The sequence below is a fragment of the Bacteroides sp. AM10-21B genome, from assembly GCF_003472565.1.
Taxonomy (GTDB): Bacteria; Bacteroidota; Bacteroidia; order Bacteroidales; family Bacteroidaceae; genus Bacteroides; species Bacteroides propionicigenes.
In genome coordinates this window covers 115,344-160,582 of the sequence record NZ_QRME01000008.1, presented here as the reverse complement: position 1 = coordinate 160,582, position 45,239 = coordinate 115,344, and the positions used below count along the sequence as shown (strand labels likewise).

The following is a 45,239-nucleotide window of genomic DNA, read 5'->3' as shown; positions in this document are numbered from 1 at the left end:
AACTCTACTCGCTGGATTACAGCAATGCAAAAACTTACTTGATTGCCGCATTATTCATTGCAGGCAATATGGCACTGCCACAGTTGTTCCACCTTATACCGCAAGGTGGCATTACATGGTTACCCATTTATTTCTTTACCCTAATCGGTGCATACAAATTCGGTTGGAAAGTGGGACTGCTGACTGCCGTTCTCTCCCCGATAGTTAATTCATTGCTGTTCGGAATGCCGCTTCCCGCAGTACTTCCTGCCATTTTATTAAAGTCCGTATTGCTAGCAGTAGCTGCAGGTTGGGCTGCACACCGCTTCAACCGTATTTCCCTGCCTATCTTATTGGCTGTTGTTCTGTTCTATCAAGTAATAGGCACTTTAGGCGAGTGGGTGATGGCAGGCAACTTCTTTCAAGCCGTACAAGACTTCCGTATCGGTCTGCCGGGAATGGCAATGCAGGTTGCGGGCGGATATGCGCTGATAAAATACAGCGCGTCACTGTAAAGCCTCAACCCAAAAAGAAAACCTTAGAATCAATAATCAGAAAAAGAAATGATGAACTCTTTCTGTTCATTGAATTCTAAGGTTTCAACCAATATAATCTACGAGAATCAAAAAATCAACATTATATCACCTTGTAGACCAGCATCCTGTAACAAAGAATTTTCTGATACAAATAACTCCGGTTTCCATATTATTTTATCTTGTTTCAATCTTAAATCCCCCACAGCTCTATTATTCCATGAGTTCGTAACTTCCAGCCTTAATTCATTGTTCCCTTTTTTCAAGTAAGGCGAAACATCCAAGTTCCAAGGAGAACACCAAATAATTCCAGTCTTTTGCTCATTTATGTATACTTCCGTTACACAATTATTAGAGGGTAATTGAAGAAAAACAGTTTTGGCATCTTTCCATTCAAAAGATGTTTTATAAACTGCTGTCCCTGAATAATATCGAATCTTTGAATATTCTGATTTATTCCAATATTCAAGCTTTCTACATTCCATCTGCCCTACCCCTTGATAACGGCAATTAAAATCAATAGTCCATTTACTATCAATAATATATCGTTTCTTTAGCAAAGGCTTATCATCCAATTGTTCGTTATTATTAGAAAACACCACAAAACAAGATTCCCTAGGAGATAAATGTAAAGTAACCAATCCTTTATCTGCCGATAAACGATAGCGTTTTCCCGAAACCGCATCCCATAATTGTGCATATTGATATTTTGTTTTAAATGTATATAATCCTGAAACGATACTGTCAGTATGATTATTCAAAAAATAAATATCGCAATCATTCGTCTCTCTATGTGCAAAATAAAGTTTTTCTCCATATACATCCGGTAATATACAAGCCTTTTGTAAAGCCTCATCTAGAGTCATTCCAGAAAAAACTTTCCCTTTACCATAACCCTCCGAGTTCCATAAAGCACTTACCAAATCTTCATACTCTTTATCCTTACCCATATCCTCTTTACATGGTGATCCTGTCGGTCTGTTACCATATACATAAACACCTTGCTTTACCAATGAAGCTATTTTACGTAAAGCACCTAACGAGATTTCACCCGAACGTGGAAGTATCATCATAGAATAACTCTGTCCTGTAGGTAAAACAATCTTTCCCTCACTAGGTTCCATTCGGGATAACAACGCATCTTCTGAAAAGGCATCAAAATCATATCCGGCAGGTATCTTTGGTAGCCGATGAGTTAAGATTCTTACAGGAGCATTATTACCTAAATAAACACATAAATCAACAACCGGTCTTCCTTGCCGCATAACATAACTGACACGTGACTGATAATCTCCAAAATTACGACTTTTCTCCCACCAACTGTTATTACGCGAATAGGTTGCATAAAATCGGCCTCCCGGATATCCGGCATATTTAGTATACGGTTGGTGTACAGAAGCACATACGACAAACTCATTAATACCAAGTGAATACGCACCATCCGCAATATTCTTCAAATCACCCGGCATTGTAGTCAAATCTCCATCCGTGAAAGCTTCAGCTGAAGCTATTTGTTTACCATATAAATGAGCAGATGAGGACGATTCTTTTATATCATAATTGCCATTCGGTTGCATAAGCCAAAACTCCCCCTGGGGCTTCTGCACCTTACTTTTAGCAACAATCGGTATTGCAACTATACATTGGGCATTCCCTGTAGCCTGTGCCGTAAAAACAATATTACGATTACGACACAACCTATCGAACGTACCATAATAGCGTTCTGAAATCAAATCAGCAATTGTAAGACGTACATCATACAACACACTCTCTGAGGTTCTGACATCACCAATTACATATCCGGCCATTACCGGCAAATAAGGAGATAGATCATATCCCCGAAGTCGTTTGAACTCCAACAAAAAATCATCAGTCCAGTTTTGTGCACCTGCTTCGTGGCTATCCATTGCCATACCTTTCAAGTTATTAATACCATAATAATCCAATGAATCTAACACCTGTTTAAAATAGGCATTAAATTGCAAGGTCGAAGCTCGGGATGACATCTTATCGCATTCCAATCCCATCATATCCGGACGCCCATGCTTTACCCTTCCACCTGTCGGTACCATACATAGTCTCAATATCCGCCAGTGACCTTTTGGTGCATCCCATCTCAAAATACCATCTGTTCCTACATATCGGGTAATATCCAATACTTTATCAGACGGTACAGCTTCTCCCTCAGAATAAGCCGGAGTTGTCATTGTTTTCTCAATGTATTCTGATATATAACCAGCCTTATATTCATATTCATTAATCATAGGATCCGAACTTAATGCGATTCCTCCCAGACGCAAAGGTTTCCCCTCCGCCGAACCATTCCATCCTTGTAATTTAATTCTATAAAACCTTGCCTCTACTGGTAAAAAAGATATAGTTTTCTTTTTATAACTCTCGTGGGCACGATATAAAGGTTTCAAATCGCAAACTTTATGATATACCTCTCCATCTTCACTATATTGCAATTCTCCCACTGGAGGTAATGTCTTATATCCAGTCCCAACAAATGTTTCTTGAGGTTCTCCCGGAACATTCGTTGCACTAGTGGTTGCTTTACCTGATGGACCTATTATATAGGATATGCTCCTCAAAGACGTAGCCTTTGTATAATCTATATTAATGTATACCGGAACATCTTCCATAGCAGGAATATTATAAAGTTCCTGTCCTCCAAAAAGAAGTTCTGGTGTGACTTGAGATATATTAGCAGAAAGCTTTATACAAATCTCCGGAACGTCTTTTGTCGGAATGGCTATAACTCTTATATCCCGATAAAAATTATATTTATTATTGGGAGCTTGCAGTTTTAGCGCCAATGGTATTCCACCTGCTACAACAGTTTCAATACTTTCCAGACGTTTCATGGCATCGCATGGTTTAATCCACGGACCACCCGCCACAAATCCATTCGATACATGAAATTCAAAATCAAGCCCTAAACGTTTCGTCTCTTTAGCTATATAATAAATATTATCCCACCATTCTTTACTCATCGACAGCTCCGTATTCGGTAACTGGTCACCATGAACCTGGTCGTAGTAAACAATTCCTCCGATTCCTACACGTTTGAATGACTCCAAGTCTTTAGTCATTCCTTCCCGAGTAGAAGGAAATTTTCCATGAAACCACCACATCTTAGTCCGTGTAGAATCCTGCGGGTTCAAGAAACCATACAATGTATTATGCAGTGACCCACCAGGTAATAAACGGGAACCAGCATAACTCATTGGACCTATCAATAGAAGAACAAAAAACAATCTTACTATCTTCATGAAAGCTATTTATATAAAGTTGCAACAATAAAGAAAACAAGTTGCCTCAAGCATATTACTTAAATACTCAATAAAATGTTGAGACAACTTGTTTCAAATATACAATTTAATACCCCGGGTTATTAGTCCATGAAGTATGAATGTTCATTACCGTTAATGGTATAGGCAATAACAAATCTTTTTCAGACGGATTATTTGCTCCCATTTTAGACACGTGCTCATAATGATCTGAAAACTTTTTCATGGTCGAAATAAAAGTATCTTTTCCCATTCTTACTAAATCAAAATACCGTTTGCCCTCACCAATGAACTCACATCTTCTTTCATACATAATGTCATCCATTGTCGGGGTATGCCCCAAAGAAGCTAAACCTGCCCTTACACGAATAGCGTCAATCCACTCCGTAGCTAATTCCGCCTTACCATTATTAATCAAAGCTTCGGCATAAAGCAAATAGGCATCAGCAGGTCTCAATATCGGGAAATTCAACGGATAATCGTTCCATGCCTTTATTGTTTTATTGGTATTATCTTTAACCAAAAATTTTATCATCATACAACGTTCTTTATAATGGGCGGCATAATCTTCAGGAGTAAATCCATGCTCTGTTGTATCCCAATATCCCTCTGCTACAGATGTTTCCAAACGCTTATCGTTCTGTGCTTTCATGTCATTTACCAACAATTCATCTACCCTAAAATCCTGTCCTTGCAAATGATAACCGCTATAGAACCATTCCGGTATCATCACACCTCCGGAACCCTCCGTAACATATCCGGCTAAAGAAGAACCGAGACCTTGATTCCCGGATGCAAATTGTACAGAAAACAAATCGTACATATTTTCTTTATTCACATCAAAAATATAAGAATAATCAGGAGCAAATCTCTTCTTGACTTCATCCATAATAGGTCCTAAGATTGTTTCCGCCTTCTGATAAGCATTCTTATCATTCATCGGATACCCTGCCATTGTTACATAAACTTCAGCCAATAAGCATTTCGCAGCAACAGAACCAACTCTTCCCGCTTCTTCTCCTGTATAAAATGTCTCCAAATTATTTCCGGCATATTCCAAATCAGAAATAATCAGCTTATATACCTCTTCAGCAGGCTGTCGAGACAATGTTCTGGCCTCTTCATTCAAAACAGGATAATCTATCACAGGCTGAGGTCCATACGCCCTAACAAGTTCAAAATATGCCAATGCTCTGAGAAAAGAAGCCTCAGCACGATAACGTGTATATTCATCAGGAACTTTTTGCAATAGCATGTTAGCATCTCCAATTATTTGATATAAACGTGCATATATATCTTCATTAGTACCTGTTACATCGGTAACGGCATAATTCCTAAAATCAACCTGATCTCTCTGAGCATTTGCTAAAGCTGCATAATATAAGTTATCGGAACGCCCTTCAGACGCCATAAAATAATAAATTGTTGGAAAATCTAAATTTCCGCCATTGCGCCCCAAACGAGCATAAATTCCCATAGTAGCCTGATTAATTTCAAACTCCGAGGTATAAAATGTATCTGCAAAATTATTCTCAACCGGATAAATATCAATAAGGTCATTACAGGAACATAACCCACATGTAGCTATCAATGCTACTATATATTCTTTTGTTTTCATAAGCCTTTAATTTAGAAAGTAATGTTAACACCCAATGAAAAAGTTCTTGATAACGGATAAGCTCCCCAATCAGAAGATGCATTATCTTGTGTAGCTGCCTCAGGAGAGAATCCTGCATCATAATGATCCCACATATAAACATTATCACAAGACACATATACCCGAGCCTTATTTAAAATTGAATTGGGTTTAAATGGTATATTATATCCCAAAGTAATATTCTTGATACGAATATATCCTGCATCGTACAACCAATTCGTATCATATTGTCCACCTGTAACGGTAGCATAGAAAGCCGGCGTCTTTCCATCTCCGGGTTCACTTTCCGACCAATATGAGTTATATAACCATCTACTCAAATAATTATACTTCGGGTCATTTGTAGCACGATTATAACTTCTTGAACCAATAGATAAAAGTTCTCCACCCACACGTCCCTGCAACAGAATAGACGCATCAAAATTTCTATATTTAAACGTATTTGTAAAACCCCATTCAAATTTCGGTTGATAACTTCCTGCCACTGTATAATCATCGGATGTTATTTTTCCATCCTTATTATTATCTTTCCATTTTGAATCACCCGGCTTTTGCCCTGTATATATAGCAATACCTTTTTTAGGAGTAATACCATCGACCTCAAAATCATCAGCATTCAACGTTCTTTCCACTTCTAACAACATATAAGAATTTACAGGATGCCCAACCCTTTGTATAATCGTACTTCCCTGTCCTGAACGAATGTCCGAATCATCATCTCCCAAACTTGTAATCTTATTTCGATTCAGTGAAAAATTCAATGAAGAATTCCATTTAAAAGATGAAGTAGATATATTGGCTGTATTCAATTCAAACTCTAACCCCCAATTATCTACATTTCCGACATTGGCCATCATTGTACTAAAACCTGTAATCAAAGATACCGGAGATTTCAACAGTAAATCTTTTGTTACTTTTTTATAATAATCCGCAGAAAAATAAATCCGATTATTTAACACTCCAAAGTCAATACCAATATTATAAGAAGTTGTTGTTTCCCAACCTAATAAAGGATTTGCCAGATTACCTGGAACATAACCGCTAGCCATATTCTGAGAGTTACCTATCGCATAATTCAGAGCAACCATATTCGATAAGAACTGGGCTTCTCCAATACGGTCATTACCCGCTTGTCCCCAACTCAAACGTAACTTGGCTGAACCTAACCAATCAATGTCTTTCATAAAAGATTCTTCATTTAGTTTCCAAGCAGCTGAAACAGAAGGAAACCATCCCCATCTGTTTTCGGAACCAAATTTAGAAGAACCGTCTCTTCTTAAAGAAGCAGAAAATAAATAACGATCCATCAATGCATATTGTACACGACCAAAGTATGAAAGAAGTGCATTCTCTGTATAGTCAATTTCATTACTTTTCACCGTACCACCCTTATTTTTATCAAAAACCCAACTTTTATCATCCGGAAAGTCAGAAACGCTCTGTAAAGATGTATTGACATTATTTGATTCATAAGAAACCCCCAACATAGCATCAAAACAGTGAATGCCCCAGCTTTTATTATAAGTCAACAAACCTTGTATCAATAAAGAATTCGATATGTTGGTCGAATAACTGGAACTCGACAATTCACCAGGGTGGGCCGCAGTATTCCACTTTGCATTAGACCAAGTCGGAGTGTATGTTCTTTCATTTTTATTTCTATAATTCCACGCAACCATACCTTGAGCATTTAGCCCATCAATAATATCAATTGTGGTATTCAAAGCTGTATTGATTCTTATATCGGCATTCTTTCTGTCAGGAGCAGTAGCCTGAATATATGGACTAATCACATTCGGTCCCGGTCCCCATCCATCATAAAATTTATATGGATCAGCCCCGGCATTCCGCCCTGTCCCGGCAAGCGCCCAACCCGGTAATCCCAATGTTTTTGATACTGCATTTTCTTTTCCATCCACTTTAGCTCCTTTTTGTACTCCATACGAAGGAGCCACCATTAAACCAACTCTAATACGGTCTGTCATCTGCGCCTCTACATTAGCGCGAAGATTATATCGACTGTAGGAAGAACCATACACAATACCATCCTGTTTATAAATACCCCCAGACAGCGAGTAATTAATTTTCTCCGTAGCCCCAGAAGCAGCTAATTGAATATCATATGCCGGAGCTGTATGAAACAACTCATCCTGCCAATTAATAGCTTCTATTTCTGAACTTCCCCACCAAGGATCATAGATACCATAAGTATTCCGTACACCATTCTCTTTCAACGCATCACGTGTAGTCAATTTCTTACCTAATTTTGATTCTGCATAAGCAATTCTGTCTGTTTGATTAGTAGAAGCTGACATACCTGAAGCTTTCGTCCACTGATAATCATACCATTTTTTATTAAAAGCAATCCATTCATTAGAATCCATCACATCAACCTTCTTTTCCAAAGTAGAGATGGCGGTATAAGCATTCAAAGTAATGACGGGCGCACCAGTCTTTCCCTTTTTAGTAGTAACCAGTACAACACCATTAGAACCACGAGAACCATAAATTGCTGCAGAAGCAGCATCCTTCAGCACATCAATAGACTCAATATCATTGGGATTTATACCGGACAAATTATCAATAGGTACTCCATCAACTACATATAAAGGAGTACTTTCCCCATTTATAGATGCCGCTCCACGCACATTAATAGTAATATCACTCCCCGGAGCACCTGATGTACTTCTTACAGATACCCCTGCCATCTGCCCTTGTAAAGCCTGTTCGGCTCTACCTACCGGACGATCTTGTATCACATCTGAATTGATTTTGGCAATAGAACCTACAACATTAGCTTTTTTTACCGTCCCATATCCAACAACGACTACTTCATCCAGCATTTCCGTATCTTCTTGTAAAGTTATAGCCAAATTTTTGCCTTTTTGTACTTTAATTTTCTGATTTTGATAACCTATATAAGATATTTCCAAACTAGCATTATCAGCTGTTTCAAAAGAGAAATTACCATCAATATCAGAAATAGCACCATTTGAAGTCCCTTGTTCCTTAATTGTCGCTCCAATAATGGGTTCTCCATTAGTATCTACTACTTTACCCGTAACTTTAATTTTTTGTATTGGATCAACAGGTTGTGTTTTCTTTATAATAATTTTCTTTCCTTTAATTTCATAACTCAAATCATTCTGCCCATGTAGAATTTGTTTGATAACATTATTTATATCCTCTTCATTGGCAACAATCGAGACACGTTTGTTCGTATCTATATCAGCGGATGAAAATATAAACGCATAACCGGTCTTTTCTTTCAATTGTTCGATTGCATCTTTCACCGTTATACCACTGACATTCAACGATATATTCTGTGAAAAAGCAGAAATATGAAGACAAAGAGCTACTGAGGCTATTAAAACAGCCTTACTAAAGTTTCCCATAAACTTTTTGAATTTTTAATTAATGAATAGAAATAAGGTTTGGTAAGAAATTACCAAATAAAGCTGGCTCCCAAATCATTATCCGGGAAGCGAAACGCCAACGTCAGCCGGAAAAAGTAAATCCCATGGAGTTCATGTTTCTCATATTTTATTTTTTAAGTTCAACATTAATATAGTATATATACACCGTTTTCGTATTTATAATTCATCTGCTGGGTCGAAGCCATCACATCCAAAATCTTATCAATCGTATTGGCCGAGATTCCAAAACTTCCATAGAAACGTTTGTTGCGTAAAGAATCAGCAACTTCCACCTTTACATTATAGCTACGCATCAGTTTCTTAGCTATATCTTCCAGCAGTTCCTCATCAAAGAAAAGCTCATCGTTAATCCAAACATTAGCTTTGGCCGCCCTTGTGCTGTTTTTTACCATTTGACCGGTCACCTTGTTAAGAACCATTTTTTCGTTCGGCGTCAGATAAAGTTCAGGCATTTCCCTGATGCTGTTCCTAAGAACGACTTTTCCTTCCATCAGATTTACCGTCACTTCTTCATCATCCGGATAGTTTCTGAAATTAAATTTCGTTCCCAGCACTCTCAGATTCAGTTCTTTCGTATTTATTTCAAAAGGTACTTCTTCGTTCTTCATAACCTCAAAATACCCCTCACCTTCCAAACGCAACCGGCGGTCATCTACTCCAAAGCCCTGTGAATATATTATTTTCGATCCTGCGTTCAACCATACCAATGTACCATCCGGCAAATAGAGTTTAGTATGCGCTCCCATAGGTGCCTCTACAACCATATCCACAAAGTTTTGCTTCACAGCCTGCTTTCCCTGCCAATAAGTAACAAATGGAATCATCAGAATCAACACAACGGCAGCTACCCTCATAAAGGTTTTCCATGAGAAACGGAGCATCAGTTTTTGTTTCTTCTCCGTCTCGACAACCCGTTGTTTGAATAGAGAGAATGCCTTGTCTTTATCAAACCGTACAGCAGTATCGGCAACCCCCGAGGAAAACCATATCTCTAATTTATTCCGCACATATTTCCGATTAGACTCAGACTCCAAACTCCAACGTCTCAGTTCAGCAAAGGATTCTTTATCCAATTTTCCCGAAAGATATCGAATTATCAATAAATCTATATCAGTATGTTCTTCCAGTTGCATAATTCTGTTGCTTTATATATAAGACAAAAAAATCAAGAATGAGGGTAGTTGAAAATATATATTTTTTCAAAAATCCATAAAAATATAAATAATCAATAAATGCAAATAGTTATCCAAACGCTTTTGAAGAAGAGCTAAAGCATTCTTCATATGATACTTAACCGTATTAATGGAAATTCCTAATTCTAAAGCAATCTCTTCGTACTTTTTTTGTTCAAAACGACTTTTTTTAAATACAGTGCGACATTCTACAGGTAATTCTTCTATACTACGAGTCAGTTCATCTTCCAATTCTCGTTCGAGCAATACACCCAAGGGCTGATTTTCTTCCACAAAAACAGAATCAAGAAATTCTATATTTTCCGGTAGCATAAAAGATGAAAAATGCAGTTCCTTGCGATGACTCGAAGATTGCAATTCATTCAGACAACGGTTACGTACAGCACGCATCAGGTAAGTACGGATAGAATATGTGATTTCTATCTCCTGGCGATGCTCCCATAAATAAAATATAGCATCGTCCACCACCTCTTCTGAAAGAGCCGTATCATTCAATATTTGATTGGCGAAGCGACAAAGCAGGACATAGTGGCACTCATAGATGCATTTAAATGCCACCTCATCTCCTCTGCGTAAATGTTCAATGATTATAGTATCTTTCATAGCCGCCTCCATTTATGGAAGAGCAAAAGTAGTCAAACTTAGGTTACGACACAATTATTAAGAAGATTTTTCAGAAAAAACTCTACTCGCTGGATTACAGCAATGCAAAAACTTACTTGATTGCCGCATTATTCATTGCAGGCAATATGGCACTGCCACAGTTGTTCCACCTTATACCGCAAGGTGGCATTACATGGTTACCCATTTATTTCTTTACCCTAATCAGCGCATATAAATTCGGTTGGAAAGTGGGATTGCTGACTGCCGTTCTCTCCGTATTGCTGGCAGTAGCTGCAGGTTGGGCTGCACACCGCTTCAACCGTATTTCCCTGCCTATCTTATTGGCTGTTGTTCTGTTCTATCAAGTAATAGGCACTTTAGGTGAGTGGGTGATGGCAGGCAGCTTCTTTCAAGCCGTACAAGACTTCCGTATCGGTCTGCCGAGAATGGCAATGCAGGTTGCGGGCGGATATGCGCTGATAAAATACAGCGCGTCACTGTAACATACCACAAATACGTTTGAGAGGTTAAACGTATCCATAAAATAGATTCTGCATATATAGGCGATGAGAATATCGGCTGTATATGCAGTTTTTTTTATGCCGCAAAGAATATGCTTTAAAAGAGTAAATCCTTTATTCGGGTATAAATATCCGTAAATCATATACAAACCGGTTTATTGAATCGTAGTAGATTTGCAATCAGAAGATTAATAATAAAAAAATAATTATGAATCGCAGAAGCTTTTTGGAATATAGTAAAACTTTTTTAGGTGTTCTGTCACTACTTGTCATACTATCATGCAGTACAGCCGTACAAGAGAATACCGCTCAGTCTGATATAATGGAAACGAACAAGAAAAATCTTGGAAATTTGTTGGCGCTACAGGTATTATCGGCCATGACAAAATACTTATCAGCATGAGTAAAAACCATTACACCAATCAAGGTATAAGGAAATCTAAAAAGCTTTCCGTCAATCTCGTGAGCCGTGAAATGTTACCAAAAGCCGACTATGTAGGAAGTGTCAGCGGTACAACAGTGGATAAATCGGGAGTGTTTGCCTATCACGTCAGAGAGAAATGCCACTCAATCCCGCCAACAAAATCAATAACTTCATGCAATAAATTAAACGACTACTCACAAAACTCTTTTAATTTCAGCATTCAGTATCTTAACACTCAATGTTATACCACAGAAAAGATAATCATAAATCAAAATAAGAAATGAACATGAAAAAATTATTATTGATTCCATTTATGCTATTGACGGTTTTGTCAATGGCAGCTTGCACCGGAGGTGAGAACAAGTCATTTTTTCCCGAACAACCGGAAACACCCGAACAACCGGACGAAGGAGACGATAATAATCCCGATACGCCGACTCCCGGCGGTAACAGACGTTATCTGGTACTTTATGCTTCACGTACAAGCAACACAGAACGAGTGGCACAGCAAATTCAGGTAACGCTTGATTGTGACTTATTGGAAGTCGAACCGCAAACTCCTTACGACAATGATTACAATGCCATGCTTGAGCGTTCGCAGGAAGAACTGGCAACTATCAGACAAGGCAATTATCCACCCGTCAAAACCACAATGGATAACTTCGACAAGTATGACATTATTTTTGTCGGCTACCCTATTTGGTACGGCAGCATGGCGACTCCGATGCAGACATTCTTGCATGAACATACTTCCAAACTTGCCGGAAAACAGATTGCCTTGTTCGCCACAAGCGGCAGCAGCGGAATTTCCTCCTCTGCCAGTGAAGCCCGCAACCTCTGTCCCGATGCGAACTTCGTCAATCAGACTTTATTATTAACTTCTTCAACCCTCCCGCAAATGGAAACCCGCGTTACAGAATGGCTCGATAAAATCGGAATAGAAAAGAAAGAGCCCGAAACTCCCGAGGTATCTTCATTGGATGTTAACATCATAGTCGGCAATCGCACAATTACTGCCACAATGGAAGATAATGCCGCCGCACAGGATTTTCTGTCCCGTCTTCCATTGGAAGTAACTTTGAACGACTACAACAACATAACGGAGAAAATATTCTATCCCAACCCCACTTTAACTACAGAGGGGGTCACTCGTGGCTGTACTCCTGCACCCGGTGATATAACCATCTATGCACCGTGGGGAAACGTAGCCATTTTCTGCAAAAACTGGTCACATAGTAATGATTTGATTAAAATCGGACGTATTAACGGAAACGGAATCGAAGCATTGAACATTGCCGGAGACATACCTGCAAAATTTGAAAGGAAATAACATGAAAGTAATATCGAATAAAGAATTCGGAGGAGAACGCCCTCTGTTTGAATCACATGACCTCCGTCTGGAAAACGTAATCATTCGTGCCGGAGAGTCGGCTATTAAGGAATGTAGCAACATTGAAGCTACTAACTGTACTTTTGAAGGGAATTATCCGTTCTGGCATGTTCATGGTTTCGTTATAGACCACTGCTTTTTCGATGTTGGCGGACGTTCGGCATTATGGTATTCCGACCATCTGAAGATGACTAACACACGTATTGATGCTCCCAAAATGTTCCGCGAGATGCACGACATCGAAATGGAGAATGTGGAGATAAATGATGCCGATGAAGTGTTCTGGCGTTGCAAGAATCTGAATATCAAAAACCTGAAGCTACATGGAGGTACTTATCCGTTTATGTTTAGTAATAACATCTGCATAGACGGACTGGAAAGTGACAGTAAATATGTCTTCCAATATGTGAAGAATGTGGAATTACATCATGCCAAAATTACCACAAAAGACGCCTTCTGGGAGGTAGAAAACGTGACAATCTACGATTCCGAACTCAACGGAGAATATCTTGGCTGGCATTCACGCAACCTGCGTTTGATGAACTGTAAAATTTCCGGCACACAACCTCTATGTTATGCAGAAAACCTTGTGCTGGAGAATTGTACATTTGCTGAAGATTGCGACTTGGCTTTTGAGTACAGTTCCGTACAAGCTACAATCAACAGCCCCGTACGTAGTATCAAGAATCCTCGTAGCGGCAGTATTACAGCTGACTGTTACGGAGAAATCATTCTCGACCAAAATATCAAAGCTCCTGCCGATTGCAAATTGAAACTTTGGGACGAGAAAACATGTTTCACTGATTGATAATCTAATGAAATACGATTTTGACACAATCGTCCCGCGTCGCGGGACAAGCTCCTACAAGTGGGATACCTCCGAAGAAGAAAACACATTGCCTATGTGGGTAGCGGATATGGATTTCCGCACGGCTCCGGATATTATTGAGGCTTTGCAGGAACGGGTAATGCACGGTGTTTTCGGTTATACCAAAGTACCCGATACTTATTACGATGCAGTAGTCCGATGGTTTGGAAACCGGCATCGCTGGCAGGTGGATTCCCGGTGGATTGTCTATACAAGCGGTGTCGTACCAGCTCTGTCGGCAATCATCAAGGCACTGACCGAACCGGGCGACAAGGTCATTGTCCAGACTCCTGCCTATAATTGTTTCTATTCGTCCATCCGTAACAATGGATGCGAGTTATCTGCCAATAAATTGATCTATCGGGATGGCAGATACACGATAGACTTTGATGATCTCGAAGCGAAAACCGTCAATCCGAAAGCGAAAATTCTACTGCTGTGTAATCCTCATAACCCGGTCGGACGGGTCTGGACTCCCGAAGAGTTGCAGCGTATAGGCGACATCTGTTTGCGAAACAAAGTATTCGTTGTAGCGGATGAGATTCATTGCGAACTGACCTATAACGGCCATAATTATACGCCTTTTGCTTCCTTGTCCGAGCATTTTCAACAAAATTCCGTAACCTGCATTTCACCGAGCAAGGCGTTCAACCTTGCAGGTTTGCAAATAGCCAATATCATTGCAGCCGATGAGGAACTGCGTCGGTGTATCGACCATGCCATCAATATCAACGAAGTGTGCGATGTCAATCCGTTTGGTGTCATTGCGACAATAGCAGCGTATAATAAAGGTGGCAGATGGCTTGATGCCCTGCGGAAATACCTGTGGAAGAACTACGAATTCCTTTGTCACTTCTTTACCGAACGGTTGCCGCAATATCACGTGTTACCGCTCGAAGGGACCTATTTAGTTTGGGTTGACTGCCGTGTATCCGGTATCGGTTCGGATGATATGACCCGGCAGCTACAAGAGCAACAGCATTTGATGGTAAACTCCGGTACGATGTACGGTCCCGGCGGAGAAGGCTTTATCCGACTGAATATTGCCTGTCCCCGGACGTTACTTGCCGACGGACTGGAACGAATAGCTCGTGTACTGAAATAAGAAATTGAAAAACAAGAATACTATGAAAGAAGATAACAAAGAAAGAATCAATCGATGTAGATTTCTTAAGACGGCAACTTTAGCCAGAATAGCATCAACTATGCCTGCCGGATTGGATAAGGCTTTTGCAGCGAAAGCAAATAGGTAGCCGGAGACCATCCGCCGCTACGGTAAAGAGTCGCTCTATCGCTTGCAACTCGATTCGCTGCCAATGTTCTACCAGCACCGAGACAATCCGTAAAGCTTACGCTATTTGTCCCCTGACTGGAAGCGATACGTATAAACATCCGCATTGTGAATATATTGCAAGCATTCGGTCGTACACGAGATAACCTCCGGAGAATGAAAAGAATCGGAGAACGCCGTAGCTGCCATTCCCGTTATCGGAGACCGGCACAATGCCGAACAGCAACGTCAAGTAGGTCACTAAAGAATAGACAAATAAGGTAGTAGATCCGTAACTTGCTACTAACAGAACGGAGAAGCTACCTTACTTTTATATTATCAAAAGAAAACTCCCTCTATTTTTTATAAAAAACCTCCCATATTGAATGTAATCCAATTAAAATTAGAAAGTGCGGAAGAATGGAAACAGCGCAAACCGCAAAGTTTTAGGTCGTACAATGTTATTAATTTGTTTATATTTTAGTATCTTTGAACCATTGGAAACAGCATACTTTGCAAGACTACATAGCCTCAGGAGTTGTGATTTGCTTTCATTTTAGTATCTTTGAACCATTGGAAACAGCAGTACAAAAAATACTATCAAAAGAAATGCGTTGTGATTTGCTTTCATTTTAGTATCTTTGAACCATTGGAAACAGCTATTAAATCAAATAACTTAATAAAAAGCCGTTGTGATTTGCTTTCATTTTAGTATCTTTGAACCATTGGAAACAGCCATAAAAATAGAAGTTATTATGAGAATAAGTTGTGATTTGCTTTCATTTTAGTATCTTTGAACCATTGGAAACAGCCGAACATCAGTAACAAACTAATATACATACAGTTATATTAAACATTAGAATTTAAAAAAGATATAGTTTCCAAGAAAGAAATCCCGCTATATAGCGGGATTTTCTTTTCAGAATAGTTCTAACTGCTGCCCGGGAGTATTCACATCTACTGTTTTTTTCCCATAAAAAAGTTCTATATTTCCAAATTGTTTATCTGTAATACACATTATTCCAATACTTCCGTGCTCAGGCAAAATAGACTTAACTCTTTTTATATGTACCTCCGCATTCTCACTACTTGCGCAATGGCGAACATATATAGAAAATTGAAACATCGTAAATCCATCCTTTTGCAGATTTTTTCTAAAGTCCGCATATGCCTTTTTATCTTTTTTTGTTTCGGTTGGCAAATCAAACAATACAAGTACCCACATAATCCGATATTCACTAAACCGTTCCATTACATCTCCGGATAAGATATTCTGCGCAACTCACCGCTAAAACATTTATATAGAGAAGCCGTAGTCTGCCCAACAGCCACCATCAACGGACTACGTTTTCCCGAAATAATAGTATCCAACGTAGGAATAGTAAGCAGCTGTGCTTTCAATTCTTTTGTCAATCCAATACAATTTATTTCTTCTCCTTTAATCATATCATATACCAACCTATCCACATAGGGGCGATAAGGCTCCATTATATCATCCGCCAAACAATAAGCATTATAACGATTATGATGATGTATTCCCAAAGTAGGTAAAAGTCCACTTGCAACCAAACCACGGGCAACGACCGCCCGCAAAATAGCATACCCATAATTCAACAGATTATTAGGTGGAATACCTTCTCTATCTCTTGTAAAACCTTTTATTTTGAACAAATTTTTCCAATAATAAGCAGCTGCACGAGCCTCCAAGTTATCCGGATCTCCACTTTTCACATCAGCAGCCCATATCTTCATACACTTTATTTCCTCTCCAGTACATTTACTCAATACCGCCGCCTGATTTTCTATTTTAGCCTTTATCGTTTGCTGCCAAAGTTGTTTCATCAATGGCAGAGAAGCGCCAAGTTGCTGTCGAAACCTCTCATTTTGTGTAGTATTTCCATACAAAGGAAGCATCAGACCAACCGGCATACTTTTAGAGTCACAAGTTATGACTGCACAATTATTTTCAAGTAAAGCCTCCAACACTCCCGAAGTAACAGTTATCTGTTTATTATCCAATACCACTATCCCAATATCCTCTATTGGCTTAGTCACCTCAGACACTTGCTTGAACCCTTCGGGCAAGGCACAGCTTTTTACGACCTCCGGCAATTTAATCACCAACTGAGCATTTTTCAAAGAGAGATAAACAGGATTTCCGAAATAAAGCGTTTTCTTAATCATAGTATACAGATTTTACAAATTATTCATTCATCATTTTCCTCAAAAGGAAGTTTTAAGGTATCATCTTGCTTATCTGAATCCAACAAAAAATTGTCGGAAGAAATAATACTTCTACCCAGTTCTTTTTCAGCCTGTTCACGTGCTACTCCGGCAACATTTCCACCACGCTGTGCAACTTGTTTACTTTTAGTAAATGTATCCGGTTTCTCTTTCTGAGAGATTTCCGTAGTGACACGCTCGCCAAGCATCGTGAATATCAATTCCAAATCGGACATATGGTCACGAAGATTCTGATTCTTCTTTGTCAGTCCTTTATATATTTTATAATCCGAAGGGCTTAATCCAAACGTTGCCTTAGATATTTCTGCCGTAAGAATGGCATAATCACTTTTTTCCGTGATTCCCCTTTCTTTCCACTCATCCGTCAAATTCTGACGAATGGCAATTCCTCTCAGAAGTTTATCAATCCAATCCTTTGGATAACCCTTCTGCTCATAAAGTTTTTTCATGCGTTCCTGAGCCAATTCCGGATTTTCAATTTCCTGCACACGCTCATACCCCACCTGTGCCAGCCAAAGTTTAAAAGGTTCAGCTTTAGGAGAGGAGATGGATTGAATGATACGGAATAAAGCCTGTACATTTGCCGCCAAAGTTTTTCTTTTTTTTCCTGTATCTGTCAGCATTTCTACCTGGGGACAATTTGTCCCCAGGTAAGTAGCCAGTTCTTCATCCCGTTTTCTCATCTTCTTCAGATAGTCCGTAGGATTCACGCTATCAGTCAATACACCAACTACATCAACAACAGAAAAGTACCATTGCTGCTCTTCTTCGTTCCACATGGAACGGATTTTCTTTTCTTGAAATAACTTTATATTATTCATTTGCTTTATACTTAACTTCTATAATACGACCCAATCTATCAACTTTTACTGGGATACAAATATCTTTTACCATTTCATTATTCCATGCTCTCTGGGCCTTATTATTACTTCCTAATTCAATAGTCGGCAATATTGGATTAGCCACATTTACAGGAATAAAATGTCCCTCATTCCCAGTACAACTTACCATTTTATAAACCCGCCCCCTATCTATCGGCTCATTTATCCTACCAAATTCCCGTTCTTCTTCAGTTGGCAGATACACCAAATCATTAGGAGATAACCAAAACAACAGTTTATCCCCTTTTTCGTTTCTATCCGGAACAGGAATAAGCCCTTGTTTCTCACGTTCTATAACCAAATTTAAGGGGACAGTCTCATACGTCCTTTTTCCATCTTCTGTTGCATAAATAGCAAAGAACAAATTAGTACCCTTAGCGGCTTCCACCCATTTAGTCCCTTTATTACCAAATGCACCAACTCTAAATTTATTTCCACGTGGTTCATACACTCTCACTTTATATATTGGCTGATGTTCTTTTCCATCATTCAACTGTAAAATATTACGATTCATTTCTTCTATTCCTTCTGCAGAAAAAGCCAAATCCGCCTTTCCTTCTTTTGCAGATAAATGATTCAAAAGAATTTTCTGTATGCCAGTATCCGTTACCGATTCTTTTATTTTCTTCTCATTGAAAGTAGAATCAAGTGGTTTACGCACCGCAACCAAAGGTTCAGAAGTATTTTCTGTAAAATAATAGACTGCAACTTTAGCTATATCCAAATCCTTCCAAAAGAAAACATTCTCTTTGAAATATTTTTCAATTTTCTTCTTATCATATTTATATGATAACAATTCAAGAACCTTGCCTTTCACTCTCTTATCAACAATCATGGTAGGAGTATCCAAAGCCACAGACAATCGTACACTTTTTACTTTTCGTAAATTCACTGTTCCAAAAACCGTATCTTTATGCATCGGTTTACGAATAGCCCAACTATCACCGGTTTCCTGTTTCTTATAAACACGATTTCCTTCTGTATCAAAATGTTGATAAATATTAGTTGTTTTATTTATTATACGCAAATTCTGCTTCGAGCTAATCACTATTTTATCCAATGCCTCCCTTGCATCTTGTGTAAAAGTATTCCATGGTTTCTTTATAATCCATCTATAATTACCAGTACCATCTACTCTGCTCTTATCACACAACAATCTCTGCAAATCATAACGGGAGATTTTGGCATTACGGCTTGCAGACTCATTGCTCAAATAGTTCACATGATTCCGCGTAGCGCAAGCTATCACTATTGCATCCATGGCATGATGCCTATGGTCAATACGTTTCTTACTAAACCCTTTCTGATATTCAAGGGGCAATTCCGTCTGAAAAACTTTTTTTCCATCTTTATTCTCCCAATGCCCAAAGCACTGTGTTCCAGTCAAAGCGTTTAAACGTTCAAAACGAGGATATACAATACTGTTCCAAACATCATTCATCCCCCAATCCTTTTTCAGCCTGTCCGTCACGCTTCCCGTACAAACTAATATATTTTTTGAAACAGCCTCCGGCTCATATTCACCGCTATCATTCTTTTCACGAACAATATTCGACAAAAGCCCTTTAACAACCTTGCTGATATACCGGCTATCGTTCAATTGGCGCTCAATAAATTGCTCGGGAATATCATCCATCAACAATTTCTTCATTTTCACGCCCGATTTAGCATATTGTTCTTTTACAAAACATTCGTAGCTATCCACAGAAAGAATTTCTACCGTTTTTCCAAAACCCACTTCAACTTTCTGCCCGTGATGATTCTTGATAAACTCATACCCCAATTGATTATCTTTCAATTTATTCACAGCAGATTCACATATCACCTTGTTAGAAAAAGAATCATCAAAATAACGAGATTGAGGAATTATATGTTCTATCTCATACGCAGCCGTAAACAATTTTCCCAAAGGTATCAACTCACCGGTATAAGGCGAACGATACTTCTGTTCCAACCATAATTTATAACGCAAAAACTCTGATTTTGTCGGTAGTTTGCTATTATTGAATTTTTTCAATATTACATCTATATCTTCCGGAATCTGTTCTTCCCCTTTCAAAACCGTATCCTCATAAATCCGCAATATTTCTTGCTGACTTGGCGAATAAGGACGAACATTTTCAACCCCATATTCCGGATTCATAAACTCAGCAAGCAATGCCTTTATACGTAGATTAGCATTTTCATTCTCCTGAATTTGCGCAGTCATCCTTTTCCGCTTGTCCGCAGGATTTTTCATCTCACGCCCTAACTCAATGTGAATTTCATCAATCTTCCCAACCTGTTTCCAAATATCTCTAACAACCCTCAATGTTTCGATTATCACCTGCTCTACAATAGGATTGCGCAGTGAATGTTGTTTGAAAGAAGCCAAATAAGCATCAATATCCGCAGGAGTCTCCCATTTAGCAATTTCTTTATTTTCAGAATGGCGATTATACACAACATAACAAGCCAACCATAGCGGAAGCTTCTTAAAACAAGATATATCCGACAAGTTTATCGCCTTTTCTCTAACCTTGGCAGCTATATTCCCGTCATACTCACCTGTCATTATCCTTTCTATTCTGTCTTTAGTTGCATCGTCAATCAAGGACGCATCCCAATACCTTCCACATCTCATCAAAGGCAACAATTTCTTTATTGCCTTAGCAGAATACGATCCATATTCAGGTTTAAAAGGAGGAAACTTCTTGAACACTTCTACAAAGGATTCATTTAATCCGTTCTTAACCGCAAAGGTCCGCAAAGCTTTCTCTATTTCCAGCTTATCACTTACAGAATATAAAATATGCCACAAGGCTGTTTCTTTCTCATCCGATAAAAAATCAAGACTAACACCAAGCTTCTCCAAACGGGAAAGAATCGCATATCTCGTCTCATTACATGGATATAACTTATCCTCAACATAGTTCCAACGATAATTATTGATTTCCTTTTTTAACCCAAATTTTGGATATCTCAGAAAAGCCTTTTGATCTACTTCCTTTCGAGAATTCAGCCAATCAAATAAAGCCACATAATCATCTTCTGTTTTCAAGAACTCCGCTGTTACATCCACATCTAAATGTAAAGTTCCATTTACTTCCTTTTCTTTTTGGTATACCCGAATATTTGAAAGGAAATGCCATAAACGAAACTCCTGAAACAAAGGATGTGATTTGGCTATACACTTTAAAGGAGCTTTTTTGATTTCACCAGTTTCCCTGTTTATATATTCATTTTCCTCGTAAGGGCAATTAGAAATCAGTGACTTTTTAGTTTTCAACGGTCTTTGATAAAATAAAACATCATCCATTAACAGATAAATAAAATCTCTATTAATTATATTTTTCCGCCGCACTTCATTGCCTGGATATAATGCTTCAATACATCTCATGTATAAATCTCTATCTTGCAACTCTGCATGAAAAGCACATTGTTTCTGCAAAATCAAGTTTAGTTCCTCCTTGTAAAGCTTTCGCTCTACTGTCTTCACCAGCTTTCCTATTATTTTTTGTTGTGGATTCTGCAACAAAGTATCATAGATATAACTTCCAATCGTTTTATGAGTATTGGCTATGTCTGCCTCGGTTCTTTTCTTTATCAACATCCAATCATCCTCTTTAGGAGCTCTGAAAGAACGCTTCACCTCACCATATTTATCAAGCTTGGGAGTACCGTCCGGATTCAAGTCAGTAGTTACAATAAATTCTTTTATCTGGTTCTCCCAATCCAATGGAACATTACTGCTTCTACGATATATCCATCCATTCTCTAAGTGCACATTATACCACAGATCCCGACCTTTCTTTTCATCAGTCGCTTCCACCGACAAAACTTTTAATGCATAAAATTCAACAGATTTTCCTGCATTATCTTCCTCTTCTTCTCCTCTAAGCTGGTAATAACCACGTTTCTGATTAAAATTCAAAAGAATCCATGCCAACTCTTCTTTACTTATCATTTCCGTCAAAGCTTTCTTACGGAGATAGTAAATTGTCCAGTCATAAGGTACTTTTTTACCATCGGACACTAATGAAGGTTGGTGTTTTGCAAAATCCGCCAACATCTCATTAAATGCTGTTTGAAATAAAAAAGTATATTTTCCCCGTTCATCCATAAGCCATGGTAATTTAGGTTCACTGTCTGCCAAAAACTTTCCGGGATGCTTTTCGAAATCTATTTCTTTTAAATAATGTTCCGGCAAAAAACCAAGAATCTTCAAAACCTTATGTAATCGTTCACGACGTAACAATTGCCGTTCACGCAGACGGCGTACCCCTCTGAAACGGGTTCTTTCAGCAGTCTGTGATATAGAATTTCCTTTGTCAAAATCTCCCAATATAGCGGCATCCATCGGAATAATTCTGCTTCCTGCCATTTCTATCCAAATTCGTTCGAGCTGTTCTTTTATTACAGAATTTATTACAGCCCATCCTATGCTATTGCTCCCTAAATCAAGTCCCAGTATCGTTTTCATAATATTATTTTTTTATATATCATTCAAAGTTATTTTTTTATTAATACAAGCATTGCTTTTTCATATTTATTTTATACATTTGCCAAACTAAAATGAAGCAAATCACAATAAGGATTATTCCGTTGTGAAAACATTAGGTTCCCTCGTCCTTAACGGGGGATTTTTTATTTTATAAATTTCTCACCTTCCCCTCCCCTCCGCATTACTAAAAACTATATCTTTGTTCCCAATAATTAATCGTCCGACAACTGTTGCATTATCGTCCAACAGCTGTCGGACGATAATGCAACAGTTGTCGGACGATTAATTTTTAACAAGATAAATATTAGTTCGATTAGCTGCGGAAATAAGCCCTCGAAGCGGCAAAAACAGTTTATCGCTATAAACAAACAAAACATCTTATGAGTGCTTATTACGACCTTTATGAAACGCCTTCACCCGATGGGATAGAAGACAAAAAATCACTCCATGCACGTATCTGTCCCAAAAAGACTTATACCAAAAAGGAATTCGTGGAACATATATCCGTATTTCAACATCTGCCGAAAAATATGGTAGGGGCAGCATTGGACGCCTGCATTGACGAGCTTTGCGACTTATTAGCTAACGGAAACATCGTGGAATTGGGAGAACTCGGGTTCTTCAGTACTTCCTTAAAATGCCTGCGGGAAACAGACGACGAGAAAAAGAAAATTCGTTCCGAATCTGTACAGTTTCAAAATGTAAACCTGCGCATCAGCAGTGCCTTCCGCAAAAAAATCAAACATTCCATGATTCTGGAACGCATCCACTCCACCACAAAAAAAACAAAGAATGAGAAAGCTGCTACGGAAGAAATGAGAAAAGAACGACTTGTACTGTTTCTCCAACAAAATGTGTGTATCAACAAGAACGAATACATCCAGCTGAGCGGATTGACAAGGCATGCAGCCATAGATGAACTGAACAAATTCATCCAACAGGGATTCCTGCGCCGACGAGGAATGGGAAGGTCAACAGTCTATGTTCAGCAAGAGAAAATGCCTAATACAAACAAATAAAGAAAACAATGGAAAATTTGGATAAAACAACTATCACACAGTGGTTCGCTTTTTTCAAAGACCAACTGCTACTAAAGAAAGAGTACACAAGCAACGGAGAAAACAGATACAATATACCATATGGAACCAACCCTCCTGTCCCCCCCGCAACAGGATGCAAAATACATGAGGTAGCTCTGACGAACGGGAACAGAATAAAAGCCTTCGCCCTCGAACAGCCCATGCCCGAAACCGAAGAATGGGTAATGATAGGCTTGCGCGCTTCTTACGACTACCTGCCATTGGCAGATTACCAAGCAGCAGGAAAAGCATTCCAGATACTCTATTGGGACGAGCACAGCCGTTTCTGTCCCGTATGCGGCACTCCTATGGAACAGAAGACTCCTATCATGAAGAAATGCCCGGAATGCAGCAATGAGATGTATCCCCCGGTTTCCACCGCCATCATCGTGCTGATACGGAAAGGCAAAGAGATATTGCTGGTACATGCACGCAACTTCCGCGGAACTTTCCACGGACTGGTAGCCGGTTTTCTCGAAACGGGTGAGACGCTGGAACAATGCGTAGAACGGGAAGTTATGGAAGAAACGGGGCTAAAGGTGAAGAACATCACGTATTTCGGCAGTCAGCCCTGGCCCTATCCCAGCGGATTAATGGTAGGTTTCATTGCCGACTATGAAAGCGGAGAAATCAAACTGCAAGCCGATGAACTCAGTTCCGGCGCATTCTATTCCAAAGACAATCTGCCGGAAATCCCGCGAAAACTAAGCATTGCACGCAAACTGATTGACTGGTGGCTGGAGAATAACGATTAAAGAGTTCAATCTCAGAAGAGGAAAAGAAAAAACAGATTGCGGAAAACACGCGCTCACAAACGAACAACTACGAATGAAACGACTCTCATTCACATCAACCAATCGGCGTGCAACCGCAATCTGTAGTACTATCTGTTAACTGTTGACCTCTGTCGCATATAAGAACAGCATTTAACGGAGAATGATTAGATAATCGGCATAAAGAATATAAAAGAAACTTAATTGAGGCACATCAAAAGCCATATAATGATTCCTTTTAGGAACGGATTACGCGGACTATCCTCTTAACCTTTTTTACAGTCATTCCCTGCAGCCTTTTGTGATATGTTGCGTCTAACCTATAACCAAGGCTCAACAACAAACAGGAATGATTAAAAAGGAATATATATTGCTGGCTATATTATCTGCCGGTTTGTCCTTTCCGGTACAAGGACAGACTATATGGACAAAAAAAGACTCCATTAAGCTGAAAAAGATACTGGACGGAGAAATGGATATACCCATTAATCCTACTGTCAAGCAAGAAATTGACTTATTATTTTCCACACCCGCACATATACGCAGTATTCCCATTTTACCCGTTAAAGAGCTTTTGCCCGAGCGGGAAGACTTCCGACAGACATACGCAATGCCCCAATTCCGGCTGAACAATACACGCATATATCACAACACCTCACTACGGAATAAATACTTCCTGAACATCCAACGGTTCAGTATTTCAGCCACTACGGCATATGGCAGAAGAGCAAGAACGCTTTTACAACAAAAGACAGACTTCAAGTTTAACATAACTCAAAAAATCGGCTACCATGTTTACGCAGGATACAGCCGTAGCAGCAGTAAGTCCGCCATATTGCCGGGAGCAGTAAGTCCGCTGTATTTCGGAAGCGGGTTCTCTTATGACATCAATCGACAGGTACAGGTAAAAACCGGCATTGACCGCCGATTCAATATAATCTACAAACGTTGGGAATGGGTGTGGGAAACAAGTGTGGGAGTAGCTTTTTAGATATGAAAAAAGGTGCGAGCGGCTTTCCGCCACTTGCACCTTTCCATATAAAGAGTCAGGCTTTCTTAGATACCGAGTGATTTGCGCACTGCTTCCACTTTCTTTTCAGCCTCAGCGTTTGCATTGCCGTAGCATTTGGAACATCCCATTTCACCCTTCACTTCAATGTAGAACTTAATCTTAGGTTCCGTACCTGAAGGACGAACAGAAATCTTCGTACCGTCTTCTGTGAAGTACTGAAGAACGTTGGATGTTTCGGGCATATCCAAGTTGGTTGCGTTGCCTTTGGCATCGGTAGCTTTCAGAGTCTTGTAGTCCTTAATCAAAGAAACGGCAGAGCCACCGATTTCTTTCGGCGGATTGGCACGGAAATTATCCATCATAGCCTTGATTTCATCTGCACCGCTCTTGCCCGGCTTCACTACATTGACGGTAGTTTCCTTAGAGAAACCATATTCTACATAGATGTCCATCAGGATGTCATACAACGTCTTGCCCTGGTCTTTAGCCCAAGCGCAGATTTCTGCCAACAGTGAACAAGCGGAAACGGCATCTTTATCGCGAACGAAATCTTCGGCAAGGAAACCGTAGCTTTCTTCACCGCCACCGATATATTGCTGCTTGCCTTCGCGCAGGCGGATTTCACGTGCAATCCACTTGAAGCCTGTGTAGCAATCGAGCATTTCAATCTTATTCTTATCGGCAACGGCCTTGATAAGTTCGGTAGTCACAATGGTCTTCACGATGAAGTCCGTAGGCTGCATCTTGCCTGTGGCGATACGGTTCTTGATAATATAATATAAGAAGAGTAAGCAAGTCTGGTTACCGTTAATCAGCACCCATTCGCCTTTATCGTCCTTGCAAGCCATACCTACGCGGTCGGCATCCGGGTCACTTGCCATTACGATGTCCGCATCAATCTTCTTGGCAAGTTCGATAGCCATAGAAAGGGCTTCCGCATTTTCAGGGTTCGGAGAAATCACTGTCGGGAAGTCACCGCTCTTCACCATCTGCTCGGGCACGCAGTGTACATTCTCAAAGCCCCATTCTTTCAGAGAAGCGGGAATAAGCACTCTGCCTGCACCATGAAGCGGAGTATAAACGATGCTGAGGTCTTTCTGACGCTTAATCACTTCCGGGTCAATGGAAAGAGTGTGAACTTTATCCAAGTATATCTTGTCGATGTCTTCACCGATAATCTGAATCAAATCCTTGTTGCCTTGGAACTTGATGTCCTCAACAGTTACTTTGTTCACTTCATCGATAATGGCAGTGTCGTGCGGAGCAAGTACCTGTGCACCGTCATCCCAATAGGCTTTGTAGCCGTTGTATTCTTTCGGGTTGTGACTTGCAGTCAGGTTGATACCGCTTTGGCAACCAAGGTGACGGATAGCAAAGGAAACTTCCGGAGTAGGACGTAAATCGTCGAAAAGATAAACCTTGATGCCGTTTGCAGAGAAAATATCGGCCGAGATTTCAGCGAACTTGCGGCTGTTGTTACGACAGTCGTGACCCACTACTACGGAGATTTGCTCTTTGTCCTTGAAGCATTTGTTCAGATAGTTTGCCAATCCCTGGGTAGCTGCGCCTACTGTATAGATGTTCATACGGTTGCTGCCTGCACCCATAATGCCGCGCAAGCCACCTGTTCCGAATTCCAGGTCTTTATAAAAACATTCTATCAGTTCGGTCTTATCTGGATTTTCCAACATTCTTTTCACTTCAGCCTGAGTTTCGGCATCATAAGCCGGGGTAAGCCATTTTTCGGCTTTCTCAGTTACCTGTTTAATCAGTTCTTGATTTTCCATAAGACTATTTTTATATTAAAGGTTAATACTTCATTTTTTTGTTGAGTCACAAATGTAAAAGAATAAGTTCAAATATCCTAATCAATCGGGCATTTTATAGCGGTCGCCCGTTTGTTTTACATATTCTTCCAAAAATTCCTTCGGATAACCCGGACGAACCACGCCGGCAGGCTGGCCGATAGCGTTGCGCTCGAACTTTCCGTCTTTCATTTTACGGACAACACCGTCATTATATTTCACAATAATGAATTCACCCAGCCGCTTCCATGTGTCGAAAGTGCTTTGTGCCGTCATATTGGTATAGTTTGTCAAGAATGCTTTCGCTTTAGCCGGGTCTTTCTCCAGAAGTTTGGCGGCAGCGGATTCAATGCCTTCCTGCGCATCGTTGAAAGTGGTTTCGAGTTCGTTCTGCGTGGCACGTACATCACCAATCATAAGGTCGTAACGAGGATATACCATATTGGAAACCCAGTTGAAAATCCAGAAAGAAGAGTTCCATGAGAAAGTGATGTAGTCCGCACCGTCTACGCGCGAATAGCATACGGGCACTTTATCCGTACAACAGTATACGGGAGTGAATACCGTCATGTTGGCATCATCCGTACCGAACCACAATACACCGCCGATAGCATCGGGCAAAGTGGAACGCATCTGCGCCACAAACACAAAACCGCTCTGCTGTGTAGAAATGGGACGCTCGTTGAAGTATTCCTTATCGCCTACTTTGAATGAAAGAGGAGAAAGACGGTAGGGAGTATGATACGGTCCTGCACCAAAATCCTTACTGATGTCGAGAGGAGTACCTTCGTAATGGTCGCGCATGGCATTCTTTACATCTTGTACGGAGATTTTACGGTTGGGCTTCACGAAAAGCGGCATCGGGGTGTCGGTATCTCCCTGTATATAAGGCAAGAACTCGTTGCCACGGGCGGTAAACATATTAAAGTAGCTCCATACGCGGGCTTCGCAATAACGACGAGCGCCAAAGTCGAGAGGCGCATAGGCATTCGCAAAACTGAAATCTTTGTTTACTCCGTCAAAATAGCCTTTCTCACGGGCAAAGGATATGACGTCGGGAGAATACATACAGTTGTTCTTGTCGTTCATATCAAACTGGTGGATGCGGCTTTGGTTGGCATGTGCGGAGATGCAATCATCAGGTACGCGGACAGCCACCCATACGGCGCCGCGCACACCGGGACCTTTGCCTATCATCTCCATAATCCAGATTTCATTGGGGTCAGCGATGGTGAATGACTCGCCGCCGCTGTAATAGCCGTATTCCTGTACGAGTTCCGTCATCACTTTGATGGCTTCTCGGGCGGTACGGGAACGTTGCAGGCCGAGGTAAATCAGGCTTCCATAATCGATGATACCGGTAGTGTCTGCCAATTCGGGACGGCCGCCAAAGGTCGTCTCACCGATAGTAAGCTGGAATTCGTTCATATTGCCGATGACGTTGTAGGTCTGGCGTGCTTGCTCTATCTGGCCGAGATACTTGCCGGTGTCCCACTCGTGCACATCAATCAATGTACCCTTTTTGTGCATACCTGCGGGATAATGATATAACTCGCCGAACAATCCATAGGAGTCGGCAGAATAGGAAACAATTGTAGAACCGTCCGTAGAGGCATTCTTGCCCACAATGAGGTTGGTACAAGCAAATGCGTTTGCCACAGCTGCCACCACTAACATGACGGAGAAAGTTAATCTTTTCATACTTCTGTTATTATATAGTTTATTTAATAATGCTTTGTTATAAATGAAGAGCTACCATACAAAATGGAACTGCTTCGTGGTTTGATTGCCACAACCGTCGGTTACGGTCATTTCCACAGTATGCTTGCCACCTTTCTTTATATGTTTCGGGTCGAGTTCGCAAACCAGATTGCCGCTAATGGAGTTGGGCTTGCCGAACAAAGCGTATTTCCCGTCTATCGTTCCGCGGTAGCTGTTTATTCCCGTCTCCTTGTCCTTGACTTTAAAGACGATGCGTCCCGTACGCCCCCACTGCTGAGGGTTGAGCGGAGTAATCTCCGGCGGTACGGTATCGACAGCCACCGTATAAGTAGCCAAATCGCGGATACGGACTTTCATAAAGCCGTCCTTATAAGTACCCCCTATGCTATACTTCCCGCCCCGTGCCGTAACACCGGCAACGTAATATTTCGATTTATCTTCCAGTCGGTCGCGACGCAAGCCGATACGCATTTCGCAGGCTCCGTGCAGGGGAATACGTGTATTATTCAACCGGTAAGTGAAAGCCACATCCCCGCTATCGGCACGCACGGAATAGTCCAGCCAAACATCATCGTACAGCATTCCGCGCGGTACAACCAGTTCCAAACCGGGTTCTTGAAGATAATTGGTCTTATCCCATTTGAAAGCATACTTTTCACGATGTTCCACGGGACGGATGTCGGTTTTCTTCCCCTGTACGGTAAAACGGACTTTCGAGGTGTTGCCTAACGCATCGCTTAGAGTGTACACAAAGCGATAAGGACGTTCTTCGTTGATTTCTATCAGTCCTCGATTGCCACTGGAAGCGTGCAACATACGCAGACGGTTGCCCGGTTCGATGAATGACTTCATATACTGACCATGCGTCCATGAATTGATATAGCGGTTTTCCTCGTAGGCAAAACGGTCTACCACACTGCGAAATACTTCCTCACCGTCCACTTCGAGAATCACGGTATGCACACCGTAGCGGTTGCCTACTCCATCCATGTGGTCATAGGCACGAATTCCCGCACCTATCAGTCCCCAAGCTGTGATAGGTTTTACGGGATTTGCAGGGAAGGTCTGATGTATCTGTTTTCCGTTTACTACACCTTTGCCCGGCTGCGGAAACAAGATGATGCCTTCGGCATGAGGGGCGGTATTGTCTTTCACTTTCTTCATAAAGAAAGGCAGCGGGTCAACATAGTCTCCTGTTGCCGACTCAATCATATCCAGATGCAGGTGAGGACCGAAAGAGTAGCCCGTATTGCCGCTAAGGGCTATCACCTGCCCCGCCTTTACCGGATATTCTCCCGGTTCGGGAGCAATCTCCACTTCCCAGCTCTCCTTTTCATATTGCAAATCTTTCACCCTCCGGGCTATATCGCCTACAAATGCGCTGAGGTGGCGGTTGATAGTGGAATAGCCGTTGTCATAATCCACATCGAGCACATAGCCCGAACCGTGCGTCACACGGATGCGTGAGATATATCCGTCTGCCAAAGCACGCACCGGCTTACCAATAGCCCCGCCGGTCTTGAAGTCCAGTCCGCCATGAAAATGGTTGGCGCGTATCTCACCGAAATTACCGGAGAAAACGATAGGGAAATCAAAAGGGGGAATAAAAGATGCTGTCTGCATTTCCGGTACAGCTTCCATATCGGGCGCATCTTGTGCATACCCGCCTTGTACGCTGCCAACGAAAAACAAAACAGAGAGAAATATAGAGTGTTTTATATTCTTACAAATCATATCTTATTTTTTAATGAATGCAAATATAAAAAGAATAGTTTTCTCCGCCTAAACAAAAAAGCATAATCCTACCGTCTTACCCTATAAATAATCAGGTATTTTCTGTTGTAAAACACCTGATACTAAATGACAATGAGACAGAGAAATCGCTATCTTGCAGCATGTTTAACCATTAACAGATGACATTATGATTATCGGAGTACCCAAAGAAATCAAAAACAACGAGAACCGTGTAGGAATGACCCCTGCCGGAGTAGCCGAGTTGGTGAAGAAAGGTCATACGGTGTATGTGCAGGCTACTGCCGGCGCAAACAGCGGGTTCTCTGACGATGACTACATCGCCGTAGGTGCACAAATCCTGCCTGCCATTGAAGACGTTTATGCCATAGCCGACATGATTGTCAAGGTGAAGGAGCCTATTGCACCGGAGTACAAACTGATTAAGAAGGGACAAGTGGTATTCACGTATTTCCACTTTGCAGCCGATAAATTACTGACCGAAGCCATGATTGAAAGCGGTGCTGTATGTATCGCTTATGAAACCGTGGAGAAAGAAGACCATTCCTTGCCATTGCTTACTCCTATGAGCGAAGTGGCAGGACGCATGGCTACCCAAGTAGGAGCCCGTTTTCTGGAAAAACCGCAAGGTGGAAAAGGAAAGCTGATGGGGGGCGTACCGGGTGTCCGCCCCGCACGCGTACTCATTTTAGGTGGTGGCGTAGTCGGTACCAATGCCGCACAAATGGCCGCGGGAATGGGTGCCGAAGTAATGATTACGGATGTCAACCTGCCACGCCTGCGCTATCTCAGCGAGGTATTGCCCAAGAATGTAAAAACGCTTTATTCTTCGCTCCACAATATCAAAATGGAACTGCCTACCATAGATTTGGTAATAGGTTCCGTACTCATCCCCGGCGATAAGGCGCCTCACCTCATCACAAGGGATATGCTGAAAATGATGAAACCCGGAACTGTGCTTGTGGATGTCGCCATTGACCAAGGCGGTTGTTTCGAAACGTCTCATCCCACTACCCACAGCGAACCGACGTATGTTGTAGACGGTATTGTGCACTATGCAGTAGCCAATATTCCCGGTGCTGTACCGTTTACTTCTACCATGGCGCTGACTAATGCAACACTACCTTATACGGTAGCATTGGCTTGCAAAGGTTGGAAACAGGCTTGTAAAGATGATCCGGCATTGGCTTTGGGACTGAATGTGGTAGAGGGGAAAGTGACATATAAGGCGGTGGCAGATGTGTTCGGAATGAGGTATGAGGAAATACCTCATTCATAATCCACCATTCATAATCCATAATTCATAATCCATAATTCATAATTCACAATTCATAATTCACAATTTATGAATGGTGAGTTATGACTCAACATAAACAGCGTAACCCAAGGCTGAAAGCCTTCTATCTCCAAGCCCGGGGTAACACCCCGGGTATATATATTTGATTAACATTTCGCCCTGTAAGGGCAGAAGAAAGATAGACAAGTCTTCTGCCCTTACAGGGCGAAAAGAGGTAGAAGGCCTTTTCAGACCCTGGGCGTTGCCCAGGGCTTGGAGATTAAAGCCTTTCAGGCTTTAGTAACCTAAATGTAGCCTCAAAATAAATACAACTTTAAATGCAAATGCAACTTTAAATCCGAATGCAACTTTAAATCCACTATCTCAATCATCAAACAAAAATTCTTCTTTCTTCGCATACGCCCAATACATAGCTAATGCCGTGATGCACAAATTGAAAACAAACGGAAACTCTTGGGAATTGGTGTGGAATACCCATTGGAAAAAGTCTGTGATGAAAGGAGACAACAGTATGCCAAGATAATTCATCACCATTACAAAAGCAAGGGAAAGTGTCGTTTTCTGAGGGATGGCAGTATCAACAGTCTTATCGTAAATCAAAGGTTGAATGATACCATATCCCAAGCCGACTAAAATACATCCCGGTACAATGAGCCATTCCGTAGGAGAAATCCATATCAACAGCAATCCTGCAGCAATAGCCAAGAGGCTATAAAGTTTGGTCTTATTCCCCAAAAGCTTCACTACACTATCCAACATAAATCCCGGAGCCATAATGGCAAGGAAGAACAGAGAAATCATCAGCCCTGAATTACCGCTTGAAAAGTGATGTGCTTCCATTAAGAAAGGTAAATTAAAAGTAACCACAAGAACTATGTACGTAACCAGTCCGTAGAACAACATTAGCTGGACAAGATGGCGTACGTGTATACCGTATTTACCGGAAATGACAGGTACGGACTTTATGGAAGAAACAGTAGCCGATGCCTGCCTGATTGTTACCGAAGCCGTATCCTTCTTTAAATAAGCCGAAAGAACCAAAGAAACCAACGGTAACAGATATACAACAAAAGGCAAACGCCAGTGTACTTCCGCCAGATAACCCGTTACAGCCGTAGCCACCACCAGCGTCATATTGGTTATGGCAGAACTATATCCAAACTGCCTGACACGATACTCCCCTGTAAAATACCGGGAAATCAATCCCGTAGAAAGCGGAATAATCAATCCTGATCCGATACCGAGCAAAGCGCTGACAGCCATCAGCTGCCACATCTTGGAAGAAAACAAATAAAGAACTCCGCTTGCTGCAAACAGCCAAAGCCCTACCCTCAGTAAACGGATAAAATCTCGTTTCTCCGCCAACTTACCTGCCAATAATACAAAAGGAATAATAAGCAAGGAAGGTAAAGAAGTCAACATTTGTATATCCAACTCTGTGGCATGGGGAAAAATAGTGGAAAGTTCTCCCAAAATAGGCGAAACAGCCAAGCCCGGCAATGAAGTCAGTGCAGAAACAGACCAAATGCCTATAAGCGTAATAAGAGGAATGGTTCCTTGTCCGGTATTAATTTTCATAATTCAAAAGTGGGTTAGTTAGTTGAAGGAAAACAAGCGATGCAACAGAATGTTCGAACAGGGGAAGTGATAACTCCTTTAACTCCTCCAACTCCTAATTAACACGCCTCCCCCGCCCTTTTAATAAACGCCAAATAATGTAAAACGGCGGAACTTTCTTTCGTGAGGGTCGTTGTTGTGGAAAATTCGACGGGGAAGGTCCCCGCCGCCTAAACCTTTAAAAACTTATAGTTATATGAAAGATTTAAATTTCAGAAAAGGAGATGCAAAGACCGAGGTGTTCGGTTCGAACCGAATGTTGCAACCCTCACCGGTAGAAAAAATTCCCGAAGGACCTACCACTCCGGAGATTGCCTACCAAATGGTGAAGGATGAAACTTTTGCACAGACTCAGCCCCGTCTGAACCTGGCTACGTTCGTCACGACTTATATGGACGAATATGCAACCAAGTTGATGAACGAAGCTATCAACATCAACTACATCGACGAAACCGAGTATCCCCGCATCGCTGTAATGAACGGTAAATGTATCAACATCGTTGCCAATCTGTGGAACTCTCCGGAAAAAGACACTTGGAAAACAGGTGCTCTCGCCATCGGTTCTTCAGAAGCATGTATGCTGGGTGGTGTGGCTGCATGGCTGCGCTGGCGCAAGAAGCGTCAGGCTCAAGGCAAACCGTTCGACAAACCTAACTTTGTTATCTCAACCGGTTTCCAGGTGGTGTGGGAAAAATTCGCCCAGCTGTGGCAGATTGAAATGCGTGAAGTGCCTTTGACTCTTGACAAGACCACGCTCGACCCCGAAGAAGCTCTGAAAATGTGTGATGAGAATACTATCTGTATCGTACCCATCCAAGGTGTTACATGGACAGGACTGAATGACGACGTTGAAGCGCTTGACAAAGCACTCGACGCATACAATGCCAAGACCGGCTACGACATTCCTATCCACGTAGATGCTGCAAGCGGCGGTTTCATCCTCCCGTTCCTGTATCCTGAAAAGAAATGGGACTTCCGTTTGAAATGGGTGCTTTCCATCAGTGTCAGCGGTCACAAGTTCGGCTTGGTCTATCCCGGTCTGGGTTGGGTTTGCTGGAAAGGCAAAGAATATCTGCCCGAAGAGATGGCATTCAGCGTAAACTATCTTGGCGCTAACATCACTCAGGTCGGTTTGAACTTCTCCCGTCCTGCCGCACAGATTTTAGGACAGTACTACCAATTTATCCGTTTGGGATTCCAAGGTTACAAAGAAGTACAGTACAATTCACTCACAATCGCCAAGTATATCCATGATGAAATCGGTAAAATGGTTCCGTTCGTAAACTACTCCAATGAAGTGGAAAACCCGCTGTTCATCTGGTACTTGAAACCGGAGTATGCAAAGACTGCAAAATGGACTCTGTACGACTTGCAAGACAAGCTTTCACAACATGGCTGGATGGTTCCGGCCTATACACTTCCTGCCAAGCTGGAAGATTATGTAGTGATGCGTGTCGTAGTCCGTCAGGGATTCAGCCGCGACATGGCAGATATGCTGCTGGGCGACATCAAGAATGCCATTGCCGAACTGGAGAAACTGGATTATCCCACTCCTACCCGTATGGCACAGGACAAGAATCTGCCGGTAGAAAGCAAAATCTTCAATCACGGCGGAAAACGTCACAAAAAGTAATAAAGTAGTAAAGTAATAAGGTGATAGTGTGGTATTGCTCTATCACCTTTTATCACTCTATCACGTTATATATACATAAATATGGAAAAGAAAATATCAATTTCTCAAATAAAAGAAGTTGCCCAAACAGCCTACAATGAGGTGAAAGGACAAACAGGCGGCAAAAACGCGGATTATATTCCGTACCTTGCCAACATAGACTCCGAGTTATTCGGCCTCAGCATTTGCCTGATGAACGGACAGACTATCAACATTGGTGATACGGATTACCGCTTCGGAATAGAATCAGTCTCAAAAGTGCATACTGCCATACTTATCCTGCGACAGTACGGTGCACAGAAAGTACTGGATATGATTGGCGCTGACGCCACCGGCCTGCCGTTCAACTCTATTATTGCCATTCTGCTGGAGAATGACCATCCTTCCACCCCATTGGTAAATGCCGGCGCTATTTCCGCCTGCTCTATGGTGCAACCGATAGGAAACCCAAACAAGAAATGGGATGCCATTGTGCAAAATATTACTGAACTGTGCGGCTCCGCTCCACAACTTATTGATGAGTTATACAAATCGGAAACGGCCACAAATTTCAACAACCGCTCCATTGCTTGGTTATTAAAGAACTACAATCGGATTTACGACGATCCGGATTTGGCGCTCGACCTTTATACCCGCCAATGTTCACTGGGTATCACAGCCGAGCAATTGGGTATTGCAGCCGGAACGATTGCCAACAACGGTATTAACCCCGTCACCAAACAAAGCGTATTTGAAGCCGGGCTCGCGCCGAAAATCACTTCAATGATTTCCACCGTAGGTTTCTACGAACACTCAGGAGACTGGATGTACACAGCCGGCATACCAGCCAAGAGCGGTGTGGGCGGTGGCGTAATGGCCGTATTGCCCGGCGTAATGGGTGTTTCCGCTTTCGCTCCCCCATTGGACGAAGCCGGTAACTCCTTCAAGGCGCAACTGGCTATCAAGTTTATCATGAACAAACTTGGTCTGGGCGTATTCAACGGTGACAATGTGACGATTGTAGAATAATGAAAATGGCTCTATCAGACTTCGTTTTGCGAAAAAAAGGAATATACGGCATACTGCATATCATCATCCTGCTACTTTCGCTATTCTTGGTCATCAGCATCTCCATCGATACGTTCAAAGGCATCCCTTTCTACGAGCAATCGGTGTATATGGAAGTACAGCTATGGATTTGCGCATTGTTCCTGGCAGACTTTGTGCTGGAATGGATTTTGGCAACAAACAAGAAACGTTATGTTGCCACGCATTTCATCTTTCTGCTGGTAGCTATTCCTTATCAGAACATTATAGCCTATATGGGCTGGACTTTCTCGCCCGAAATCACCTATATGCTGCGTTTCATCCCGTTGGTAAGGGGAGGCTATGCTATGGCTATCGTAGTGGGTTGGCTGACGTATAACCGCGCATCGGGCTTGTTCGTATCTTATCTGACAATGCTGTTGGCCACCGTCTATTTTTCGAGTCTCGCCTTTTACGTCATGGAGCACGGAACCAACCCTTTGGTTGCGGGCTATGGCGATGCTTTGTGGTGGGCATTCATGGATGTAACTACGGTAGGTTCCAATATTATAGCGGTCACCGTCACAGGACGGGTGCTGTCCGTACTACTGGCAGCGTTGGGCATGATGATGTTTCCCATTTTCACAGTATATGTAACGAGTCTGGTAGAGAGACGTAACAAGGAAAAACAGGACTATTACAAAAAGGCAGAACGGAAACAGGAACCTGCAAACACCACTCCTTAATTGATAAAGCCACGATTTTTCCTTATAAGTGAATATACATAATTAGCTTATACTATCTGTCATTCAGAGCGTAGCGAAGACTCTACTCTCTTGATGTATACACAGAGAAGAGATTCTTCGCTACGCTCTGAATGACAGATGCTCTTGATATAAATTAAATTTCAACACTTACTTATATTTTTTTCACCTAAAACCTTAACTTATGGCAAATATTAAACAAACAGTGAAGCTGGGCGTGTTTACCCTGGCCATCATGAATGTAACGGCAGTAGTATCCCTGCGCGGACTACCTGCCGAGGCCGTGTACGGAATGAGTTCGGCCTTCTATTACTTATTTGCAGCCATAGTCTTCCTTATCCCGACGTCACTCGTCGCTGCGGAATTGGCTGCTATGTTTCAAGACAAACAAGGCGGTGTATTCCGCTGGGTAGGTGAAGCCTACGGAAAAAAGCTCGGCTTCCTCGCCATCTGGGTACAGTGGATTGAAAGTACAATCTGGTATCCTACAGTATTAACGTTCGGTGCCGTATCTATTGCCTTCATCGGCATGAATGACGTGCACGACATGGCGTTGGCAAACAACAAGTATTATACGCTGGTTGTGGTGCTCGTTATCTACTGGCTGGCAACGTTCATCTCCCTAAAGGGTATGAGCTGGGTAGGAAAAGTAGCCAAAGTGGGCGGTTTGGTAGGTACAATCATCCCTGCCGGATTACTGATAGTCCTCGGTATTATTTACCTCGCCACAGGCGGACATTCCAATATGGATTTCCATAGCAGCTTCTTCCCGGACTTGACGAATTTTGACAACGTGGTGCTTGCCGCAAGTATCTTCCTCTTTTATGCAGGTATGGAAATGGGCGGTATTCACGTAAAGGATGTAAATAATCCGTCCAAAAACTATCCGAAAGCCGTATTTATCGGCGCGTTGATTACGGTGCTTATCTTCGTGTTGGGTACATTCGCTCTGGGCGTCATTATCCCCGCCAAGGATATCAGCCTTACGCAAAGCTTGCTGGTAGGCTTCGATAATTACTTCCGCTATATCCATGCTTCCTGGTTGTCACCGATTATAGCCATCGCACTGGCGTTCGGAGTACTGGCAGGTGTATTGACATGGGTTGCCGGTCCGTCCAAAGGTATCTTTGCCGTAGGTAAAGCCGGTTATATGCCTCCGTTCTTCCAGAAAACAAACAAGCTGGGTGTACAAAAGAACATTCTGTTCGTGCAAGGCGGCGCTGTAACCATACTAAGCCTTCTGTTCGTAGTGATGCCTTCGGTACAAAGTTTCTATCAGATTCTTTCGCAGCTGACGGTAGTTCTTTACCTCATTATGTATATGCTGATGTTCTCCGGAGCTATCGTATTGCGTTATAAGATGAAAAAGCTGAACCGTCCGTTCCGTATCGGTAAAGGCGGCAATGGTTTGATGTGGCTTGTAGGCGGCCTCGGTTTCTGCGGCTCATTGCTCGCATTCGTACTGAGCTTCATCCCGCCCAGCCAGATTTCTACCGGTAGCAATACCGTATGGTTCTCCGTACTTATCATCGGTGCGCTTATTGTAGTGATTGCTCCGTTCATCATCTACGCTTCCAAGAAGCCGAGCTGGGTTGATCCGAATTCGACTTTTGAGCCGTTCCATTGGGAAGAACAACCGGCCGCGCAAGTTGCGGGTAAAACTGCCACAGTGACTGCCGGAACAACCGCTTCGGCAGCCGCAAGCGAGAACGTTGCACCTGCTTCTACGAAAAATACTCCCCCTAAAGGATAAAGACAGGCTTGCCATATAATTTTGCCTATAATGAAAATCCGGTATGATGTACATCAAAAGGATTTTTCATTATAGGCAATATCTTTTCTAACTTTACTAAAACGTACCCGACGATTTACTAAATCTCCGGCAACGATTTACTAAATCTTCCCCATTGTTTTAGTAAATCTCTATCTGCGCACGCCCGCTGATAACCCGCTACCAGTTCATTCATTACTTCCGCAACCGTTTGTATTCCTTTCTCATGGAGCAAGGCGGAAACCTGTCCTATTTCAAGCTCACCTTCTTCAAGGTCTCCTTCAAAGATGCCGCGCTTGGCACGTCCTCTCGACAAGAGAATACGCAATTCATCCTCAGTAGCTCCAACAGCCTCAGCTGCCATCACCGCCCGCTGAAAATTACCGCGAGCCAGACGTACCGGAGATAATTTCCTTAACAACAAACGGGTGTCGCCCTCTTTCAGATGCAGGCAATATTCTTTAAATACCTCACTGGCTGAACTCTCTTCCGTTAAAGCAAACCGTGTACCTATCTGAACACCCTCAGCTCCCAATGCACGCATCGCAAGAATCGCTTCGCCGGTAGCAATGCCGCCAGCCGCAATCAATGGCAATGCAGTAACCGCACGTACAGCCGGTATCAAACACAGAGTAGTTGTCTCTTCACGCCCGTTATGCCCGCCGGCTTCAAAGCCTTCGGCAACAATAGCATCTACACCGGCCTCTTCAGCCTTCATAGCAAACCGGGATGACGAAACAACATGCACTACCGTAATGCCGTGTTTCTTTAACCACCCGGTCCATGCCTTAGGATTACCGGCAGATGTAAACACGATGCGTACTCCTTCATCGACCACAATCTGCATGATTTCTTCTATCTGAGGATACATCAAAGGAATATTCACTCCAAATGAATGATGCGTAGCCGCACGGCACTTTTGTATATGTTCACGTAAAGTTTCGGGATGCATGGAACCTGCCCCCAATAAGCCTAAACCACCGGCATTACTCACTGCCGACGCCAATCGCCAGCCACTACACCACACCATACCACCTTGTATGATGGGATACTTTATCCCAAACAGAGAAGTTATTCTATCCATTATTTATCCTTTAAAGGTTTATCTTTATGAACAAGAATAAGAGAGATAAAGTTCGATATTTAAAAAATTAAAAAAAAGATACCTCTATTTTATAATTGCGTCTTTACGGCGGGCGCTAATAGAATCACCATAGTTTTTTAATACTTCCAATGTACGCGCACGGCGCTTGGCAGCCTTCCAATTCCAAAACTCTTTTGTAAAAGGACGCATAAAATCACCGGAGATTCCACCGCCGCCAACACCTCTCCAGCTACCTACCGCCATATTATTGGCACGTTCGGTCACCATATAGCGTAGTCCGGTAGCTTCTATCTGTTCCAGACTTTCACGCGGTCCGGCATCTAACGGACGCTTAGCCCAGTTTGTATAGATTTTGAGTTTTGTCAATTCATAGAACGGATTGCCCCGCCATGTATTCTTATTTACTGTAATCTTTTTCTGATAAACCGGATCCCAGTTGTATTTGGTGTTGGCTGTATATGGGCGCAGAGTCAGCACGACTTTTTTCTCCGGCATCTGAGGTACTGCAGGCAAAGATGCGTCAAAATCCAGCCATGATTTAGTTTCCTCCATTTTCTGAGAACCTAAAGGAGATTCAATACCTATCTCCTTCAATACGTCCGGATTCAATTTCACCTCTCCCTCTCCATTCAGCAATTGGCGCAAACGCAAAGAGTCCTGCGGAGTCCACTCTTGAGCGTAAAGAGGGAAGGCTACCGTACATAGCAGCCCTAAAAAGAGAATAATATATTTCACCCGATTAATTCCTTATACTTTATACCTTACACTTCATACCTCATCCAACAGAGCCTCACCACCACATATAACCACTTCCACAGAGCGGTTCGTCATAACAGGGGTCAATAGTCCACATGGTACGCGGATATTTCCTGCCCTCCCACCAGCGACGGTAACGAACGGCTGCATCCAAGACCTCTTCATCAGTCAAAAAGTAAATGCCTTCATAGTTCTCGGCATCAACATGTACCATTTTGCACCCCATTGAAGCATTATGTCCCAAACGAATTGTTTCTACCGTCCATAGGATACATTCACCCAACCGCAATTTTCCACCTGCCGAATAAGAAACGGGAGCCAACGGGAAAGAAGGTATTACCGTCAAATCCTCTGCGTACTTCAAGAGTTCCTCAATGTCCTCTTTGGCAAACTTAGGAACATTGCTCAGTCCCTCCGGACTTTGAGTAGAATATTTTCCCGCCCTCAGTTGTTTTACAAACAGCTCTACGTCCGGATGATTATAATCCAGTGACTCTTCACCACAAGATACAAGCGAAAGGCAACATACCATTGCGAGTATCACATACCCATATTTATATATTTTATAGAAAGTATTCATTTTGTTGTACAGCATTTAAGGTTAATAAGTCATACGCAATCCGCACAAAAGATTCAAATTCACGGGGCGTTCAGTCCTCAAGGTTCTGGTGTCGGAGTCTGTATCGAAATGATGAGAAACCGAAGGTTCGGCAAACAAGGCAAAACGGTCATTCAATTTATAACGAACCCCTATACCTGCCGCAACTGACAGTTGAACAGGTTCCGCATCAAAACCATTATCCCGAGCGCCGGCAATACATTTCTCGGCAGTTCCTCCTATGGTGGCATACAAATCGACTTTCGAAATGCTTGCCAGTGTCATGTTCAGTTTTACCGGAATACCTAAAGTATGCAGCGTACGGTCGGCATGCAGACGATTGTACTGTACACCCGTTTCCAATGCAAGCCAATTGTTCAGACTGCGTTCTACTGTAACTCCGGCCGTCAGCGGCATATTATAGTCTCCTTTAGGAAGAGAAGTCCCCAAAGCTGCTTTCAAAGCCCACTTTCGTGATTTCTGATATTTTAAAAGAGCATCTTCCGGTTCTTCTTCCGCAGAAACGGACGGGAAAATATCAGAATCGGAATTACCCTGAGTGGTGGTATTCTGATAAGGATTGCCGTTGTGTGAAACAGTATTGTTATTGAAGTAACCGCCACCGGTCTGTACTCGTTGTCTGATAGTGATAGAAAGCCTCACGGAGACAGATTCATTTTCATCTTCCGATTGGGTAGCCATGCCTGCAAGAATTCCGTTGGCAGGCTGCTTCATGCCGGGTTTCTGCGCTGCCGGAGTTGCCTGATGTATGGAGGGGAAAGACTCCTGTACCACATCACCGTTCAAACTGCCTTCCGGTGTCAAAGCAGCCACTTGCGTAAAGGCCTCCTTTATTTCTTCTTTCGGAGAGAAATACCAAAAAGCAGCCGAAGCAGCTCCCAACACAAACAGAACGGATGCAGCAGCCGCTACCCGATAATATTTGGGAGAAAGAAAAGCAGCCTTCTTCCGACTTACAGCCGAAGATGCCACATCTTCCTGCAACTTCTCCCAGAAGTCATCACGCACCGTCATTTCCGCCCCGGTCAGGCGGTTGCGGAATAATCCGGTTATTTCATCTTTTTCGTTCATTGTCAGTATATTCTTTAATTCTTTTCGCTAACATACATTTGGCACGATGCAACTGCGAGGTGGATGAATGTTCCTTGATGTGGAGCAGTTCCGCTATTTCCTTATGCGATTTCTCCTCGAACACATACAAGTTGAATACCGTACGGCATCCGTCGGGAAGTTCCGCCACAAATGCCATCAGCACTTCCTCAGAAAGTCGGTTTCCGCTTTCTACAATACTTGCTTCATCCTGCACATCGGGCAGCTGTTCTTCATTCACTACCAATTGGCTAAAACGGCGTTGTCTCCGCAGATAGTCAATGGCCTGTGTCACCATCACCCTCGTCACCCAAGTGCCCAATGCACATTCTCCACGAAAAGTAAAGTGGGTGAAGATTTTGATAAAGCCATCATGCAAAACATCGTGTGCCGCATCCATATCGCCCGTATAACGGTAACATACCGCCAACATCTGTTTGGAATAGAGAGTGTAAAGTTCCTTTCGGGCGGAATCTTTTCCTGCCCGGCAGCCCTCTATCAGTTCTATCTCATTTTCCAATGTCAGTGCTCGTTTTACGGACGCCTCTTCGCGTCGTTTGTTAGTTAGACGCAGCACCTTTGAAAATGCTGCTGAATTAATTATAAAAAGAAGTTAAAGAAATAAAGAACCTTTCAATACATCCAGTGCATCTATTCTATAAAAGATTTGTCGCCATAATCATTTTATTTTAAATCATATCTTTCTTCAAGCACTTGTATTGCCTTGTCTATACGTCTTCCCACGCGTTCTATGTAGTCTGGTGTGAAATAGTTCTTCGCTACCCTGACAAAGTTCCGTACCGACCTATCCGACAAGTAGATATCCCATGCCCCATATCCTCCACGATTTATCTGGTTCGTCTGTTCGTCAGTCAGTGCCAAATGGAAAGGGACCATAATTTCATCCTTCATATCGTAATAGCCATTCATAGTCGCCTTGAATCCATCCAATACTTCATAGATTCCGGTCAACTGCAACAATAATTCTTTATCTGAAATCTTCTGCATCAACATGGAACTTTTAAGTATATCCAATGCATTCTGACTATAATAGAAGCTGCGGATATGCCCCAAAAGAAAGCGGAACTGTATCAATGAATCTTCCGGTATCGTCCGATGCTTCAGGTCATACTCCACCAACAAACCGGAAAGGTGTTCATCCTCTCTGAACTCTGAGACGATACTCTCGTAATTATCCCGGTTGCTTTTCAGTTCATCCCTAATCAGCGACATGGTGGCTCGAATATCTTTCTTCTCGGAATTTTGAGTAACCAGCTCACTGCCGACAAAAGTAATCAGTACACCAATCACCACAATGGAAGTCTGCCGGATGTAGTCCCCTACTTGCCAACCTTTGACAGTTGTCTTTACTTTATTCCAAATTATGTTTTTCATATATTTCCATTATATCATCTATCACTCCGAAACACATCCTCTGTTTAGGGCTGACGCACCATCTGTTTTTCCATTGTCGATAATCTATTGATTATTAACAGAAAAGCCTTTCATAAGAATTGCTTCATGAAGGCAAATTTATGAAAGGCTCTTCTATTTATTCAGTAATACAGTTCCTACCTTTGTCAGCATGCTTTAAAACTCATATCAAGTCCTTTTACGGAATGCGTCAAAGCACCGACTGAGATAAAGTCTACGCCACATTCGGCATAGTCGCGCAAGGTATCGAATGTGATACCACCGGAAGACTCCGTTTCATAACGACCTGCAACCATTTCAACAGCTTTCTTGGTCATTTCAGGCGTAAAGTTATCAAACATGATACGGTCTACTCCACCCAAGTCAAGCACTTGCTGCAGTTCATCGAAGTTGCGCACTTCTATTTCTATCTTAAGGTCTTTTCCCTTCTCTTTGCAATATTCCTTGGCGCGGGTAATGGCTTTATCAATACCTCCGGCAAAGTCTACATGATTGTCTTTCAGCAAAATCATGTCGAACAAACCTATACGATGGTTTACGCCCCCACCAATCTTTACCGCCATCTTTTCCAGAATACGCATACCCGGAGTAGTTTTACGAGTATCAAGCACACGGGTATTCGTACCTTTCAACTTCTCGGCATATTTGTGGGTCATAGTGGCAATACCGCTCATACGTTGCATGATGTTCAGCATCAAGCGTTCGGTTTGCAACAAAGACTGCACTTTTCCTTCTACAACCATAGCTACATCACCCGGTTTCACTTGGGCGCCATCGTTGATGAACACTTCCACCTTCATAGTCGGGTCGAAACGGCGGAACACCTCTTTGGCTACTTCAATGCCGGCAAGGATACCGGTTTCTTTAATCAAAAGTTTGGATTTGCCCATTGCCGTAGCAGGAATGCACGAAAGGGTGGTATGGTCACCATCACCTATATCTTCGGCAAAAGCCAGGTCAATCAACCTGTCAATCAATTCTTCTTCCTTATTCATTTGTCTTATCTATTCTTATTTGATGTATTACATATTTATTCGCCACTTTCCTAAAGAAACAATTCACCCGGAAGCTTCCGTTTGCAGTTGTCAAAGTACCAATTATAAAACTGGACTCATCACGTTTGCCCTGATGATTTACAGTAAAACCGCTAACTTGATTACCGGAAAAGAAAGCAGCCATCTTTTCCTTCGC

The 45,239-nt window shown here is 42.0% G+C and carries 34 protein-coding genes and 2 pseudogenes (1 of these 36 only partly in view); 15 read left to right on the top strand and 21 right to left on the bottom strand.

The features are described from left to right. A partial coding sequence (locus DW121_RS12275; RefSeq protein ID WP_233555808.1) for an ECF transporter S component occupies positions 1 to 494 on the top strand: 494 nt, incomplete at its 5' end. A 107-nt stretch (positions 495 to 601) separates the two neighbouring features. Here DW121_RS12275 and DW121_RS12270 read toward each other — a convergent pair. From DW121_RS12270 to DW121_RS12250, 5 genes are all read right to left on the bottom strand, one after another. Beyond that, complete coding sequence (locus DW121_RS12270) at positions 602 to 3,787, bottom strand: glycosyl hydrolase (protein WP_118323923.1); 3,186 nt, start codon at positions 3,785 to 3,787, stop codon at positions 602 to 604. Positions 3,788 to 3,893: 106 nt separating this feature from the next. After that, entirely contained in the window at positions 3,894 to 5,423 is a 1,530-nt protein-coding gene (locus DW121_RS12265; protein ID WP_118323922.1) for a RagB/SusD family nutrient uptake outer membrane protein, read from the bottom strand. A gap of 11 nt (positions 5,424 to 5,434) precedes the next feature. After that, the gene (locus DW121_RS12260) at positions 5,435 to 8,857 is read right to left on the bottom strand and encodes a SusC/RagA family TonB-linked outer membrane protein (RefSeq protein WP_118323921.1); all 3,423 of its coding nucleotides are present in this window, start codon (positions 8,855 to 8,857) and stop codon (positions 5,435 to 5,437) included. Positions 8,858 to 9,024: 167 nt separating this feature from the next. After that, on the bottom strand, positions 9,025 to 10,032 hold the full coding sequence (locus DW121_RS12255; protein WP_117712385.1) for a FecR family protein: 1,008 nt from the start codon (positions 10,030 to 10,032) through the stop codon (positions 9,025 to 9,027). Between the two features lie 66 nt (positions 10,033 to 10,098). Next, positions 10,099 to 10,695, bottom strand: a complete 597-nt coding sequence (locus tag DW121_RS12250; RefSeq protein WP_233555807.1) for an RNA polymerase sigma-70 factor — start codon at positions 10,693 to 10,695, stop codon at positions 10,099 to 10,101. Positions 10,696 to 10,841: 146 nt separating this feature from the next. On the opposite strand from DW121_RS12250, the gene DW121_RS12245 reads away from it, so the two are divergent. The 6 genes and pseudogenes from DW121_RS12245 to DW121_RS15945 all read left to right on the top strand — a co-directional run. Continuing rightward, the gene (locus DW121_RS12245) at positions 10,842 to 11,198 is read left to right on the top strand and encodes an ECF transporter S component (RefSeq protein WP_233555806.1); all 357 of its coding nucleotides are present in this window, start codon (positions 10,842 to 10,844) and stop codon (positions 11,196 to 11,198) included. Positions 11,199 to 11,424: 226 nt separating this feature from the next. After that, a pseudogene (locus tag DW121_RS12240) lies at positions 11,425 to 11,918 on the top strand (NADPH-flavin oxidoreductase); the annotation flags it as partial. Positions 11,919 to 11,926: 8 nt separating this feature from the next. Continuing rightward, positions 11,927 to 12,970, top strand: a complete 1,044-nt coding sequence (locus DW121_RS12235; protein ID WP_118323967.1) for a cyclophilin-like fold protein — start codon at positions 11,927 to 11,929, stop codon at positions 12,968 to 12,970. A gap of 1 nt (position 12,971) precedes the next feature. After that, the gene (locus DW121_RS12230; protein ID WP_118323966.1) at positions 12,972 to 13,838 is read left to right on the top strand and encodes a DUF3737 family protein; all 867 of its coding nucleotides are present in this window, start codon (positions 12,972 to 12,974) and stop codon (positions 13,836 to 13,838) included. Positions 13,839 to 13,845: 7 nt separating this feature from the next. Continuing rightward, positions 13,846 to 15,003: a MalY/PatB family protein gene (locus DW121_RS12225; protein ID WP_118323918.1), complete on the top strand. Its 1,158-nt coding sequence runs from the start codon at positions 13,846 to 13,848 to the stop codon at positions 15,001 to 15,003. 148 nt (positions 15,004 to 15,151) lie between these two features. Beyond that, a pseudogene (locus DW121_RS15945) lies at positions 15,152 to 15,433 on the top strand (hypothetical protein); the annotation flags it as partial. 654 nt (positions 15,434 to 16,087) lie between these two features. Here the strand turns inward: DW121_RS15945 and cas2 are convergent. From cas2 to cas9, 4 genes are read right to left on the bottom strand one after another with little or no spacing between them, the layout of a single operon-like run. After that, positions 16,088 to 16,420: a CRISPR-associated endonuclease Cas2 gene (cas2, locus tag DW121_RS12215; RefSeq protein WP_117712379.1), complete on the bottom strand. Its 333-nt coding sequence runs from the start codon at positions 16,418 to 16,420 to the stop codon at positions 16,088 to 16,090. Then, positions 16,420 to 17,352: a type II CRISPR-associated endonuclease Cas1 gene (cas1, locus tag DW121_RS12210; RefSeq protein WP_118323917.1), complete on the bottom strand. Its 933-nt coding sequence runs from the start codon at positions 17,350 to 17,352 to the stop codon at positions 16,420 to 16,422. Before cas1 ends, cas2 begins: the two co-directional genes overlap by 1 nt. Before the next feature lie 23 nt (positions 17,353 to 17,375). Next, positions 17,376 to 18,233: a Bro-N domain-containing protein gene (locus DW121_RS12205; RefSeq protein WP_118323916.1), complete on the bottom strand. Its 858-nt coding sequence runs from the start codon at positions 18,231 to 18,233 to the stop codon at positions 17,376 to 17,378. Continuing rightward, positions 18,226 to 22,755: a type II CRISPR RNA-guided endonuclease Cas9 gene (gene cas9 / locus DW121_RS12200; RefSeq protein WP_117712374.1), complete on the bottom strand. Its 4,530-nt coding sequence runs from the start codon at positions 22,753 to 22,755 to the stop codon at positions 18,226 to 18,228. Before cas9 ends, DW121_RS12205 begins: the two co-directional genes overlap by 8 nt. 401 nt (positions 22,756 to 23,156) lie before the next feature. Here cas9 and DW121_RS12195 point away from each other — a divergent pair, with 401 nt between their 5' ends. The 3 genes from DW121_RS12195 to DW121_RS12185 all read left to right on the top strand — a co-directional run bounded on the left by DW121_RS12195 (position 23,157) and on the right by DW121_RS12185 (position 25,619). Beyond that, positions 23,157 to 23,795: an HU family DNA-binding protein gene (locus DW121_RS12195; protein WP_118323915.1), complete on the top strand. Its 639-nt coding sequence runs from the start codon at positions 23,157 to 23,159 to the stop codon at positions 23,793 to 23,795. A gap of 8 nt (positions 23,796 to 23,803) precedes the next feature. Beyond that, on the top strand, positions 23,804 to 24,610 hold the full coding sequence (nudC, locus tag DW121_RS12190; RefSeq protein WP_117712368.1) for an NAD(+) diphosphatase: 807 nt from the start codon (positions 23,804 to 23,806) through the stop codon (positions 24,608 to 24,610). 367 nt (positions 24,611 to 24,977) lie between these two features. Then, positions 24,978 to 25,619, top strand: a complete 642-nt coding sequence (locus DW121_RS12185) for a DUF4858 domain-containing protein (protein WP_118323914.1) — start codon at positions 24,978 to 24,980, stop codon at positions 25,617 to 25,619. A 65-nt stretch (positions 25,620 to 25,684) separates the two neighbouring features. Here DW121_RS12185 and DW121_RS12180 read toward each other — a convergent pair whose 3' ends face one another. The 3 genes from DW121_RS12180 to DW121_RS12170 form a co-directional block, all read right to left on the bottom strand. Beyond that, the gene (locus DW121_RS12180) at positions 25,685 to 27,427 is read right to left on the bottom strand and encodes a phospho-sugar mutase (RefSeq protein WP_118323913.1); all 1,743 of its coding nucleotides are present in this window, start codon (positions 27,425 to 27,427) and stop codon (positions 25,685 to 25,687) included. Positions 27,428 to 27,508: 81 nt separating this feature from the next. Then, positions 27,509 to 29,146, bottom strand: a complete 1,638-nt coding sequence (locus DW121_RS12175; protein WP_118323912.1) for a C69 family dipeptidase — start codon at positions 29,144 to 29,146, stop codon at positions 27,509 to 27,511. Between the two features lie 51 nt (positions 29,147 to 29,197). After that, complete coding sequence (locus tag DW121_RS12170; RefSeq protein WP_118323911.1) at positions 29,198 to 30,901, bottom strand: M23 family metallopeptidase; 1,704 nt, start codon at positions 30,899 to 30,901, stop codon at positions 29,198 to 29,200. Between the two features lie 187 nt (positions 30,902 to 31,088). Between DW121_RS12170 and ald the strand changes: the two genes are divergently transcribed. Next, positions 31,089 to 32,198, top strand: a complete 1,110-nt coding sequence (gene ald, locus DW121_RS12165) for an alanine dehydrogenase (protein WP_118323910.1) — start codon at positions 31,089 to 31,091, stop codon at positions 32,196 to 32,198. A 381-nt stretch (positions 32,199 to 32,579) separates the two neighbouring features. Here ald and DW121_RS12160 read toward each other — a convergent pair whose 3' ends face one another. Continuing rightward, a complete protein-coding gene (locus DW121_RS12160) occupies positions 32,580 to 33,794 on the bottom strand; it encodes an MFS transporter (protein ID WP_118323909.1) in 1,215 nt (404 codons plus the stop codon). 235 nt (positions 33,795 to 34,029) lie between these two features. Here DW121_RS12160 and DW121_RS12155 point away from each other — a divergent pair, with 235 nt between their 5' ends. The 4 genes from DW121_RS12155 to gadC all read left to right on the top strand — a co-directional run bounded on the left by DW121_RS12155 (position 34,030) and on the right by gadC (position 39,027). Next, positions 34,030 to 35,466, top strand: coding sequence for a glutamate decarboxylase (locus DW121_RS12155; protein WP_118323908.1), 1,437 nt, complete (start codon positions 34,030 to 34,032; stop codon positions 35,464 to 35,466). Positions 35,467 to 35,547: 81 nt separating this feature from the next. Continuing rightward, positions 35,548 to 36,513 (top strand): glutaminase A, encoded by a 966-nt coding sequence (glsA, locus tag DW121_RS12150; protein ID WP_118323907.1) that lies wholly within the window; start codon positions 35,548 to 35,550, stop codon positions 36,511 to 36,513. Then, positions 36,513 to 37,256, top strand: a complete 744-nt coding sequence (locus DW121_RS12145; RefSeq protein ID WP_117712354.1) for a potassium channel family protein — start codon at positions 36,513 to 36,515, stop codon at positions 37,254 to 37,256. The genes glsA and DW121_RS12145 overlap by 1 nt, the downstream gene beginning before the upstream one ends. Positions 37,257 to 37,458: 202 nt before the next feature. Further along, on the top strand, positions 37,459 to 39,027 hold the full coding sequence (gene gadC, locus DW121_RS12140) for a putative glutamine/gamma-aminobutyrate antiporter GadC (RefSeq protein ID WP_118323906.1): 1,569 nt from the start codon (positions 37,459 to 37,461) through the stop codon (positions 39,025 to 39,027). 118 nt (positions 39,028 to 39,145) lie between these two features. Here gadC and DW121_RS12135 read toward each other — a convergent pair whose 3' ends face one another. The 8 genes from DW121_RS12135 to DW121_RS12100 form a co-directional block, all read right to left on the bottom strand. Continuing rightward, a complete protein-coding gene (locus DW121_RS12135; protein ID WP_118323905.1) occupies positions 39,146 to 40,129 on the bottom strand; it encodes an NAD(P)H-dependent flavin oxidoreductase in 984 nt (327 codons plus the stop codon). Positions 40,130 to 40,213: 84 nt separating this feature from the next. After that, positions 40,214 to 40,885 (bottom strand): DUF4858 domain-containing protein, encoded by a 672-nt coding sequence (locus DW121_RS12130; RefSeq protein WP_117712348.1) that lies wholly within the window; start codon positions 40,883 to 40,885, stop codon positions 40,214 to 40,216. Positions 40,886 to 40,940: 55 nt separating this feature from the next. After that, positions 40,941 to 41,486, bottom strand: coding sequence for a DUF4943 family protein (locus DW121_RS12125; protein WP_118323965.1), 546 nt, complete (start codon positions 41,484 to 41,486; stop codon positions 40,941 to 40,943). Between the two features lie 21 nt (positions 41,487 to 41,507). After that, complete coding sequence (locus DW121_RS12120; RefSeq protein WP_118323904.1) at positions 41,508 to 42,596, bottom strand: outer membrane beta-barrel protein; 1,089 nt, start codon at positions 42,594 to 42,596, stop codon at positions 41,508 to 41,510. Further along, a complete protein-coding gene (locus DW121_RS12115; protein ID WP_117712516.1) occupies positions 42,580 to 43,134 on the bottom strand; it encodes an RNA polymerase sigma factor in 555 nt (184 codons plus the stop codon). The genes DW121_RS12120 and DW121_RS12115 overlap by 17 nt, the downstream gene beginning before the upstream one ends. 164 nt (positions 43,135 to 43,298) lie before the next feature. Then, positions 43,299 to 44,009: a hypothetical protein gene (locus DW121_RS12110; protein ID WP_117712344.1), complete on the bottom strand. Its 711-nt coding sequence runs from the start codon at positions 44,007 to 44,009 to the stop codon at positions 43,299 to 43,301. Positions 44,010 to 44,194: 185 nt separating this feature from the next. Then, the gene (nadC, locus tag DW121_RS12105) at positions 44,195 to 45,043 is read right to left on the bottom strand and encodes a carboxylating nicotinate-nucleotide diphosphorylase (RefSeq protein WP_117712342.1); all 849 of its coding nucleotides are present in this window, start codon (positions 45,041 to 45,043) and stop codon (positions 44,195 to 44,197) included. Further along, positions 45,036 to 45,239, bottom strand: partial view of a DUF4783 domain-containing protein gene (locus DW121_RS12100; protein WP_118323903.1) — the 3' portion only. The gene runs 189 nt beyond the window's last position; only the last 204 of its 393 coding nucleotides appear in the window; the start codon falls outside the window, past its right edge; its stop codon occupies positions 45,036 to 45,038. Before DW121_RS12100 ends, nadC begins: the two co-directional genes overlap by 8 nt.

Coding starts and splice junctions, on each gene's coding strand:
- DW121_RS12175 (WP_118323912.1), bottom strand. CDS start 29,146: ATGAAAAGATTAACTTTCTCCGTCATGTTAGTGGTGGCAGCTGTGGCA.
- DW121_RS12170 (WP_118323911.1), bottom strand. CDS start 30,901: ATGATTTGTAAGAATATAAAACACTCTATATTTCTCTCTGTTTTGTTT.
- gadC (WP_118323906.1), top strand. CDS start 37,459: ATGGCAAATATTAAACAAACAGTGAAGCTGGGCGTGTTTACCCTGGCC.
- DW121_RS12180 (WP_118323913.1), bottom strand. CDS start 27,427: ATGGAAAATCAAGAACTGATTAAACAGGTAACTGAGAAAGCCGAAAAA.
- cas2 (WP_117712379.1), bottom strand. CDS start 16,420: ATGGAACGGTTTAGTGAATATCGGATTATGTGGGTACTTGTATTGTTT.
- DW121_RS12270 (WP_118323923.1), bottom strand. CDS start 3,787: ATGAAGATAGTAAGATTGTTTTTTGTTCTTCTATTGATAGGTCCAATG.
- DW121_RS12230 (WP_118323966.1), top strand. CDS start 12,972: ATGAAAGTAATATCGAATAAAGAATTCGGAGGAGAACGCCCTCTGTTT.
- DW121_RS12145 (WP_117712354.1), top strand. CDS start 36,513: ATGAAAATGGCTCTATCAGACTTCGTTTTGCGAAAAAAAGGAATATAC.
- DW121_RS12195 (WP_118323915.1), top strand. CDS start 23,157: ATGAGTGCTTATTACGACCTTTATGAAACGCCTTCACCCGATGGGATA.
- cas1 (WP_118323917.1), bottom strand. CDS start 17,352: ATGATTAAGAAAACGCTTTATTTCGGAAATCCTGTTTATCTCTCTTTG.
- DW121_RS12225 (WP_118323918.1), top strand. CDS start 13,846: ATGAAATACGATTTTGACACAATCGTCCCGCGTCGCGGGACAAGCTCC.
- glsA (WP_118323907.1), top strand. CDS start 35,548: ATGGAAAAGAAAATATCAATTTCTCAAATAAAAGAAGTTGCCCAAACA.
- DW121_RS12235 (WP_118323967.1), top strand. CDS start 11,927: ATGAAAAAATTATTATTGATTCCATTTATGCTATTGACGGTTTTGTCA.
- DW121_RS12120 (WP_118323904.1), bottom strand. CDS start 42,596: ATGAACGAAAAAGATGAAATAACCGGATTATTCCGCAACCGCCTGACC.
- DW121_RS12155 (WP_118323908.1), top strand. CDS start 34,030: ATGAAAGATTTAAATTTCAGAAAAGGAGATGCAAAGACCGAGGTGTTC.
- DW121_RS12265 (WP_118323922.1), bottom strand. CDS start 5,423: ATGAAAACAAAAGAATATATAGTAGCATTGATAGCTACATGTGGGTTA.
- DW121_RS12250 (WP_233555807.1), bottom strand. CDS start 10,695: ATGAAAGATACTATAATCATTGAACATTTACGCAGAGGAGATGAGGTG.
- DW121_RS12160 (WP_118323909.1), bottom strand. CDS start 33,794: ATGAAAATTAATACCGGACAAGGAACCATTCCTCTTATTACGCTTATA.
- DW121_RS12245 (WP_233555806.1), top strand. CDS start 10,842: ATGGCACTGCCACAGTTGTTCCACCTTATACCGCAAGGTGGCATTACA.
- ald (WP_118323910.1), top strand. CDS start 31,089: ATGATTATCGGAGTACCCAAAGAAATCAAAAACAACGAGAACCGTGTA.
- DW121_RS12205 (WP_118323916.1), bottom strand. CDS start 18,233: ATGAATAATATAAAGTTATTTCAAGAAAAGAAAATCCGTTCCATGTGG.
- DW121_RS12255 (WP_117712385.1), bottom strand. CDS start 10,032: ATGCAACTGGAAGAACATACTGATATAGATTTATTGATAATTCGATAT.
- DW121_RS12110 (WP_117712344.1), bottom strand. CDS start 44,009: ATGAAAAACATAATTTGGAATAAAGTAAAGACAACTGTCAAAGGTTGG.
- DW121_RS12135 (WP_118323905.1), bottom strand. CDS start 40,129: ATGGATAGAATAACTTCTCTGTTTGGGATAAAGTATCCCATCATACAA.
- DW121_RS12185 (WP_118323914.1), top strand. CDS start 24,978: ATGATTAAAAAGGAATATATATTGCTGGCTATATTATCTGCCGGTTTG.
- nadC (WP_117712342.1), bottom strand. CDS start 45,043: ATGAATAAGGAAGAAGAATTGATTGACAGGTTGATTGACCTGGCTTTT.
- nudC (WP_117712368.1), top strand. CDS start 23,804: ATGGAAAATTTGGATAAAACAACTATCACACAGTGGTTCGCTTTTTTC.
- cas9 (WP_117712374.1), bottom strand. CDS start 22,755: ATGAAAACGATACTGGGACTTGATTTAGGGAGCAATAGCATAGGATGG.
- DW121_RS12125 (WP_118323965.1), bottom strand. CDS start 41,486: ATGAATACTTTCTATAAAATATATAAATATGGGTATGTGATACTCGCA.
- DW121_RS12260 (WP_118323921.1), bottom strand. CDS start 8,857: ATGGGAAACTTTAGTAAGGCTGTTTTAATAGCCTCAGTAGCTCTTTGT.